This window comes from Methylobacterium sp. NPDC080182 (assembly GCF_050281105.1).
GTDB lineage: Bacteria > Pseudomonadota > Alphaproteobacteria > Rhizobiales > Beijerinckiaceae > Methylobacterium.
This window is the reverse complement of sequence record NZ_JBNNWO010000006.1, coordinates 54,245-110,241: the sequence shown is the minus strand read 5'-3', so window position 1 is coordinate 110,241 and position 55,997 is coordinate 54,245. Positions and strand designations below refer to the sequence as shown.

Sequence of the window (55,997 nt, the reverse complement as noted above, 5' to 3'; positions counted from 1 at the left end):
GGAGTACAATCTGGTCGAGCGCCTCTCGGTGATGGAGAACCTGCTCTGCGGCCGCCTCGGCTACGTGCCGGCCTGGCGCGCGTGGCTGCGGCGCTTCCCCGCGGCGGACATCGCCCGCGCCTTCGACCTCCTCGACGCGGTCGGCCTGTCGGGCTTCGCCACCCGCCGGGCCGACGCCCTGTCGGGCGGGCAGCGCCAGCGCGTCGGCATCGCCCGGGCGATCATGCAGGAGCCCGAGATCGTGCTCGCCGACGAGCCGACCTCGTCCCTCGACCCGAAGAGCTCCGTCGAGATCATGGAGATCCTGTCCCGGCTCGCGGCCGAGCGCGGCGTGCCGGTGGTGGTCAACATCCACAACGTGGCGCTCGCCCAGCGCTTCGCCGCGCGGATCGTCGGCATGTCGGGCGGGCACGTGGTCTATGACGGGCCGCCGGACCGGCTGAGCGAGGCCGACCTGCGCGGCATCTACGGCGGCGAGAACTGGCTCGAATGAGCGCGCCCGCCCGCCCGGCTTCCCCCGACCGCGTCGCGTTCCGGCCCAACTGGACCGCCCGCGCCGGCTGGGCGCTCCTCGCCGCCTACGCGGTCTACGCGGCGACCCAGCTCGGCTTCTCGCCCGAGCGCTTCGCCGGCGGCCTCGCCCACGGGCAGCAGTTCCTGGCCCGGATGTTCCCGCCGAACTTCTCCCGCTGGGAGCTGATCCAGTCGGGGATCTTCGAGAGCCTGCAGATCGCCGTGATCGCCACGGTGGTCGGCATCGCGGTCGCCCTGCCGATCGGCTTCCTGGCGGCCCGCAACCTGATGCCGCCCTGGGTGACGTGGCCGACCCGCATCCTGATCGCGCTCTGCCGGTCGTTCCACCCGATCATCGTGGCGATCCTGTTCGTGAAGGCGATCGGCTTCGGGGCGCTCGCCGGCGTCATGGCGCTGATCGTCGCCTCGGTGGGCTTCATCGCCAAGCTGTTCGCCGAGGCGATCGAGGAGATCTCCCTGAAGCAGGTCGAGGCGGTGCGGGCGACCGGCGCCGGCTTCCTGTCGACCCTGATCATGGGCGTGCAGCCGCAGGTGCTGCCGCGCTTCATCGGCTTTGCCACCTACCAGCTCGATTCCAACCTGCGGAACTCGACCATGGTGGGCATCGTCGGCGGCGGCGGCATCGGCGCGACGCTGTTCACCGCCTACCAGCGCTTCGACTTCGACGTGGTGCTGGCGATCCTGATCGTCATCGTCGCCCTGATCATGGTGGCCGAGATCGTCTCCGGCTGGGCCCGCAAGGTGTTCCAGTGAGCGTGGCCCTCGCGCCCGCTTCCGCCGGCCCGCGCCGCTGGCAGCGCTTCCCCCTGTGGAAGCGGCTGGCGCGGCTCGCCTTCACGCTGTTCGCGGTGGCGGCCTTCGTGTCGAGCCTGCGCACCATCGAGGTGATCCCGGAATTCCTCTACGACGCCCCCGACCAGCTGGCCGACCTGTTCGGCCGGATGTGGCCGATGGATGCCGGCTATGTCGGGCCGACCCTGCGGGCGCTGGTGGAGACGCTCCACATCGCGACGCTCGGCACCCTGATCGCCATCGCGATCGCGGTGCCGATCGGGCTGATGGCGGCCCGCAACGTCACGCCCAACCGCGCGCTGAACCTCTTCGCCAAGTTCGTGTTCGTGACCTCGCGCTCGGTGAATTCCCTGGTCTGGGCGCTGCTGTTCGTGGCGGTGTTCGGACCGGGGCCGCTCGCCGGGACCCTGGCGATCGCGCTCCGCTCCGTCGGCTTCACCGGAAAGCTGTTCGCCGAGGCGCTGGAGGAGGCCAATCGCGGCTCGATCGAGGCCCTGCAGGCCGTGGGGGCCGGCCGGATGTCGACTTTGCTGCTCGGCTACTGGCCGCAGGTGAAGCCGGCCTTCTGGTCGATCGCGCTGTTCCGCTGGGACATCAACATCCGCGAATCCGCCGTGCTCGGGCTGGTCGGCGCGGGCGGCATCGGCGTCGCGCTCGATACCGCCCTGAACCTGCTCTACTGGGACCAGGTCGCCGTGGTGCTCGCCGCGATCTTCGGCGTCGTCATCCTGGCCGAGATCGTCGTGACGGCGCTCCGCGCCCGGACGCTCTGAGCCGCCGCCCCGTCAGCGCCCCAGCGACATGCCGAGCGGCGGCTCGACCTCCGGCGGCAGCGGCGAGACGTAGCCCGCCGCGCCGACCCGGCGGGCGAGGTCCGCCTTGGCGGCGTCGCGCAGGGCCGCGTCGGTCACCGCCCGGGCCCCGGTGGCGGCCATCGCCTTGGCGACCTGCACCATCGCCTTGTGGGCCGCGGGGGTCTTGCCCTGCGCCACCACCTGCCAGGTGTGGAACGGCGTGCCGATCGCCACCGTGGGCGCGTGGGCCTGGACGGTCGGCACCACCCAGCTGACGTCGCCGACGTCGGTGGACCCCACCGCCGGGTTGCGCAACGCGTCGAGGGGCACGAGGAAGTCGGCGAGCGGCGCTTCGGTGCGCGGCATCCCGATGGCGCGGAACACGGCGTCGATGTCGCCGTCGGTGAGCGTCGCCCGGATCTTGCCGGCGAAGTCCCGGTCGGCCTCGTCGAAATGCGGCGGCCCGAGCTCCTCCATGACGCCGTGCAGCGCCCGCTCCAGGGGATCGTTGCCCAGCAGGTTCGACACCGCGCTGACGATCCGCACCTCGACGGCGGTCTCGGTCATCAGGGCGGCGCCCTGCGCGATCTTCTTCACCCGCTCGACCAGCGCCAGCATGCCGGGCAGGTCGCGGGCCCGGATCGAGTAGCGCACCGTCGCGCCGGCCTGGACGACGTTCGGGGCGATGCCGCCGGCGTCGAGATAGGCGTAGTGGACCCGCGCGTCGGACGGCATGTGCTCGCGCATGTAGTTCACGCCGACGCTCATCAGCTCGACGGCGTCGAGCGCCGAGCGCCCGAGATGGGGCGCGGCCGCCGCGTGGGCGGTGCGGCCGGTGAAGACGAAGTCGGCCCGGGTGTTGGCGAGGGCGACCGGCGGTGCCACCTCCCAGAAGCTGCCCGGATGCCAGGTGATCGCGATGTCGGCGTCCGCGAAGGCGCCGGCGCGGACCATGAAGGCCTTGGCGGCGCCGCCTTCCTCCGCCGGGCAGCCGTAGTAGCGCACGCGGCCGGGCGTCCCGGTCTCGGCGAGCCAGTCCTTCAGCGCGGTGGCGGCGAGCAGAGCCGCCGAGCCGAGGAGGTTGTGGCCGCAGCCGTGGCCGTGCCCGCCCGCCTCCACCGGCCGGTGCTCGGCGACGCCGGCCTCCTGCGACAGGCCCGGCAGGGCGTCGTACTCGCCGAGGAACGCGATGACCGGCCCGCCGTCCCCGGCCTCGCCCATCACGGCGGTCGGGATGCCGGCGACTGCCTCGGTGACCCGGAAGCCCTGGTGGCGCAGTTCGGCGACGTGCTCGGCGCAGGAGCGGCTCTCCGTGTAGCAGACCTCCGGCATGCCCCAGACCCGCTCGGACAGGGCGATCAGCCGTTCCGACTGCGCGTCGACGTGGCGCCACACGGCGTTGCGGTTGTCCATCGGGTCCACTCCGGGAAAGCTGCGCGTCGAGGTCGCGCTACCATAGCGGGCTCCGCGCCGTCTTCGCGAGCGCAGCGAAGCGACCCAGGGTTGCGCGCCCTCGGGAAGCGTGGCGCCGCTGGATTGCTTCGCTCCGCTCGCAAGGACGGACACGGCGCGAGCCCTGCTGCTGCCTGACCGCATGCACCGCCCAGGCCATGCTCCTGCCCGAACCAAGCGTCCGTCAACACGTTCCGATTGAACCGTCACTGGCCCGCCCCTTGCCAAGGCCGCTGCCGGAATGTTGCTGTGCCTGTCACGGCGGTAAACGGGAAAGCGTACATGGACGAGCGGGATCTGCGCGGCCTCATCGGGCAGGTGAAGGACGGCCGCCTGTCGCGGCGCGCCTTCGTGCAGCGGATGGTGGCTGTCGGCCTCACCGCGCCCATGGCCGGGCTGATGCTGGCCGGGAACGGGGTGGCGATGGCGGCCGATATCCGGTCCGGCTACAAGCCGACCAAGGCCGGCGGCGGCGGCGCGCTCAAGCTGCTCTGGTGGCAGGCGCCGACGCTGATCAACCCGCATTTCGCCGTCGGCACCAAGGACCAGGACGCCTCGCGGATCTTCTACGAGCCGCTCGCCGCCTGGGACGCGGACGGCAACCTCGTGCCGGTGCTGGCCGCCGCGATCCCGTCGAAGGAGAACGGGGCGCTCGCCGCCGACGGCCGCTCGGTTGTCTGGACGCTCAAGCCCGGCGTGACGTGGCACGACGGCAAGCCGCTCACCGCCGACGACCTCGTCTTTACCTGGGAATACGCCCGCGACCCCGCCACCGCGGCGGTGACGGCCGGCTCCTACAAGGATTGCAAGGTCGAGAAGGTCGACGACCTCAGCGTCCGGGTTCTGTTCGACAAGCCCACGCCCTACTGGTGCGACGCCTACGTGGGCATCGTCGGGATGGTGCTGCCGAAGCACCTGTTCGGACCCTACAGCGGCGCCAAGTCCCGGGACGCGCCCCAGAACCTCGCCCCGGTGGGCACCGGCCCGTACCGGTTCGTGGAGTTCCGGCCCGGCGACATCGTCCGCGGCGAGCGCAATCCCGACTACCACCTGCCGAACCGGCCCTACTTCGACACGGTCGAGATGAAGGGCGGCGGCGACGCGGTCTCGGCCGCCCGAGCCGTGCTCCAGACCGGCGAGTACGACTACGCCTGGAACATGCTGATCGAGGACGAGGTGCTGAAGCGCCTGGAGACCGGCGGCAAGGGCCGGGTTGACGTGGTCTACGGCGGCAAGCTCGAGTTCCTGCTCCTCAACGCCGCCGACCCGAACGTCGAGGTCGACGGCGAGCGCGCCTCGATCACCACCAAGCACCCCGCCTTCTCCGACCCGAAGGTGTGCCAGGCGATGAACCTCTTGGTCGACCGCAAGTCGATCCAGACCTACATCTACGGCCGCACCGGCAAGCCCACCGCCAACACGGTCAACGGCCCGGAGCGCTTCGTCTCGAAGAACACGAGCTTCGCCTTCGACCCGGCCAAGGCCAACGCGCTCCTCGACGAGGCCGGCTGGAAGAAGGGCTCCGACGGCATCCGCGCCAAGGACGGCAAGAAGCTCAAGCTGGTCTTCCAGACCTCGATCAACGCGCCGCGCCAGAAGACGCAGGCGATCATCAAGCAGGCGGCCGCCAAGGCCGGCATCGAGATCGAGCTGAAATCGGTGACCGGCTCGGTGTTCTTCTCCTCCGACCCGGCCAACCCCGACACCTGCACGCATTTCTACGCCGACATGGAGATGTACGCCTACAGCATGACCCAGGCCGATCCGGCGATCTGGCTGCTCATGTACGCCTCCTGGGAGGTGGCCCAGAAGGCCAACAAGTGGCAGGGCCGCAACGTCGTGCGCTGGCGCAACGACGCCTACGACAAGGCCTACAACGCCGCCCAGAGCGAGCTCGACCCGGTCAAGCGCGCGGCGCTGCTGATCACCTGCAACGACCTCGCGGTCTCCGAGAACGTGCTGCCGCTGATCCACCGCGCCGAGGTCTCGGCGGTGGGCGCGACGCTGACGGCGCCCCGCAGCGGCTGGGACAACGACCTGTCGTTCCTGCCCGACTGGTACAGGGAGGCCTGAGCGGGAGCGCCGCGCCATGGGCGCCTACATCCTGCGACGGCTCCTGATCGCGATCCCGAGCCTGCTCGGCATCAGCCTGATCCTGTTCACCGTCCTGGCGCTCGCGCCGGGCGACCCGTTCGGCGAGCTCGCCAGCAACCCGAACGTGCCCCCGGAGGTGCGCGCGGCCCTGCGGGTCAAGTTCGGCCTCGATGACCCGATCCTCACCCGCTACCTGCACTGGCTCACCGCCATGCTGCAGGGGGATTGGGGCTTCTCGTTCGCCAGCCGGGTGAACGTCGACACGCTGATCCTGCAGCGGCTGCCCACGACCCTGTTCGTGGTCGGCTCCTCGCAGGTCCTGGCGCTGCTGATCGCCGTGCCGGTGGGCCTCTACGCCGCGCGCCGGCCCTACTCGCTCGCCGACCAGGTCGCCAACACGCTGGCCTTCGTGGGCTTCTCGCTGCCGACCTTCTTCACCGGCCTGCTGTTCATCCTGCTGTTCTCGATCAAGCTCGGGTGGCTGCCCTTCGTCTACCAAGCCGACCTGCCGGGCTCCGGCCTGCCCTGGGTCTGGGCGAATGTCCGGCAGGCGATCATGCCGGTGGCGGTGCTGGGCTTCTTCCAGGCCGCCTCCTACACACGCTACGTGCGCGCCTCGGCGCTGGACGTCGCCCGCCTCGACTACGTCACCACGGCCCGCGCCAAGGGCTTGACCGAGGGCATGGTGACCCGCCGGCACATCGCCCGCAACGCCCTGATCCCGGTGGTGACGCTCGTCGCCCTCCAGATCCCGGCGGTGTTCGGCGGCGCCATCGTCACCGAGCAGATCTTCCGGATCCCCGGTATCGGCTCGCTGCTGATCGACGCCATGCTGGCCAACGACACGCCGGTGGTGATGGCGGTGACCTTCGTGTTCGCCGGCCTCGTCATCCTGTTCAACCTCGTCGCGGACCTGCTCTATGGCTGGCTCGACCCTCGCATCGCCCTTCGATGAGGCGGTGCCCGTCGCCCGCGCGCCGGCCTCGCCGGGGCGGGAGACGTGGCGGCGCTTCCGGCGGCACCGGCTGGCGCTCGCCAGCGTCGGCGTGCTGGCGCTCCTCGTCGCCGGCGTGGTGTTCGGCGGCCTGCTCTGGCCCGTCGCCATCGACGACATCGACTTCGCGGCCCAGCTCCAGGGCCCGTCCTGGGACCACCCGTTCGGCACCGACGATCTCGGTCAGGACCTGCTTGCCCGGATGATCTACGGCGGCCGGATCTCGCTCGCCGTGGGCTTCGCCGCCATGGCGGTGGCGAGCCTGATCGGCGTGCTGGTCGGGGCGCTCGCCGGCATGTCGCGCCGGCTCCTCGACCCGGTGCTGATGTGGCTGACCGACCTGTTCCTGTCGCTGCCGCAGCTGCCGCTGCTCCTCCTCGTGATCTACCTGTTCCGCGACAGCCTGAAGGCCGTGTTCGGCAGCCAGGGCGGCGTGTTCCTGATGATCGTCGCGGTGATCGGGGGCCTGCGCTGGATGCCGGTGGCCCGGCTGGTGCGGGCGCAGTTCCTGAGCTTGCGCGAGAAGGAGTTCGTGGAGGCGGCCCGCTCGCAGGGCGCGACCACCGGGCACCTCGTGCGCCGCCACATCCTGCCGAACGCACTCGGTCCGGTGATCGTGGCGGCCTCGATCGAGGTCTCGTCCGCGATTATCGCGGAATCGACCCTGTCCTTCCTGGGGCTCGGCTTCCCGCCCGACATCCCGACCTGGGGGCGGCTCCTGTTCGACGCCAAGGACCATCTCGACGTCGCGCCGCACTGGGCGCTGTTCCCAGGGGGCGCGATCTTCCTGACGGTGCTGTCGATCAACTTCATCGGCGACGGCCTGCGCGACGCCCTCGACCCGCGACGGGTTCTCTAGCGATGACGGATCCAGTGGACCCGATCCTCTCGGTCTCAGACCTCACCGTCTCCTTCCGCTCGGACGGGCGCTGGCGCGAGGTCGTGCACGGCGTCTCGTTCGACGTGGGCCCGCGCGAGACCGTGGCCCTCGTCGGCGAATCCGGCTCCGGCAAGAGCGTCAGCGCCCTCTCGATCCTGCGCCTCCTGCCGCGGGACGCGAGCCATATCGGCGGGCGCGTGCGCTTCGAGGGCCGCGAGCTGCTCGCCGCCCCCGAGGCCGAGATGCGGCGGGTGCGCGGCGATTCCATCGCCATGATCTTCCAGGAGCCGATGACCTCCCTGAACCCGGTCCTGACCATCGGCTTCCAGATCGCCGAGGCGCTGATCCGGCACCGGGGCCTGTCGCGGTCCGCGGCCGAGGCGGAGGCGCTCCGGCTCCTCGACAAGGTCCGGATCCCGGCCGCCCGGTCGCGCCTGCACGAGTACCCGCACCGCTTCTCCGGCGGCATGCGCCAGCGGGTGATGATCGCCATGGCGCTCGCCTGCCGGCCGAAGCTCCTCATCGCCGACGAGCCGACCACGGCGCTCGACGTCACGATCCAGGCCCAGATCCTCGACCTCATCAAGAGCCTGCAGGACGAGGAGGGCATGTCGGTCCTGTTCATCACCCACGACATGGGCGTGGTCGCCGAGATCGCCGACCGCACCGTGGTGATGTACCGGGGCCGCGCCGTGGAGGCCGGCCCGACCGCGCGGATTTTTTCCGAACCCACCGAGCCTTATACGCGGGCGCTGCTGGCCGCGGTCCCGCGCCTCGGGACCATGGCGGGCCGGGCGCGCCCGATGCGCTTCCCGGTTGTCGACCGGGCGACCGGCCTGGCGGCGCCGACGCCCGAGACCCCCGACACCGTCAGGGCCGCCGAGCGCCCGGTTCTGGAGGTGCGCGACCTGACCACCCGGTTCGACATCCGCTCCGGACTGCTCGGCCGCGTGACCGGCCGCGTCCACGCGGTGGAGCGGGTCTCGTTCAGCCTCGCGGCCGGCGAGACCCTGGCGCTCGTCGGCGAATCCGGCTGCGGCAAGTCCACCACCGGGCGCTCGATCCTGCGCCTCGTCGAGCCGCTCTCGGGCTCGGTCCTGCTCGACGGCGAGGACATCACGGGCCTCGATGCCGGCACCCTCCGCGGCCGCCGCCAGCGCATGCAGATGATCTTCCAGGACCCGTTCGCCAGCCTCGACCCGCGCCTGAGCGTCGGTGCGGCGGTGGCGGAGCCGCTGCTGATCAACCGCCTCGCCGCGCCCCGCGAGGCCCGGCGGCGGGCGGAGGACCTGCTCGCCCGGGTCGGGCTTCCGCCCGAGACCGCCGCGCGCTTCCCGCACGAGTTCTCCGGCGGCCAGCGCCAGCGCATCTGCATCGCCCGCGCGCTCGCCCTGAACCCCCGCCTGATCGTCGCCGACGAGGCGGTCTCGGCGCTCGACGTCTCGGTGAAGGCGCAGGTCGTGAACCTGATGCTCGACCTGCAGGCGGAGCTCGGCCTCGCCTACCTGTTCATCTCGCACGACATGGCGGTGGTCGAGCGGGTCAGCCACCGGGTGGCGGTGATGTATCTCGGCGAGATCGTGGAGATCGGTCCCCGGGCCGCGATCTTCGGCGATCCGCGGCACCCCTACACGAAGAAGCTGCTCGCCGCGGTGCCCGTGCCGGATCCGGCCCGGCGGGGCGAGCGGCACGCGCTGCCGGACGACGAGATCCGCAGCCCGATCCGGACCCCCGACTACGTGCCGCCGGAGCGCCTCTACCGGGAGGTCGCGCCCGGCCACGTCGTGCAGGACTGGGGCACCGAGTGGGACGCGGGCGCCCGCCAGGGCGCGGCCGCCTGAAGCCGGCGGCCCGGACCCTCGCGCGCGATGCCGCGCGGTCCGCAACAGGATCCAGCGTAAAGCTTGCGGCACTGCTCGCAATACGGGCAATGTTGCTCAGAAAGCGATCAGTACCGGTAAGAAATCTTTGATTATTTCCGCATTAATGTCGACGCTACACACGCGGTGTGTTGCCGCGATGAAGCGGTCGAGAGGCTTCCTTGCGCGCGAGCGATTTCCGATCCTTCCACGAGGCGTCGAAGCGCAGCGGCGTGATCCTGTCGTTCGGCGGAGATCTCTCGGAGAACATCCTGTTCTCGCTCGGGGAAGTGCTGAAGCTGCGCATGCGGCACGAGGAGACTGACGCCGCGGTCGCCAAGCGCGTCTTCTCGATCTTCGTCGAGCAGGCCCAGAACGTGATCCGCTACTCGGCCGACAAGGTCGCGCCCGCCGAGCCGCCGGGCCCCGCCCGGGTCAGCGCCGGCATGATCGCCGTCGGCACCGAGGAGGGGCGGTTCTTCGTGGTCTGCGGCAACGAGGTCGGCAGGACCGAAGTGCCGCGGCTGCGCGAGCGGCTCGACGAGATCGCCACCCTGTCGAGCGACGAGCTCAGGAAGGTCTACCGCGAGAAGCTGCGCCAGCCGCCGGACGAGGGCAGCCTTGGCGGCAGCATCGGACTGATCGAGATCGCCCGCCGGTCGAGCGCCCCGGTCGAGTACGACTTCCAGGATCTGGGCGCGGAGCGCAGCCTGTTCTGCCTCAAAGCCTTCATCTGAGGATCGCACGGACATGGACCGCATCACGCTGCCCCGGACCGAGCGCTCGCCCGAGGTCGATTTCGACTTCGCGTCGGGGCGGCTCGTCCTGCGCGGCGAATCCTACCCGGAGGACGCCGCCGCATTCTTCGGCCCGCTGCTGCAGGCCCTGCGCGGCCACCTCGCGGCGACCGAGGCGAGCCCGATCACCTTCGACGTCGCGCTCGCCTACTTCAACTCGTCGAGCGCCAAGGCGCTGATGAACCTGTTCATGCCCCTGGAGGACGCCGCCGCCGAGGGGCGCCCGGTGACGATCCGCTGGATGTTCGGCGCCGACGACGACGTGATCCAGGAGGCCGGCGAGGATTTCGCGGCCGACTTCGCGCATGCCCGGTTCGAGATGATCGCGAGCGTTCCCGCGTGAGCCCGCACCGGGCGCCGGCCCACGATCTCCTGTCCGAGCCGGCGGACGCCTTCAGCCTGTTCGACACCGAGGAGGCCGTTCTCGGCCGATCCGAGGTGATGCTGGCCCGCCTCGCCGAGGTCGGCGACGGAGTGCGGGAGCTCGCCGGTGCCTACCGGCGCAGCTACCACGAGCAGCGCCGGCTGGTGCGGCTGAGCGACCGGATGCAGCTCGACCTGCACCGCGCCAACCAGCGGATGGCCGAGCAGCAGCGCGCCCTGCGACACCTCAACGACGCCCTCTCGGCGGAGATCGAGCACCGGGCGCGCCTCGAGGCCGAGCTCCGCCGCCTCGCCGACACCGACCACCTCACCGACGCCCTGTCGCGCCGCCGCTTCCTGCAGATCTGCGAGGAGGTCTGGGCCCGGACCCAGTCGGGCGACACGCCCTCCAGCGTGCTGATGCTCGACCTCGACCGCTTCAAGCTGATCAACGACCGCTACGGCCACAGCGCGGGCGACACGGTCCTCAAGGCCTTCGTCGAGACCTGCCGCGACAGCCTGCGCGCGGTCGACGTGATCGGCCGCATGGGTGGTGAGGAATTCGCCATCCTCGTCACCGGCACCGTGATGGCCGAGGCGCAAGTCATCGCCGAGGCGCTCCGCCGCGCGGTGGCGCAGCGGCCGGTGCGCCTGGAGCACGGCCCGCTGCCGATCTCGGTGAGCATCGGCCTCGCGGCGTTCGGCCCGAGCGAGTCGATGTCGGCGACGCTCCGGCGGGCCGACGCGGCGCTCTACGCCGCCAAGCATGCCGGCCGCGACTGCGTGCGCTGCGCGGCCGAACCGGGCGCGTCCCTGACCTGAGGCGCCGCGCGCCCGGCCTCGGAGCGGAACCGCTGTGACACGGAGTGACGTCGCGTGAGCGGACCTGACACGGCCCTGGACAGCCCGCGTCCCGCCGGGGGGATCAGCGGCGCGCGACCGCTGCGGACCGGGGATGCCCTGGCGCGGCTCGGCTTCGCCGACATCGATCCGGTCCCGGCCGCCGGCGGCGCCGGGCGCGCGGGCGGCCTGCGCGGGGCCGGCCCGATCCGCCGGGGCGATCCCCTGTCGAAGCGCGGCTTCGCCGACGTGCTGGCCGCGGGCGCGCCCGCGGACGAGCTGATGAAGCCCGGCGCCCTGCGCGGGGCGGCCCGAGGCCGCGACCTCGACAGCCTGTCCCACACCCTGTTCCTGCGCATCTACCCGGTGATCGGCGCTCTCCTGCTGCTGACCCAGCTCGGGATCGCCTGGGTGACCTACACCGACCAGCTCCGGCTGTACGGCGACCGGGCGCATCTCCTCGCCCGGCTCACCGCCGCGGCGATCGCGCGGCCCGACTGGGCGCGCGACCCGGACGCCTACGACGGCCCGCTCAAGGCCCTGGCCGCCGAGCCCGATTTCGCCCACGCCGTCCTGCGCGACGCCGCGGGCCACGTCGTCGGGATGGCGGGCGCGGCGCCCCCCGCGCGGGGCTGGTCCACCCTCTCGGCCCAGGCCGACCTGTCGGTGCCCGGCCGCGCCGGCCCGGCGGGCAGCCTGACCGTCACGGTCTCCACGAAGGCGCTGCGGGACAACGCGGCGTGGCAGGTGATGCTCGCCCTCGGCGCCAGCGTCGGGCTGATGATCGCCTTCGTGGTCACCCTGCACGCCACCGTGCGCCGCCACGTCATGGCGCCGCTGATGCGGCTCCTGCTCGCCATGCGGGAGATCGAGCACAAGCGCTGGACGACCGTGGAGCTCGGCGGCGCCTACCGGCCGAGCAACGAGATCGACGTCATCAGCCAGGCCTTCAACCGCATGGTCGAGGGCCTGCGGAGCGGCGACGCCGCCAAGCAGCTCCTCGTCGAGCTGGAGCAGGCCCACGACCGGCTGGAGCGCGCCAACCGCCAGGTGGTCGAGAGCATCGGCTACGCTCGGCGCATCCAGGATTCGGTGCTGCCGGACCGCAACGCCCTGGCGGGCGCGGGTGTCGAGGTCGCGGTACTGTGGGAGCCGCTCCACGTCGTCGGCGGCGACTATTTCTGGCTGGAGGAGATCGACGGCCTCTGCGTGATCGCGGTGGCCGACTGCACCGGCCACGGCGTGCCCGGCGCGTTCCTGACCCTGATCGTCGCGACCGCCCTCGACCGGCTGCTGCACGAGCGCGGCCTGCGCGCGCCGGCGGCGATCCTGGCCGGGCTCGACGCGATGGTCCGCACGCAGCTCCGCCAGGACGGCCGCGGCGCCGAATCGGATGACGGGCTCGATTGCGGCCTGTGCGTCTGGGACCGCGCGGCCGGGACGCTGCACTTCGCCGGCGCCGGCCTGTCGCTCACGGTGGTCCGGGACGGCGTGGCCGAGCGCGTCCGCGGCGGCCGCCGGGGGCTCGGCTACCCGCGCCCCGCCCGTGACGGGCAGCCGGAGGACGTCGTCGCGGACATCGCCGTTCCGGTGGCGGGCGCCACCTTCTACCTGATGACGGACGGCATCACCGACCAGATGGGCCGCGCGGCGCCCGACCGGGCGCCGCGGCTCCTCGGCCGGCGCGGCGTGGCCGACAGCCTCCTGCGCCACGCCGACCTGCCCCTCGCCGCCCAGACCGCGGCCCTGGAGGCCGATCTCGACGCCTATCGCGGGACCGAGGCCCGGCGGGATGACATGACCCTGGTGGCGTTCCGGCTTCCTCCGGCGACGGCCGCCGGCTGAGACCGGCCGTCTCCCTCGGGGCCATCGATGCCAGGTGCGCATCGATCGATCCAACAATGACGTTGGACAGGCCGTCCGGCCTGCGGCACTCCTGGGCCCGGCCCCGGGAGAGCCGTCGCGGTCGCCGCCGAGAGGCACCGCCAAGAACCGCCTCCGGGGCTTCCAGCGCGCCCGCGCGGACAAGACCTGGAGGAAGCCATGGCTGAGGACGCCGTCACCGGGATCCGCCTGCGGTCCGTCGCCCTGCCGCTGAGGACCCCGATCAGCGACGCTAAGGTGCTCACCGGCCGCCAGAAGCCGATGACCGAGATCGCGATCCTGTTCTGCGAGGTCGAGAGCCGGGAGGGCCATCGCGGCCTCGGGATCAGCTATTCCAAGCGCGCCGGCGGGCCGGGCCAGTTCGCCCATGCCCGCGAGATCGCTCCGGCGCTGCTCGGGGCGGATCCGAGCGACATCGCCAAGGCCTGGGACACGCTCGCTTGGACCGGCGCCTCGGCCGGCCGCAGCGGCCTCGCCGTCCAGGCGGTCGGCGCCTTCGACGTGGCCCTGTGGGATCTCAAGGCGCGGCGGGCCGGCCTGTCGCTCGCCAAGCTCCTCGGGGCGCAGCGCGACTCGGTGCGCTGCTACAACACCTCGGGCGGCTTCCTGCACACGCCGCTGGAGGAGCTGCTCGTCAACACCGACCGCGCCCGGGCGAAGGGCATCGGCGGCATCAAGCTGAAGGTCGGCCAGCCGGACTGGGCCGAGGATATCCGCCGGGTCTCGCGGATGCGCGAGCATCTGGGCGACGCCTTCCCGCTCATGGTCGACGCCAACCAGCAATGGGACCGGCCGACCGCGATGCGGATGGGCCGGACCTTCGAGCGCTTCAACCTGATCTGGATCGAGGAGCCCCTCGACTGCCTGGACGCCGCCGGGCACGCGGCCCTGGCCGCCGCCCTCGACACGCCGGTCGCCACCGGCGAGATGCTGACGAGCGTCGCCGAGCACTGGGACTTCATCCGCCAGGGCGGCGCCGACTTCCTGATGCCCGACGCGCCGCGGGTCGGCGGCATCACGCCCTTCCTCAAGGTGGCGGCGCTCGCCGAGTTCGCCGGGCTGACGATCGCGCCGCACTTCTCGATGGAGCTGCACATCCACCTCGCCGCCGCGCTGCAGCGGGAGCCCTGGGTCGAGCATTTCGAGTGGCTGGAGCCGCTGTTCAACGAGCGGCTGGAGCTGGAGGACGGCCGCATGCGCGTGCCGACCCGGCCGGGCCTCGGCCTCTCCCTGAGCGGGCAGGCGCTGGCCTGGACGCGCGAGACCGCCGGGTTCGGCAGCCTCGGCTGAGCGCACGGGGAGGGGGCGCTCCGAGGCCGCCCGACCGGGATCGTCCGACCCTTCCCCATCCCGCGGTGCGGTCGCGCGGCGGCCGCCTCGAAGGAGCTCTCCGCCGAGGCCGCGACGCGTCACCTCAGGACGAGGGTCGGACCTCGTCGTGCCGCGCTCCGCCCGAGCGGGCACAGCGAAGGCCCGTTCCGTCCCAATTACGCTGTCGGGCGGCCCACCGGAGCCGTGGACCGAAGCCGCCTGTACCAGTGTCCGCCGCCCGAAATCGGCCGCCGGTGCGCGCCCGACGATATCCTGACCTGGAAAATGACATAGGCCGCTTTTTCAGGCCGGTCAGCGAAGTAAAACCGTGACCTTTTCGCGGGGTGGCGTCCGCGATCGATTGCCGATACGCTGCGTTTCTGTCGTCGCGATCCTCTCATTTGAAAATTTATAAAGAACAGATCTGGAGTGACCGGTCCATGTCGTGTGTCGAAGGAGAAGGTCATCGCCGCGTGCCGGGCGGCACGCGCGCGGGGTCCGGCGCGACGCGGCCGGTCGCGCGTACCGAGGCGGCGGGCGGGATCGTCAACCGCCACGGTGATCACGCCTGTCGCCTGCGGCTGACCGCCGGCGCCGCGCCGATGCTGACCCGATGAGCCACCCCGGCCATCTGTCGCGCCGCGCGCTCCTGGCCGCCGCGGCGGCCGGGGCGCTCGCCCCGCGCGCCGCCGCCGCGCAGGCGGCCACCCGCATCGCCGCCCTGGGCGGGGCCGTCACCGAGATCCTCTACCGCCTCGGCGCCGGCGGCCGGATCGTCGCGGTCGACACGACCAGCCTCTACCCGCCCGAGGCGCTGCGCGAGAAGCCGAGTGTCGGCTACCTGCGGGCGCTCTCGGCCGAGGGCCTTCTGGCGCAGCAGCCCGACCTGATCATCGCCGCCGAGGGGGCCGGGCCGCCGGCCGTCCTGGCGCAGCTGCGCGAGGCCGGGCTGCGCGTCGAGACGGTGACAGAGCCGCCGAATCCCGAGGGCGTGCTGGACAAGATCGAGACGGTCGGGCGCCTCGCCGGCCTGGAGCGCGAGGCCGAGGCCCTCGAGACCGAGGTCCGCGCGCGCTTCGCCGACCTCGCGACCCGGCGCGCCCGGATCGCCCGGGCGGCCCGGGCCCTCGTCGTCCTGTCGGTCCAGGGCGGCCGGACCGTCGTCGGCGGCACCGGCTCCTCGGCGGACGGCATCCTGGCCCTGGCGGGCATCGGCAACGCGGCCGCGGGCCTGGAGGGCTTCAAGCCGATGACCGACGAGGCCATCGTGGCCGCCGCCCCCGACGCGGTGGTGATGATGCAGAACGGTCCCGAGCCGCCGAAGCCCGAGAGCATCTTCGCCCCCGGCACGGCCCTCGGCCAGACGCCGGCAGCGGCGCGGGGGCGGCTGGTGGCCATGGACGGCCTCTACCTCCTCGGGTTCGGGCCGCGCACGCCCGAGGCCGCCACCGACCTGATGCGGGCGCTCTACCCGGACCTGCCGCGTGACTGAGCCGCGCGGCGGCGGGCGGGGCGCGTGAGCCGCCGCGCGGCGCCCTGGGTGCTGGGTGTCCTGGCGGCCGTGGTGCTCGCCGCCGCCCTGCTCTCGGTGAGCCTCGGGGCGATCCCCATCCCGCCGGACCGGGTCCTCGCGGTCCTGATCGGGGAGGGGAGCGATCCGGCCCGCGCCCGCGACGGGCTGGTGATCCTCTCGATCCGCCTGCCCCGCACCCTGCTGGGGCTGCTGGTCGGGGCCGGGCTGGCGGTCTCGGGAGCGCTGATGCAGGGGCTGTTCCGCAACCCCCTGGCCGATCCGGCGCTGGTCGGGGTCTCGTCGGGGGCGGGGCTCGCGGCCGCGGTGATCATCGTCCTGGGCGACCGGATCCTCGCCGGGCTGGGGTTTCCCGGGCCGCTGCCTTACGCCGCGCTGCCGGCCGGAGCCTTCCTCGGTGGCCTTTGCGCGACCCTCATCCTCTACGCCCTCGCCACCCGGTCCGGGCGCACCGCGGTGGCGACGATGCTGCTCGCGGGGATCGCGCTGGGGGCGCTGAGCGGCGCGCTGACCGGCCTGCTGACCTTCGTCAGCGACGACCGGCAACTGCGCGATCTCGCCTTCTGGTCCCTGGGCAGCCTCGGCGGGGCCACCTGGTCCAAGGTCGCGGCCTCGGCGCCGCTGATCCTGCCGGTGCTGGCCGCGGTCCCGCTCCTCGGCCGCGGCCTGAACGCCCTCGTCCTCGGCGAGGCCGAGGCGTTCCATCTCGGCGTCCCGGTGGAGCGGCTGAAGCGCGCCTGCATCGTGCTGGTGGCGGTCGCGGTGGGCGCCAGCGTGGCGGCGGCGGGGGTGATCGGCTTCGTCGGCCTCGTGGTGCCGCACGCCCTGCGGCTGCTGATCGGCCCGGGGCACCGGCTGCTGCTGCCGGCCTCGGCGCTCCTCGGCGGCGCCTTCCTGGTCCTCGCCGACGTGGTGGCGCGCCGCGTCGCCGCGCCCGCCGAGCTGCCGATCGGGATCGTCACGGCGCTGGTCGGCGCGCCGGTCTTCCTGTGGCTGCTTCTCGGCCGGGTGCGGCCGGACGATGTCTGACGATGTCTGACAATGTCTGATCCGGCCCTGCTCACGGCCCGCGACCTGACCGTCACGGTGGCGGGGCGCGACCTCGTGCGCGACGTCTCCCTGGCGGTGGCGGGCGGCACCCTGCAGGTGATCGTCGGCCCCAACGGGGCCGGCAAGTCGACCCTCGTCCGCCTGCTCAGCGGCGCCCTGCGCCCGACCCGGGGCAGCGTCGCCTATGACGGTGCGCCCGTGGCGACGATCCCGCTCTGGCGCCTCGCCGCGACGCGCGCGGTGCTGCCGCAGGCGGCGCGCCTCGCCTTCCCGTTCGCGGCGGCCGAGGTCGCCCGGATCGGCCTCGACGGCATCGGCCGGGGCCTCGGGGCCCGCGACCGGGCGGCGATCCTGGCCCGGGCCCTCGCGCGGGCCGACGTGGCGCATCTCGCCGACCGGGCCTACCCGACCCTCTCGGGCGGGGAGCAGGCGCGGGTGCAGTTCGCCCGCGTGCTCTGCCAGCTGGAGGCCGGCCGCACGGTGGCGGACCGGCAGGTGTTGTTCCTGGACGAGCCGACCGCGAGCCTCGACCTCCGGCACCAGGGCGCGCTGCTCGACGCCGCCGCCGGGCTGGCGGCGACCGGCGTCGCCGTGGTGGCGATCCTCCACGACCTCAACTTCGCGGCCGCCTACGCCGACCGGCTGCTGGTGCTGGACGGGGGTCGGCTGGTCGCCGGCGGGCGGCCGGCCGAGGTCCTGACCGACGACCTCATCGCCGGGGTCTTCGGCGTCCGCTGGCCGGTCGGGCGGGTGCCGCCGGGCGGTCAGCCCTTCCTGCTACCGCACCGGGGCGCGCCCGGTCGGCGCGGCTAGCGATAGCGCGACGGGTGGTATTCCCGGTAGCTCAGGCCGATCACGGCCGCGAGCAGGCCGGCTCCCCGGCACAGCGTGTAGCCGCCGCCGATCAGGGTCGCCGGCCTGAGGGACAGGCCGGCGATCCCGAGCCGCAGAAGGCCGCCGCCGAGGCGCACGAAGCCGCGGCCCGCGTTGGCGAGCCGGCCGCCCACCGTTTCCGGGCGGAGCCGGCCGAGATAGGCCTCGACGCTGCCGCTGCGGTACCAGCGCGCCAGCAGCCAGCGCACCCGCATCCGGTGCGTCGGGATGCTGTCGTAGACCACGGCCGTCTCGGCCCAGGCGATCCGGTGCCCGGCGAGCATCAGGGCCCGGAAGAAGAACGTGTCCTCGCCGCCCATCGTGTTGAAGCGCATGTCGAAGGACAGGCCCAGCGCCCGGATCACCCGCAGGTCCAGGAGCGCGTTGGCGGTGTAGCCGTCCTCCACGTAGCCGTCGCGGACCGGCAGGCGCTTGGCGAAGAAGCCCCCGGCGGCCGCCCAGGCGGGCGGAACCCGGTCGAAGAACGGCACGACCGGCCCGACGCAGGCCGCGACGCCCGCGGCGAGGGCAGTCTCGAGCAGGTTGTGGAGCCAGTCGCGGTCGGGAAACTCGTCGTCGTCGATCAGAGCGACCCAGTCCGCGCCGGCCGCGGAGGCCTCCGCGAGGCTCCGGTTGCGGACCGCGGCGAGGCCGCGGGTCTCCTCCCGGGCGTAGGTGACGGGGAAGCGGCCGGTCGCCCGGTAGGCCTCCACCACCGGGACGGCGGCGCGGCTGCGCCCGTTGTCGATGATTAGGATGCGCAGGGCGGTCTCGGCGAGGCTGCCGAGCCGCTGCTGGTCCAGGGCCTTGAGCAGGCGCGCGAGGCCCACGGGCCGCTCGCAGGTGCAGATGCAGATGCACAGGCGCATCGTCTTACCTCTGTCCGATCGGGTGGGCGTGCGGCCGCGGCCGCAGGCGCTTGCCCGCCGCCGCCAGCAGCGTCGCGGCCAGGAACCGCCAGATCCGGGGATGCCGGAGCGCCAGGGTCGCGCCCGCGCGCCAGCGGCCGGCCTGGGCCGCCTCGATGACCTGGGCGATCAGCCGCGTCACCGCGAGGCCGTCGCGGTAGGCGCGGCTGCCGTGGCGGATCTCGGCGGAGCGCGACCGCGCCTCGGCGAGGCGGCCGTGCTCGGCCCGGGCCGCGAAGGCCGCGTCGAGGCGCGCGATGTCGGCCTGGCGCAGCCGGTGCGACAGGGAGGTGGGCCCGCGCCGGTAGCCGTAGCCCGCGTAGGTGGTGACCACGAACCGCGCCCCCGCCGCGAGGGCTTCCAGGCACAGCAGGAAATCTTCCCCGATCCGGACGCCCTCGTCGTACCGGATGCCGTGCCGGCGCAGGATCTCGGCGCGCATCATGGGCTTGAGGTAGCCGAGCTTGGTCACCCGGCTGAGCAGCTGGTTGCTGGCGATGTACTTGGCGAGGTCGATCTCGAACAGGTACGGCTCCCGGCCGCCCTCCAGCATGCCCGGCCCCTGCGGGTCGAACATGTCGGTGAACGGGATCGGGTTGTCGGCGACGATGTCGGCATCCGCCGCGAGCGCGAGATCGAGCAGGGTCCGGGTGCGGTCGGGCAGGATCAGGTCGTCGGCGTCGAGGATCGCGATCCACCGGCCCCGGGCGGCGTTCAGCGCCGCGTTCCGGGCGCTCGACGGGCCCCGGGGCGTGCCCGGTCCGGCATCGGCGAGGGGAATGACGCGGACCCGCGGATCGGCTTCCGCCAGGCGCGCCAGCACGGAGGCGGTCCCGTCCCGCGAGCCGTCATCGACCGCCACCACCTCCACGGCGACGCCGGTCTGGGCGAGGGCGGAGCGGATGGCCGTCTCGATCCAGGGCGCCGCGTCGTGCGCGGCCATGATGAACGAGACGTCCACGAAGGTGCCCCGAGCATCGGACAAGAGTTGATCCGCCATCGCGCTTCCTGGGCCGCCGGGCGCGGCCTCCGAGACCGCCCCCGACTTTGGCCGGAAGCGATCGGCGCGCACGACGCTCAAAGGGCGTAGGGCGGCCGCCATCCCCTCCCATTGCGGGGGATGGCCCCGACGGCTGGAACAGGTCAGTGCGTGTCGGGGGCTGTGTCGCCCGCGGGGCGGGAATTCCGGACGCTGAGGCCCTTCGCCAGAATCGTCCGGACGTGGGCGCGCAATTTTTGTTTTCTCTCCGCCGAGGCAGGAGAATCTTTTTTGAGGCTCGAATCGCCGGAGGCTGCCATGTCGAACGCCCCTGAGGCCCGTCACCGCGCGCCGCCATCGCCGAAGCGGCCGCAAGGGTGATCGGCGATACCTATAATGGATTATTTGGCTGGAATCTCGACATTATTGCAACGCAACCAACGAAAACAGTTTTGATGTTTGTTAAGGTTTATGTCTCCTACTGAGCATTGTCGGACGTGGGCGAACTACGTAGGTAGTATCCGAGGGCCCTCCCGAGGGCGGAAATCAGGGAGGAGATGAGTGCCCAGTCGCTTCTATTTCGACATCGAGAACGGCGAGGAGACGATCCGCGACGCGCAGGGCGTGGAAGCCGCGGACTTGGCCGAGGCGCTCGCGGAGGCCCGCAGCGTGATCGACGAAATGGCGGGTGAACTGGAGGTCGCGGGACCGGCCGGCGCGTGGACGCTCGTCGTGCGCGACGCCAGCGGCGCGGAGGTCGGCCGGGTGCCGATCAAGGGCTGAGCCGGGGACGCGCGAGCGGATTACGGGCCGACCAGCGCGGAGGCGCCGACCCGCCGGCGCGGGGCCCGCAGCAGCCGGCGTGCGGGCCGCTCCAGGAGCCGCCACGACAGTTCGGCCAGCAGCAGCGTCAGCATCAGGTCGAGCGCCATGGAGACCGAGCGCGGTCCGGCGACGTCGAGGCCGACGAGGGCCAGCACGCGCTCCGCGTGGAGCGGCACGTGGAACAGGTAGGCGGCGTAGCTGATCACGCCGATCCGGCGCAGCCACGGGATCTCCAGGAGGGCGACCGCGCGGCCCTCCCGCGCCTCGACCACCTGCAGCAGCAGCAGCGCCGCCAGGACGCCGCTGAGGCGGCCGAGAACGAGCCACCAGCCGGTCGGCGCGATCAGGAGCGGCAGGGCCACGAACAGGGCCAGCACGCCGGCCAGGGCGGCGTCGCGGGCGAGCCAGGCCGGGAGCGGCCGGGTGCGCAGGCCGGCGAGGCCGCCCAGCGCGATCAGTCCGACATTGGCCAGGGTGTCGACGTCGAAGCACCGCGGCGCGGCGCCCGCCCGCCACAGGGCACCGTGCGCCAGGACGCTGATCCCGACCAGGAGCCAGCACAGCGTGCCGAGGTGGCGCCGCGGCAGGAACAGGGCCGCCGGCGCGAACAGCAGGTAGAATTGCTGCTCGACCGCGAGGCTCCAGAGATGGCCGAGCTCGGTGCCCCAGCCGTTCAGCTCGATGTAGATGTTGGTGACGTAGAACCACGTCGCGAGCTTGAACGCGTCGTTGCCGAGACTGGCCGGGTCGCCGGGCCGGACCGTGTAGAGCACGAACAGGAAGACGTAGTAGACCGGCACGATCCGGGCGACGCGATTCCGGTAGAACAGCCCGAGGCTGCCGAGCGGGGTCGACGCGCCCGCCTCCACGGCCGTGCGGGCCGCGGCGAGGATCCGGACGATCAGGAAGCCGCTCAGGACGAAGAACAGCCACACGCCGGCCGTGCCGAGGGCCTCGGTCCTCGGGCTCGGCGCCTTGTGGCTGACGAAGACCATCAGGAACGCCAGGGCCCGCAGGCCGTCGAACCCGTTGATGCGGCGCTCTGAAGGGGCCACGGCGCGTCCTGTCCGGTGATCGGCCGCGCCGCGCCGGGGCAGAACGCGCCCGCGCGGCCGGGTCCGGCCGGGAGGGCCGGGCAGCCCGGTTTAGACCGGCCCCCGCGCGGGGGGGCCTTACCTCGATCGGCGGACGGGACCTCCCCGAAAGCGGTCCCGCCGCCCGGTAGGGCCGTCAGCGGCGGCGGATGAGCAGGACGACGAGGCCGACGGCGACGGCCGCCCCGGCCTGGGCGGCCAGCAGCGCGAGCAGGAACCCCTTCGGTAGAACAACCGCGAAACCGATCGCTCCTCCAATCAGTGCAGCGAACACCAGCACGACCAGCAACGCCTTACCTCCATTGATGGATCGGCGGCCGTCTTGTTGCCGAACCGGTCGTGGGCCCAGTGTTGTCGCAAGGGTTCCGCCCGCGATCGACGCCCCTTCGGACCGGCCGAGCGCCGCCGAAGGCGGCTGCGGCGAGGCTGGCCGAACCGGCCGGCTGCGCGCGTCGCTCCGCAAGTTCCGATCCCGTCTCACCCCGAGTCAAGGAGCCGACATGTTGCGCCCGGCTGGGACCCCGACGCCGATCGAGTCGTCGACGCCGCAGGATATGGTCGAGACGCTGAACGAGGCGTTGGTCAAGACATTGCCGGCCCCGCGGCAGGCCGGCCCCGGCCTCCGGGCGAGCTGGGCGATGAAGCGCGTCCTCGACGCGACGATCGCGCTGACGGCGCTCTTCCTGCTTCTGCCCCTGCTGCTGTTCATCGCCCTGCTGATCTGGGGCAGCGACGGCCGGTCGCCGATCTTCCGACACAAGCGCCTCGGCCGGCACGGGCGCCCCTTCGGATGCCTGAAGTTCCGGTCCATGGTCGCGGACGGCGACGCGGTACTGGCGCGGCATTTCGCCGAGAATCCCGAGGCCCGGGCGGAGTGGGAGGCGTCCTTCAAGCTCACCCACGATCCCCGCGTCACGGCGCTGGGCCATGTCCTGCGCAAGACGTCCCTCGACGAGCTGCCGCAGCTCTGGAACGTGCTGCGCGGGGAGATGAGCCTCGTGGGGCCGCGGCCGATCGTCCAGGCCGAGGTCGTGCGCTACGGCGCCGACTTCACCGCCTGCTTCTCCGTTCCGCCGGGCCTGACCGGCCTCTGGCAGGTCTCCGGGCGCAGCGACACGGGCTACGCCGAGCGCGTCGCCCTCGATTGCGCCTATGCCAGCCAGTGGAGCCTCCGCCGCGACCTCGCCATCCTGCTCAAGACGGTTCCGGCCGTGTTGAGCCAGCGCGGCAGCCGCTAGGGCCATGACCGGTCGGCCGCGCCGCGCCCGCCGCGCCCGCCGCGGAGCGCGCCGATGAAGGGCATGATGCTCAACGCCCTGCTGGGCGTGATGCTGGGCCGCTTCGGCTCGGTCTGGCGGCTGCTGGTCTTTGTCCCGATCGTCGCGGCCGAGGTCGGCTACGGCCTCCTCGTCTACAACCTGAGCGCCGGCGCGTGCCTGCGGCGCGGGACGGCGCTGCTGGTCTGCGGGCAACTGGCCTTCCTGCTCGGCGCCCTGCTGCGGCCCATCGCCAACGAGCGGTGAGCCGTCCGGGCCCGGTGCGGCCCGGCGCGGCGAAGCGGACACGTCAGGCCGGATCCTCCTCGGCGGCCGGCGCCTGAAGGCAGAGCCGCCAGAACTCCACGAAGCCGGCGGCGTACGCGGCGATGACGAGGCTCGACCAATGCATCGCGTGGCTCCGGGCGCGTTCGAGGGCCCAGCCTGCCGCGGAGACGTTAAGATTTAGCCCGGCCCGGTGTCGGGTCCGGTGTCGGGTCCGGTTCCAGGGTCCGGTGCCCGGCGCGGTGTCATGTGTGGTCCGATGCCCGGGGCGGTCGCCGGTGCGGCGTCCGCCCGCCGGTGCGGCTAGCGGCAGACGATCGATTCCTTGAAGCCGCACGGATCGCCCATCCGGGTGAACGCGACCCGCTCGAACAGCGCGGTGACCGGCTGTCCCGAATACTCCGTCGGTCCGAGCCACGACGCGAAGTCCGGGCCCTGTCCCGACCAGACGCTGAGCATGATCTTGCTCGGATGGGAGGGAAGCGGCCGGTCGGTCGTGCCGACGACCTCGCGCAGCAGGCGTCCGTTGACGTACCAGCGCAGGCGGTCGGGCAGCCACTCGAAGGCGTAGTCCGCGGTGGTGGTCGCGGCGTCGAAGCCGAGGGCATCGAGGCTGACGTGCTCGCCGACGCCGCCGACGAAGTAGTTGAGCTGGACCTTGCTCGTGTCCTTGCCGAGCCACTCGAAGTCGATCTCGTCGTTCGTCCGCCGGTCGCCGTTCTCGGGGCCGTTATAGGTGAAGAATGCCGAGACCATGCCGGACCCGGTGCCGGCCCGCATCCGGACCTCGTAGGTGCCGTAGCCGTAGCGCTCGCGGGTCTGGATCTCGGCGCAGCTGAAGGGGCGCTCCTTGTAGGTGATGTCCGTCAGGGACAGCGAGAGTTCGCCGGGCGTCGCGATCCGGGCGCGGTGCTTCGACCACGTGCAGCCCTGCCAGTCGCCGTTGACCCAGCCGTCCGAGACGTACCAGCGGCGTTCGTTCAGGGTGCTGAACAGCTCCACGAAGGATGCGCCGCCCTGGGCAGCCTGGGCCGCGGCGGGAGAGGCGGGAGAGGCGGCCTGGGCCGCGGCCGGCGGCGCGGCGGTCTCGCCCGCGCTCGCGGGATAGGCCTGCAGGAGAAGCGTCGCCGCCACGCAGAGGCGGCGGCCCGGGCCGGACCAGATCGTCATGCGCACGTCCTCAAACCAGTCGCCGCAGGATCGCGGCGGCGCGCATCGTAGCGGCGGGGGCGGCTCCGGCCGGGGATCATTCGGACGATCCGGCCCGGGGCCGGCCCACTCCTTTCGGACGATCTCGCGCGCCGCGCCGGGGTCGCCCTAACGTGCCGGCGGACCGGCCGCGGCGCGGACCGGCCGGAGAGTCGCGGAGTCGTCCGGTGCGCAGCTTAGAGGCCTCGTCCCCCGTCCCGGAGGTCTGCGTCATCATCGCGGCCCGGGACGCCGCGGACACGATCGCGACCGCCGTCGCCTCGGCGCTCCGGCAGCCGGAGGTCGCCGAGGTCATCGTGGTGGACGACGCCTCCGCGGACCCGACCGGCGCGGCCGCCGCGGCGGCCGACGACGGTACCGGCCGCCTGCGGGTTATCCGGCTCACCGAGAATGTCGGGCCGGCCGAGGCCCGGAACCGCGCCATCGCGGCCGCCCGCGCCCCGCTGCTCTGCATCCTCGACGCCGACGACTACTTCCTCGAGGGCCGGCTCGGCCGGCTCCTCTCCGCGCCCCGGACCTGGGATCTGATCGCCGACGACATCGTCATGGTCCGCGGCCGCGAGGCGGCCTCCGCCGCCGGCCTCGTCACCGGACCGGGGCGGCCGCAGCGGCTCACCCTCGCGGCCTTCGTGAGCGGCAACATCCCCCGTCCCGGCGCGAGCCGGCGCGAGCTCGGCTTCCTGAAGCCGATCATGCGGCGGGGTTTCCTGGACCGGCAGGGGCTGCGCTACGACGCGCGCCTGCGGCTCGGGGAGGATTACGCCCTCTACGTCGAGGCGCTGGCGGCCGGGGCGGTGTTCGCCGTGACCGCGCCCTGCGGCTACGTCGCGGTCGAGCGCTCGAACTCGCTGAGCGCGCAGCACCGGACGGACGACCTCGGGGCGATGCTGGCCTTCGACGACGCCATGCTGGGCCGGCCGGGTCTCGCCCCGGAGGCGCGGGCGGCCCTCCGGGCCCACCGCGTCGCCACGGCGCGGCGCTGGCAGCACCGGCGCGTCCTCGACCGGCGGCGCGCCCAGGGCTACGCGGCGGCCCTGCGGGAGCTGCTCGGCACGCCCCTGGCGTGGCGCCACATCCTGTCGGTGACCCTGGCGGCCAAGCTCGCGCGCCTCGTGCCCGCGTCCGTGCCGGAGCGGGAGACCGGTCCGCGCCTGCTCCTCGGACCGGAGCGCCGCCTCGAGCCGGCGCGCTGAGCCGGCGCTGGGCCGGGCCGGCAGCGGCGCGTCAGCGGTCGCGCTCCTCCCTGCGCGCCCGCACGGCTGCCACGTCGGACCGGACCTCGTCCAGCGCGCTGCGGACCCGCTCCAGGGCCGTCGAGACCGTCGCGTCCAGGTCCGGATCGACGGCGTCCGGCGCCGTGCCGTGACGGAAGCCGTCCAGCAGGTAGGGCATCATCTTGCCGTGGAGCGCCGTGTAGGCACCGGGACTGGACAACTCGTAGACGACCGCGAGAGCGTGATAGGCTCGGACGAGAACCTCGAGCGCGACATCCGCGCTGCGCGCCCCCCGATCGCAATCATCGCTGCCCATCATCGTGCTTGATAATTTATTGCTGCCCCGTCCGCCGGGTAACATGCCCACCTAAGACTGTCGACGTCGGGAGCCATTGCAATCTTCGATCCCCTATGGCGCGGGGCCGTTTATCCGCGCGCCATGGCTCGACTGCAACAGTCACTGAATAGCGGGGGGCAATTCAAGGTCTCGTCTAGCCGCGGAGCTGCCGCGTCGGCCGGATCATTGTGGCGATCTTGGTCTCGACCTCGACCAAAACGCTGTTCACAAGGTGAAGGGCGCCGTCAACTGTACCGGTTGTCAGGCTCTCGTCGCGGCTCGTCTCCTGGATGATGCGGAAATTGTCCTCGACGAACGCGCGGATCTTCTGCTGAACGTCGACGAACTCTCCCGGATGGGCCGTCTCGTAGAGGAGCGCCAGGGCCAGGTAGGCGCGCCCCACCATGTCCAGCGCCAGGGTCGTGCTGACCTCAGAATGTCCGGCGTCCGGGGGCGACACGACGACTGAATTTCCTGTCGGATGTTAGTTATTTACACTATCACGGACTTTATTCGGCGCCAACCACGCCGATGATCGGTGATGTGGATTCTGCATTGATTTCCGTCGACCGTGGGCCGGTCCCCGGCGGGGCGGTCGGTGCCCGGTCGGAGCGCCGACACGACGCGCGCGGGCGCCGCGCCCGCCAGCAATCCTCGCCACAGTGATCAACGGACCGCCGGCAGGCCGGTCCGGGTGAGCCCGGCTCGGGTGGTGAGACGCGTCCCATCGCGTGCGGCGCGGGCTCCGTGACCGTCCCGGGCCGATCGCGCGCGGCGTTAACGGCCGGCGGTGGCCCGGCGCTCGGCGCGGTCTTGGCCCGGCGCCAGATCCTGCGCGATCCGCAGCTTGAGCGCGAGGATCCGGTTGTGTCGCGCCATCGCGAGGAGCGACTCGGCGGTCCCGACATCGCCGCGCATCCGCAGCGCGTGGGCGGCCAGCGCCATCTGGGCAGCCATCGCGTCCGCCTGGCGGGCGGCGTGCGGGACGTTCTGGGAGAGGGGCATTCCGGATGGCCACGGTTCGAGGGCTCAGCCGATCCTCCGGACGATCCGTTAACGATATCTTAATGGCCGCACCCCCGCGCCGTCCGAGCGGCGCGGGCCGTCACTTCCGGATGGGCAGGCGGCCGACCAGCCAGCCCTCCTCGTTGCGCACGAGGAGGGTCCAGGGCGGCTCCCGGCCGTTTCCCGTAATCTCATCGGCCATCTCGGCGATCACGCTACGCGCCTCGATCAGGGCTTCCTCGAGGCCAGCGGCCTCAACCCCCACGTGGTCGTGGATCGTCTCCTCGGCATTTGCGATCTCGAAGTAGAAACGCGCCGCCAACAGGGTTCTCCTCCGCCGGAACTCTTCGGGGAGTTCAGTTCTATAGACCGGTGTTAGCATCTTAGCCGTTCGCGCTCCCGGACAAAGCGGTCGGGAAAAAGCAGCCTGTCTTTGACAATTCGGGTGATGCGCCGGGAAAATGTTCGCGCGATCGTCGACCGGCGTCGCCGGATCAGCCGAATGGCGTAGCCGCCCGGCCGCCGCCATGGCCGGATGGCGATGTAAGGCGCGGTTCGGGGCGGCCCGGCTGCCGGTTCGGGACGGGCCGCGGCGGGGTCGGGCCGGTCGGGCCGAATCGTCGCCGCTAAGCCCGATCGGCAGAGCCGCGTACGCCTAAGATATGATGTTGGTGGCCCTGTCGGGCCGCCGTAGACCCGAGCGTCGGTGCGATCGCGGCGAGGATTCCATGAACATCACGATGGTCGGGTCGGGCTATGTCGGTCTGGTCTCTGGCGCGTGCTTTGCGGATTTCGGCCACACGGTCGTGTGCGTCGACAGCAATCGCGGCCGGATCGACGCACTGAATGCCGGTCGGATGCCGATCTACGAACCGGGCCTCGAGGCCCTGGTCGCCGAGAACGTCCGCCAGGACCGCCTGTCCTTCATCACCGACCTGGAGACGGCGGTCGGTCAGGCCGACGCGGTCTTCATCGCGGTGGGCACGCCCTCCCGCCGCGGCGACGGCTTCGCCGACCTGAGCTACGTCTACGCGGCCGCCCGCAGCATCGCGCGCGCACTGCGCGGCTTCACGGTGGTGGTGACCAAGTCGACCGTGCCGGTGGGCACCGGCGACGAGGTCGAGCGCATCATCCGCGAGACCAACCCCGAGGCGCAGTTCGCGGTCGTCTCGAACCCCGAGTTCCTGCGCGAGGGCGCGGCCATCGCCGACTTCAAGCGCCCCGACCGCATCGTCGTCGGCACCGACGAGCCGCGGGCCGTGGCGGTCATGGAGCAGATCTACCGCCCGCTCTACCTCAACGCCGCGCCGATCGTCGCGATGAGCCGCCGGACGGCCGAGCTGACCAAGTACGCGGCGAACGCGTTCCTCGCGGCGAAGATCACGTTCATCAACGAGGTGGCGGACCTGTGCGAGGCGGTGGGCGCGGACGTGCAGGCGGTGGCGCGCGGCATCGGCCTGGACAACCGGATCGGGTCGAAGTTCCTGCACGCCGGGCCGGGCTACGGCGGCTCGTGCTTCCCCAAGGACACGCTGGCCCTGGTCAAGACCGCGCAGGATGCGGGCACGCCGCTGCGGCTGGTCGAGACGGTGGTGGCGGTCAACGACCAGCGCAAGCGCGCGATGGCGCGCAAGGTGATCAAGGCCTGCGGCGGGTCGGTGCGGGGCAAGACGATCGCCCTCCTCGGCCTGACCTTCAAGCCGAACACCGACGACATGCGCGACGCGCCCGCGCTGGCGATCGTGGCGGGCCTGCAGGACGCCGGCGCCGTAATCCGCGCCTACGATCCCGAGGGCATGGAGCAGGCGCGCCCGCTCCTGCCCGGCGTCGCCTTCGCGGAGGACGCCTACCACTGTGCCGAGGGCGCAGACGCTCTGGTCCTCGTCACCGAGTGGGACGCGTTCCGGGCCCTCGACCTCGACCGGCTGCGGGCGGCGATGCAGCGACCGGTCCTCGTGGATCTCCGCAACGTCTACCGGGCCGCCGACGTCCGGGCGCACGGCTTCGCCTACAGCAGCGTGGGCCGCCCTGACGAACCCGGTGACCAGCCCGGCGACGAGTCCGAGATCCCGCCGGCTCTGCCCCCCGCCGACGCCGTCGCCGGGACCGCGTGAGGCGCGGCCGGGCCCGCGGAACGCGGGCCCGTCGTCGCCCGGCGCCGATGAGGGCGGCGGACGGGAGCCCCGCCGATCCGCTGGACGATCCCCCGTACGAGCGACCCGGCGCGCGGCCGCTCCGGCCGCGGGGACCGCGCCGGCGCGCGGGGCGAGAGGACGGGGAGGCCGATCCGCGGCGTCGGGACCGGGCCGGTGGCGCCGCGCCGATCCGCCGACCGCTCGGCGGGACGGTCGGACGCGAAACGGGTCCCCTCGCGGGCCGCCCGGGCAGGCGACCCACGAGGAGACCCCGAAGCTCCGTCCGGCCGCGCCGGACCGAATTTCTGCCAGGGCGGCCCCGCCGCGGCGGGGCCGGCGCCCGAGCGATCAGGCCGCCGGAGCCTTCACGCTCGCCAGGCTGGAATCTTCCCGGAGGAAGTACTTGTTGGTCAGGTAGGCGACCTCGGTCCGGTTCTTGGCCTTGAGCTTCTTCATGATGTTGCGGACGTGAACCTTCACGGTGCTCTCGCACATGTTGAGTTCGTACGCGATGATCTTGTTCGGCGTCCCCTTCCGGAGCGCCCGCGCCACGCAGAGCTGCCGCGGCGAGAAGATGTCGTCGTCCCCGGCTTCGACCGGCTCGTCCACCTTGATGTTGGCCAGCAGGGGGAGGAGGCATTCGGCCGGGATGTAGACGCCGCCGGCCTGCACGAGCTGGAGCGCCTGCAGGGCGATGTCCACGGAGGTCGTCGTCGGGATGTAGCCTTTGACGCCGAGCTTGATGATCCGCACGATCTGGTCGAGGTTCTCGCCGTCCGAGATGACGGCCACCGGCGGAGCACCGGCCTCGCCCTGCAGGAACGCCAGTTCCCGCGTGATCTCGGTCCATTCGGTCTCGGTCAGGTTGCCGTCGGGCCGGCAGAGCACGACCACGCTCGCGGCGACGAACGGCGTCTGCCGCTTCCACGATTCGATGTCCGCGAAGACTTCGAACGACGTCTGCCGGTCGGCCTCGCTGAGCGAGGCGGCGAGGCATCGGCCGACGAGCTGGCGTCGATCGATGATGACGATGCGGCTGGCGCGGCCCCGGGACTGGTCCCGTTGCTCGACGACGACCGGGTTGTCACCGGCATGTGCACCCGAAAAGCCGCGGCGGCTTTCGGCCGTGTCCCGCTCAACGAGGGTGAGCGCGTCTCGAGTACCAAGACTGGCCATAGAAAATTACCTCCTTTCGAAGGAAGCCGAATGTCAGCGATGACGGGATACCCAATGCGCTCGCCGACGGCGTGACACTGAGATACGCGGTGGCGCCGGTCGCCTTGGGGCGATTGCCGATGACCACGGATACAATGCTAGCTTTCGTAAAATCGTCTGTAAATACCCTATTTGAATCTTAACCCTTAAATTGCAGGGCTAAATACAATCATCGCGCACTACGTACGTACATAGTGATTTGTTTGATTGCGCACGACGGTGTTGGTGGAGAGATGCATTCGCAAGATCATTCGCCGTCTGTGGTGGTCCGATTCAAGATCTTTTCGAATGTAGTCGCTCAGATGTCGGTTTTAAGAATATCGAAACTTTGTCTTATTCGGAACTACTTGTTGCGTGGTCGTATCGGTGGGACTTCGAGGGCAATTCAATGATCTCGGTGCGATGTAGGTATTCGTGACGGGAGTATTCGAGGGATGAGGGCCCGCTGTACCTGACTGAGGCTAAAAGGCAACATGCGTACTCGGTTGTTTACCCTGTTGGGGTCCGAGTACTGATTTCATCGGTGCGGCGCTGTACCAAACGGCACGCTCCGCGGGAGGAGAGGCCGCCCCGCGCGCCGTCCGACGCGACGGGCGAATCACTGGCGGATCCCTGCCGGGATCCGGAATCGCCGCGGCGGCGATCGAGAGCGCTCTCCGCCGAAGTGGATACCGGTTCGGCGTGAGAGAGCGCGTCAAGACAAAGGACTAGAGCCGTGCCCGATCGCAACGCGATCGGGCACGGCTCTAGTCCAGCCGGACCAGGAGATCGCGCATGCCGCCGACATCGACGAACGTGCCGAGGTCGCGGCCGAGCAGGCCGGCATGTCGCTCCGCGTAGGCCTCCGGCGTGAGCGTCCGCAGGAACGCCGTCACCGAATCGGCGAGCGGCTCGGGAAACGCCCAGCCCAGGCGCTCCGACACCGCGTAGCGTCCGGTCGCCGTCGCGGCGCGCGCCAGCGTCAGGGCGCCGCACAGGCCGCCCTCGTAGAGCCGGTTCGGCAGTAGCCAGTCCGAATTCAGTCCATCATCGAGGTAATCGACGGCCCAACTGAAGTGGATCCCGCTGTAGATCTCCGGAAGGTCGCGGGGATTGGCGTAGGGGCCGCGGAACGACATGTTCGGCCGGCCGTCCAGCGTGTCCGCCAGGGCGCGCGGGGCGATGTCCTCCTCGGAGAGGCGCCCGGCCAGGACGATCCGCACCGAGTCGCCGAGGGCGTCCGCGATGGCGGCGAGGATCGTCAGGCTCCGGCGGCAGCGCAGCGTCCCGAACCAGCCGATCACCCAGGGCGGTTCCGCCGTCCGGGTGCGGTCGAGCCGGGTCGTCACCTCGCCGAGGCGGTGGCCCATGACCTTGTTCTCGAGGAGGTGCCACGCGCCGGCGAAGCCCTGGACCGGCCGGAAGTACCGGTCGATGAAGTCCGGGGCACTGACGACGAGGAGGTCGCTGCGGCCGAGGATCCAGCGCTCGACCGCGCGGGCGATCCGTCCCGGCGCGTCCGGCCGCACCATCAGCCGCTGGATGTCGAGCACCTCGTAGACGAGGCGCGCGCGGCTCCCGGCGAGGCGCGCCGCAGTCCAGGCCACGAGGGCCATGTCGAGGTTGCGCACGTAGATCACGTCCGCCGCGCGCAGGTCGCGCCGGCGGCGCAGCGCCCGGGCGATGCCGACGGCGAGGCGCGGCAGGCGGCGGGCGTAGTTGCGGTCGACGGTCAGGCCGAGGGGGACGATGTCGTCGGCCACCGGGGCCTCGGCCGGCACCGCGCCGGGGCGGTCCCGCTCGAAGGCGTACACGATGACCGACCAGCCGGCGTCCCGGATGGCGTCGACCCGCTTCCGGACCGTGGGCTCGGCCCGGTCGTGCCCGAAGAAGGCGACGCGGCGGCCGCGCGGGGTCGCGGAAACCGCGAAGGCCGGGGTCGGGGCGGCCCGGGCCGGCACGAAGGCCGCCACCCGGTCGAGGCCTTCGGCGCGCGGGCCGGTCACGAGGCCGCCTGGGTCGCGCCGCGGGCGCTGCGCCGGGCCGCGGTCCAGCGGCTCAGCGCGCCGCGGAGGCCGCCGCGCCGGACCGTCTGGCCGTCGTTGGTCTTGTTGAGCACGACGCCCAGGACGGTGCTGCCGCTCGACTCGAGATCGTGCACGGCGGTGGCGACGTCGTCGATGCTGGTCCGGCCCGCCTCCACCACGATGATCAGGCCGTCGAGCGTGTCGAGGAGCGGCCGGAGCGTGGGGAGCTCGTCCACCGGGGGCAGGTCGACGACGACGCGGTCGAGGGCGGGGCGGTCGAGGGCGGGGCGTCCATCCCCAAGCACCGCGGCGACGCCCTCCGGGGTCATCAGATCGCTGAAATGGGGATCGTTCGGGTGGCGGTTGCCGCAGGCGAGCAGGCGGACCTCGCCGGGCTGGGGGCGGACCGCCTCGGTGGCGTCGCAGCGGCCGGCGAGCACGTCGAGGAGGCCGCGGTGCTCGGTGGCCTGGCTGAGCCGCGAGAGCGTCCCCTGCCGGACGTCGGCGTCGATCATCAGCACCCGCCCGGAACTCGCGCGGGCGCGGGCGAGGAGCTGGCCGAGATTGCTCGCGAACAGGGTCTTGCCCGCGCCGGCCCCCACCGACGTGACGCCGATCGCGAAGACCGGGCCGCGGCGGTCGCTGCCCAGGACGTGGGCCTTGAGGCTGTGCAGGCGCTCGACGAACACCGATTGCGGCATGAACCGCACGGCGCTCGCCCGGAACGCCTCGATGCTGGCCGGACGCTGCGCCTCGTTGGCGTGGGCCTGCGCCAGGGCCAGCGCCGCCCGGAAGCCGGGCTCGCGCCGCAGCTCGGGGAGGGCGGCGAGGCAGGTCAGGCCGTGGCCGGTTAGCTGCCGGGGCGTGCGGATCGTCCGGTCGAACCAGTGCCGCGCGAAGGCGCCGCTCACGCCGAACCCGGTGCCAACCAGGAGGCCGAGCAGCATGATCAGGCTGCCGCGGGGCGCGCTCGGGGATTCCGGCACGGTCGCTGGCGTGATCACGTGGGCGGAGGGCTGCGGATAGGATTGCTGGTTGACGGCGTCGATGTAGCGCTGGAGCAGGTTGGTGTAGATCTGGTCGTAGGTCTCGGCGGTGCGGTCGAGCTCCCGCGCCTTGACGCGGGCGTTGCTCATGATCAGCGTCTTCGAGATCAGGGCGTCGAAGGCCGCCGTCATGCTGTCCTCGCGCGCCTTGGCGACCTCGAAATCGTGGTCGAGGGACACGGCGAGGCGCTCGAGCTCGGTGCGCAGCGACTGCTTGGCCGCCAGGATGTCCCGCTGGATCGCCTGGACCGCCTCGTGGTCGGGGCCGAGGCGGCGCTTCAGGTCGTCGGCGCGCTGCACGAGGTCGACGTACTGCCGGCGCAGCTGGATGATGACGCTGTCCTTGAACGCCTCGGTGATCCCCGGATCGGCGATGTCGGAATCGAGGAGCCCGCGGATCTGGTCGCGCACCGCGCGGGCGTCGACGGTCTTGGACCGGGCTGCGGCCACCGCGGTGTTGAGCTCCTCGACCTGCTGCTCGCCCACGAGGCCGCGCTTGCCCAGGTCGATGATGGTGTGCTCGGCCTTGTAGGTCTGGGCCTCGCGCGAGGCCTGGCTGGCGCGCTGCTGGAGTTCCTTCAGGCGCGGCAGCATCCACTCGCCGGCGACCTTCCAGACCTGGGCCCGGTTCTCCAGCTCGGTGCTGACATAGGCCCCGGCCACCGCGTTCGCGACGGCGGCCGCCGTGGCGGGATTGTCCGCGCTGTAGCCGACCTCGATCACGTAGGCGGCGCCGATGCGGCTGGCCTCGACGTTCTCGCGCAGCGTCCGTGCCTGGCGCAGGTCCGGGCTGACGGGGGCGGGTTCCTGGACCGGCCGCTCGGCCCCGATCAGCCGGAGGGGGAGCGCCTTGGCGGCCTTCACGAACTCCCGGACCTTCGCGACGAGCGGGTGCGTCGGCGCCGCCAGATCCTTCAGGGCCGACTCGTCGAGCCGGTGCACGGCGGCGAGCGCGATCTTCTCCGAGCGGATGTACTCGACCTGGCTCTCGACCTCGGCGATCTCGAGCGGCGTCCCGGCATTGGGCGTGTCGCGGGCCGTCACCGGGCTTGAGCGGCTCTCGATGTAGACGCGGGCCCGGGCCGTGAAGATGGCCGGCGCCGTCGCGACGTAGATCCCGGCGCAGACCAGCCCGACGGCGGCGAAGGCCAGGATCGACCGCCAGTTCTGCCGCGCGATGGTCAGGATCGAGACCTGGGACTCCGTCTCGGGCGAGAAGGGCTGGCCGCGCCAGGCTCCGGTCCCACCGGGGCGGGTCGCACCGATCGGCAGGAAGGACGCGCTGGTCGAGTGTCGGTTCATGGATCTCTCCTCACCGCGGCGGTCACCGCCTCGGGGCGCTATCCGTCAAAGGGGACGCCGGCTCGGCCCGATGGGCGCGTCGAGCCGGGGCGGGTGGGTCAGTTCTGGCCGGCCCCGTCGCCGACGCCCCGCATGGCGGGATCCGGCTTGAGCGCGATCTCCACGACGTCGCCCGGCAGCAGCTCCGTGTCCTCGGCGGCGTCGATCTGCGTCTTGGCCGGTCCGCTCTGCCGGAAGACCGCGATCGCCGCCTGCGCGCGGCTTCCGGACAGGAGCTGCGCCCGGAGGGCGCCGGTATAGACCAGCTTGTCGTTGATGCTGTTCAGGCGCGACCGGTACGTCGCCAGGTTGTTCTCCGCGACCTGGAGCTTCTCCAGGGCGTCCATGGCCTGCACGTCGTCGACCCGCTCGAGCTTGCGGGCGACGTCGCTCTTGTCGCGCTCGAGCTGGGTGAGCTGGACCGTCGTCTGCAGCGCGCGGGTCGAGGAGAGCAGGACGGCGCGCCGCGCGTCGGTCAGCCGGGTCGTGACCACGGCGCCGCGCTGGAAGAGCGCCCGCACGGTGTCGTAATCCTCGGCGTCGGCGGTGACGCCCTCCTTCTCCTTGACCTGCTGATCGCTGAGGCTGGTGAACTGCGTCTGCGTCCGGTTGAGGGAGCGCTGCAGGTGGTCCTTCTCCTTGGCGATGTCGGTCATCTGCACCCGGAGCTGCTGCTCGGCGAGCTTCTGCGCCGGGGTCGCGCGGCTGCCCGGGGCGACGTCCGCCGGCGGCGGGGACTTGTCGCCCCGCGACGCGGCGACGACCGCCTTCAGGCGCCAGATCGTGGCGGATTCCCGCTGGATGCTCGCCCAGGTGCTGTCGTACTCGGCGCGCAGGTTCGCCGTCTCGACGACGGGGTTCTCCATCCTGAACCGCAGGAGGTTGTAGCCGCCCGCCAGGGCGATGGCCTGCCGCACGGTCATGCCCGGATGGAACGGGTGCTCGCCCTGCTTGGTCACGTCGCCGCTCAGGTAGACCGGCTGGTACTTCGAGATCCGCACCCCGATCTCGTCGGGCTCGAGCACGGCGATCGATTCCTTGCCCTCGGAGTTGCGCTGCCGCACCGCCTTGGCGGGCAGCGACTTCTGCAGGCTCTGGCGCAGCTCCGCGACGGTGAGCCCGGCGGCCGGCACGTCCCCGAGCAGCGGGACCATGACGGTGCCGTCGGTGGAGACCGTCGCCTCCTGCTTGAAGGTCGGGATGCTGAGGGCCGTGACCTCGATCGTGTCGCCGGGCCCGATGCGGTACTCCGCGGCCGCCGGCAGCGCCGACACGGCGAGCAGGCACGCCGCGAGACCGGCGCGGCCGGCGCGGGCGGTGGCGCGGGTTGCCGCGGTCTTCGTCGACATCTTCGACACGCATCGTCCCCTTAAGGCTCGCCCTCGGAACCCGGGCGCGGCGGTCGAGCGGCAGGACCGCGCCGGCCTCACGGGCTCATGAGGGCTGAGACGGCATGATGCGTAACGGCCGAGCCAGCCGGGACTCCTCCAAATGGCGGGCGCGGGCATCCTTGCCGGGGCGGGGGCTTCGCCTTTCGACGTAGGCACCCTGGCCCGAACGGTGCGCCGGGCCGGGGAGGGGTCACACCGGATGGGCGCCGTTCGCCTTTCGACGGACGAACCGCATCGAAAGCCTGGGTTCCCGGCCGTCCGCAGCTCTGTGCAGTTTTGACGCACAGAAGTTCGGCGGAAGGAGCGGCGGGTATGCCGATTACCGATGCAGATATTGGGGCGGATGTGGGGATCTTCTACCCGGATCTAGTCAATATTTATGGATGTCGAATCGAAAGCGGTTCGCGCATCGGCCCCTTCGTGGAGATCCAGCGCGGCAGCCGGATCGGCCCGCGCTGCAAGATCTCCTCGCACAGCTTCATCTGCGCGGGCGTCTCGATCGGGGCCGAGGTGTTCGTCGGCCACGGCGTGGTCTTCACCAACGAGCTCTACCCGGAGGCCACCAACGCGGACGGGAGCCTGAAGCGGGACGGCGAGTGGGAGCTCGTCGAGACCGTGGTCGAGGCCCGCGCCTCCATCGGCTCCAACGCCACCATCGTGGCGGGGATCACCATCGGCGAGGGCGCCCTGGTCGGCGCCGGTGCCGTCGTCACCCGGGACGTCCCGGCCTTCGCCATCGTCGCCGGATGCCCCGCGCGGGTCGTCGGCGACACCCGCACCAAGCGCGCCGAGAGCGCCGCGCGCGCCCGTTCCGTCCAGTCGCCGCGGCCCGAGCCGGCCGAGCCTCTGCAGGTTGCTTGAGGGGAATGCAGTCATGATCTCGATCGGTATCGTCGGATACGGCTACTGGGGGCCGAACCTCGCCCGGTGCACCTCGGAGAGCGAGCGCTGCCAGCTGGTGGCCATCGCCGACCAGTCGCCCGCCGCGCTCGGCCGGGCCGGCAAGCGCTACCCCGCCGTCCAGCTCCATCAGGACTGGCGCGACCTCGTGGCCGATCCCGCGATCGACGCCGTCATGGTGGCGACGCCGGTGAGCTCGCACTTCGAGATCGCCATCAACGCGCTGCGGGCCGGCAAGCACGTCTTCATCGAGAAGCCGATCACGCCCTCGGCCTTCGAGGCCCGGCTGCTGATCGAGGAGGCGGCCAAGCGCAACCTGCGGCTGATGGTGGACCACACCTTCGTCTACACGGGCGCGGTCGAGAAGATCCACGAACTCATCACGACCGACGCCATCGGCGACGTGTTCTACTACGACTCGACCCGGGTGAACCTCGGCCTGTTCCAGCGCGACGTGAACGTGATCTGGGACCTGGCGGTCCACGACCTCGCGATCCTCGACCACATCCTGGACCTCGCCCCGGTGGCGATCTCGGCGAGCGGCACCGGCCATTTCAGCGGCCGCCCCGAGAACATGGCCCACCTGACCGTCTTCTACCCGCGCGGCGTCGTCGCGCAGATCAACGTCAACTGGCTCGCGCCCGTGAAGGTGCGGCAGACGCTGATCGGCGGCAGCAAGAAGATGATCGTCTACAACGACCTCGACCCGATCGAGAAGGTCAAGGTCTACGACCGCGGCGTCACGGTCGGCGGCGGCTCGGACGACATCACCGAGCTGATGGTCTCCTACCGGACCGGCGACATGTGGTCGCCGCACCTGTCCTTCCGCGAGGCGCTGATCGTCGAGATCGAGCACTTCGCCGACTCCATCGAGAACGGCACCGCGCCCATGACCGACGGCCACAGCGGCCTGCGCGTCGTCGAGATGCTCGAAGCCGCCATGCGCTCCCTGCGCCAGAACGGCACCCCCATCGACCTCATGCCACTTGCGAGGGCCTCGTGATCCCATTCCTCGACCTCAAGGCGCAGTACGCGGCGATCGGCGGCGACGTCGAGACCGCGGTCCTCAACGTCCTGCGCAGCGGCGACTTCGTCCTCGGCCCGGCGGTCAGCGCCTTCGAGGCGGCCTTCGCCGAAGCCTGCGGCGCCCGCCACGCGGTCGCCGTCAGCAGCGGCACCGCGGCCCTGCACCTCGCCCTCCTCGCCCTCGACATCGGTCCGGGCGACGAGGTGATCACGGTCTCGTCGACCTTCGTGGCGACGGTGGCGGCGGTGCTGTACGCCGGCGCCACTCCGGTCCTCGTCGACATCGACCCGGTCGACTGGACCATGGACCCGGCCCTGGTCGAGGCGGCGATCACGCCCCGCACCAAGGCGATCCTGCCGGTGCACCTGCACGGCCGGATGGCCGATCTCGACGCGCTCGGCGCCATCGCCCGGCGCCACGGGATCGCCCTCGTCGAGGACGCCGCCCAGGCGCATCTCGCCGAGCGCGGCGGCCGCAAGGCCGGCACGATCGGGGATCTCGGCTGCTTCAGCTTCTATCCCGGCAAGAATCTCGGGGCCTACGGCGAGGGCGGCGCCATCGTCACGGACCGGGACGACCTCGCCGAGGCGGCCCGCTGCCTGCGCGACTGGGGCCAGCAGGGCAAGTACAACCACGTCCGCCACGGCTTCAACCTGCGCATGGACGGCGTCCAGGGCGCGGTGCTGGGGGTCAAGCTCCCGCACTTGGAGGGCTGGACCCGCGCCCGCCAGGCGGTGGCGGCGGAGTACGGGGCGCGGCTCGCGGGCCTCGGCCTGGAGCTTCCGGCCCCCGCCGGCCTCGACCACGTGTTCCACGTCTACGCCGTGTCGACGGCGGACCGCGAGGGGCTGCGCCAGTACCTCAACGCGGCCGGTATCGCCACCGGCATCCACTACCCCGTCCCGGTCCACCGGCAGCCCGCTTACAGCCACCTCGACGACGGTGCCGGCCGCCTGCCGGTCACCGAGCGGCTGGCCGCCCGGACCCTGTCCCTCCCGATGTTCCCCGAGATGACGTCCGCGCAGATCGACACTGTCTGCCGGGCCGTCGCCAGCTACTGCGAGGTCGCCGATGCCCAAGCTGCGTGAGGTCACCAAGGGAAGCCGGTTCAGCGGCGACCTGCGCGGGACCCGGATCCTGGTCACGGGCGGATCGGGCTTCATCGGCTCCCACATCATCGACCTGCTGGTCGAGGCCGGCTGCGACGAGATCGTGGCCATCGACAACATGATCCGCGGCCGCCCCGAGAACCTCGGGGACGCCCTCGGCTCCGGCCGCGTCCGCCTCGTCCAGGGCGACATCCGCGACCGCGCCCTGATGGACACGCTGGTCAAGGGCACCGACGTGGTGTTCCACCAGGCGGCCCTCCGGATCACGCAGTGCGCCGCGGAGCCCCGCCACGCCTTCGAGGTGATGGCCGCCGCGACCTTCAACCTGCTGGAGAGCTGCGTCGAGGCCGGCGTCGCCAAGGTCGTGATGGCCTCCTCGGCATCGGTCTACGGGATGGCGGAGGTCTTCCCGACGACCGAGAAGCACCACCCCTACGACAACCGGACCCTGTACGGCGCCGCCAAGTCCTTCGGCGAGGGCCTCCTGCGCTCGTTCAACGACATGCACGGGCTCGACTACGTGGCGCTCCGGTACTTCAACGCCTACGGTCCGCGGATGGACCTGACCGGCCGCTACACCGAGGTCATGGTCCGCTGGATGCAGCGCCTGGCCGAGGGCCAGTCGCCGATCGTGTTCGGCGACGGCCTGCAGACCATGGACCTCGTCCATGTCCGCGACATCGCCCGGGCCAACATCCTGTCGGCGATCTCGCCCGCCACCGACGTGGTGCTCAACGTCGGCACCGGCGTCGAGACCTCGCTGGTCGACCTCGCCGGCCACCTCACCCGGATCATGGGCCGGGACGGCACGCCGCTGGTCCACGAGGCCGAGCGGGCCGTGAACCCGGTGCCCCGGCGCCTCTGCGACACGAGCCTCGCCAAGGAGCTGATCGGCTTCGAGGCGAAGATCGGGGCGGCCGAGGGCCTCGCCGACCTTGTCGCCTGGTGGCAGGACGAGTCCCGCTCGGACCACCTGCGGCGGGCGCTCGCATGATCCCGATCGCCAAGCCCGAAGTCGGCGCCCCCGAGGCCGAGGCCGCCGCCGCCGTCGTCCGCTCCGGATGGCTGACCCAGGGGCCGCAGGTCGCGGCCTTCGAGACGGAGTTCGCCGCGATCGTCGGCGCGCCCCACGCCTGCGCGGTCTCGAACTGCACCACCGCGCTGCATCTCGCCCTGCTCGCCGCCGGGGTCGGCCCCGGCGACGAGGTGGTGACGGTGAGCCACAGCTTCATCGCCACCGCCAACGCCATCGCCCAGTGCGGGGCGACGCCGATCTTCGTCGACATCGACCCGGCGACCTACAACATGGCCCCGGACGCCGCCGCGGCGGCGATCACCGAGAAGACGAAGGCGATCGTCTGCGTCCACCAGATGGGCATGCCCTGCGACCTGGAGGCGATCGCCGCGATCGGGCGCCGCTCCGGCATCCCGGTGATCGAGGACGCCGCCTGCGCCATCGGCTCCGAGCGGCTCCAGGGCGACGTCTGGCGGCCGATCGGCAGCCCGGCGGGCGACATCGCCTGCTTCTCGTTCCACCCGCGCAAGGTGCTGACCACCGGCGACGGCGGCATGATCACCACCGCCAACGCCGCGTGGGACCGGACCTTCCGGCTGCTGCGCCAGCACGGGATGAGCGTCTCCGACATCGCCCGCCACGGCAGCGCCAAGGTGGTGGTCGAGGCGTACTCCATCGCGGGCTTCAACTACCGGATGACGGACGTGCAGGCGGCCATCGGCCGGGAGCAGCTGAAGCGGCTGCCCGACCTGATCGCCCGGCGCCGCAACCTCGCCGACGGCTACCGCGCGCGGCTGGCCGACCTCCCCGGGGTGACGCCGCCGCTTGAGCCGATGGGGCTGCGCAGCAACTGGCAGAGCTACTGCGTCCGCCTCCCGGACGACGCGGACCAGCAGGCGGTCATGCAGGCGATGCTCGACCGGGGCATCGCCACCCGCCGGGGCATCATGTGCGCGCATCTGGAGCCGCCCTACGCGGAGGCGCCGCGGCGGTTCGCGCTGCCCGAATCCGAGCGGGCGCGCGACCACGCGATCCTGCTGCCGCTCTACGCGGCGATGACGGAGGCGGAGCAGGACCAGGTCGTCGACGGCCTGCGCGACGCCCTGCGATGATCCCCGCACCGGTCAAGAGCCTCGCCCGGACGGTCGGCCTGACGCGCCCGCGCGTCGCCGCCGCCCGGATGGCCTGCGAGCGCACGACGCTCGCCCTCGCCCGGATCCGGCGCCCGGCGCCGGGCGGCCGCATCCTCTGCTACCACTCGGTCGGCCAGTCGGAATGCGGCGTCAACGACGTCTCTCCCGCGCGCTTCCGCCACCAGCTCGAGCGCGCCCTCAGCCTCGGCTACCGCTTCGTGCCGGCGGCCACGATCGCCGACGGGCGCGGCGGCGCGCGGGATCTCGCCATCACCTTCGACGACGGCTGGCGCAGCGTCCTCAGCGGGGCGGCGCCGGTCCTCAGCGATCTCGGGATCCCCTGGACCCTGTTCATCGTGTCGGGCTGGCTCGACCGGCCCGAGAGCGCGCCGCCGGGCATCCTGGGCTGGCGCGCCATCGAGGCGCTCGCGGCCAACGGGGTCGAGATCGGCAGCCATTCCGTGACCCACCCGGATTTCGGGCGCCTCAGCGCGGAAGAGGCGGCCGAGGAGCTGGAGGAATCCCGGCGCGCCATCGGGGCCCGCCTCGGCGTCCTGCCCGACTCCTTCGCGATCCCCCTGGGGCAGTCGGCGAACTGGACGCGGGCGGCCACCCACGCGGCCCGGGAGGCGGGCTACCGGATCGTCTACGCGCAGGCGGTGGAGACCCGTCCCGCCGGAACCGTGGCGCGCAGCTTCGTCACGCAGTTCGACAACGATCTCGTCTTCGGTGCCCTGCTCCGGGGCGCCTACGACGCCTGGGAGGAGTGGGTATGAACCGACCCGCGCAGCGCCGCGTCTCCGTCGTGGTGCCCACCTGCAACCGGCCCGCCTTCCTGCGCGAGGCCATGGCGAGCATCCGCGCACTGGAGGGCCCCGACCTCGCCTTCGAGATCATCGTCGGCGACAACGGCGCGGCGGGCCCCGCCGCCGAGGTCGCCGCCGCGTTCGGCGCGATCCACGTCCCCGTCGACCGGCCCGGCGCCGGCGCGGCCCGCAATGCCGGCCTGACCCGGGCGAGCGCGCCCTACGTGGCGTTCCTCGACGACGACGACGTCTGGCAGCCGGCGCATATCCGGGAGCATCTGCGCCTGTTCGAGGCCGATCCGGAGCTCGGGGTCGTGTTCGGGCAGATCGTCACCGCCGACCACGACCTCGTGCCGACCTACGGCCCCTGGCCGCCGGAACTTCCGACCGACAAGGGCGCGCTGCTGCGCCGCATGCTGAGCGGCTACTTCCCGCAGATCGGGGCGACGGTGGTGCGCCGGACCGTCGTGGACGCGATCGGCCTGTTCGACGAGGCCCTGCTCGGCGATCAGGACTGGGACTGGCAGCTGCGCGCCGTCCGCGGCCACGGCGTCGGCTTCGTCGCCGCGCCCTGCGTGCATTTCCGGCAGCGTCCGGCCGGGACCTTCGACCGCCTGATCGCCCGCCGGATCCACTTCACCCGCCTCGTCTTCCGACGCCACGCGCCGGCGCTCGGCGTCTCGCGTCTCGCGGCCCTGCGGCTCTATTTCGGGACTGTGCAGGGCTACTACGACGCCCTGCTGGACGCCACCGAGGCCCACATGGCCCGCGGCGATCGCCGCGCCGCCGCGGGGGCGTTCCTCACGGCTGTCCGCCTGATGCCGCACCGGGCGATCCGGCAGGCCTTCCGGCCGACGCGCGTGCGCGCGGCCCTGCTGGCGCTGGCCGCCGGGGCGGCCGCGCGGCCGCTGACCGCCGACCCGAAGACGCGCTGAGCCCGACAAGGCTGTCGCTCCGCGGCGCGGACCCTCCAGGGGCCCGCGCCGCGGAGCGCGCTCGCGCTGTCCCTGTGGTGTTCGGCGGGCCGCCCAGGATTCCGCGCGGTCCTGGCGGCTCCGCCGCCCCTGCGGCGGCGCGCGGGCCTTCGTCACGCAGACCAGTGAGGGCTGTGGAGGCGCGGGCGGGCGACCCGGCCTCCCGCGACGCGCGCCGTCCGGCGTGACCGATCCGCGGCCACCCGGGCCCGGGGGCGGCCTCAGGCGCCGGGGATCTGCGCCCGGAGCCGCAGCGGGCCGAACCGATCCTTCACGTTGCGGACCAGCCATTCCGGGAGGAGAAGCCGCACCGGCTCCCAGAGGCCGGAGAAGTCGCCGGCGCGGCGCAGGGCCAGCCAGGAGGCGACGCGCTGGCGCAGCGGCAGCATGCCGATGTAGTTCTTGGTCATCTCCGACACGGGGAAGTCCGAGCCGAACATGTCCTGGTGGCGCAGGTCGGGCTCGCCGAGATGGGGCGCCTCGGCCGGGCCGGGCGCGCCGGCCTCCGGGGGCAGGCGGGGCAGGGCCAGCGCCTGCGCGTAGATCGCGTCGAGTCCCGCCAGCCAGGCGGCCGGCGCGTAGAGGCCCGCGACCGCGGCGGCGCTCTCGGCGCCCGCGGTGTCCCGCGCCGCGGCGTCGGTGATGAGCGCCGTGAGGTGGGCCTCGTAGGCGGCCTGGTCGTGGGCGACCCGGGCCGTGACGTCGAGCCCCGGATGGTTGATCGCCACGATCTCCGCCGCCGCGGGGGCCTCGAACCGCGTGACCAGCGGCAGCCCGTAGGCGGCGGCCTCCAGCATCGAGGTCGACGACACGAACGGGTAGGAATCGACGTAGATGTCGGCCGCCTCGAAGAAGACCCGCGGGTCCGACAGCTCGGGATGGGCCGTGATGCGCCCGCCGGTGGCGGCCCGGGCCCGTTCCCAGTCGGCCCGCTCGCCGGGGCCGACCACGATGAGCCGGGCCCGCGGATGCGCCGCGAGGAGGTCGACGTGGCGATCCGCGTAGGTGACCGGCCCGACGTTGCGGTACTTGGCCCCCCGGGCCACCGAGACCAGGAGGACGCTGTCCTCCGGGACGCCCAGGGCCTGCTTGGCCGCGCTGCGGGCGCGCTGGCGCTCGGGCAGGGTGATCAGGGTCGGCAGCAGGAGGCTGCGGGCCGGATCGACGCCGCGCCGCGTGACGGCGAGCCGGCGCGCGGCCTCGCGCAGGTTGATCACCGCGTGGCTGATCCGCGTCCCGATCCAGAACAGGTGGTCGGCGTGGTTGAGGAGCAGGACCGGCGGGCTCTTCGCCGGATCCGCGAAGGCGATCAGCGGGACCACGTCCTCGCAGTGGATGTGCAGGACGACGACGTCGTAGCCGCGCGCGATCTGGCGCAGCTCCCGCGCCCAGGCGAGCTTGTCGCCCTTGTGGTGGTTCAGGTGGTGGATCCCGCCGCCGCTCTCGCGCACCGCGGCCGTGATCCGCCCGTCGACCGGGCCGCGATGCTGGGTCAGGGCGACGCCGTTGACCCGGTTGCGGTCGGCGCCGATCCAGAGCGCGAGCATCTTGGTGAGGCCGCCCACCGGGGCGAGCTGCGTGCAGACGTGGAGGACCCGCCGGTACGGAGCCCCGTCGGCCCGCGCGCCGTCCGGGCCGCCGCCGTCGAGGGTCCGGCCGATCCCGGTCATCAACCGTTCGAGGCGCGGGCTCGCGAACACGCCGCAGTGCCGGTGCGCCGCCAGGGTCGCCGCGATGGCGGTCTCGACGGCCGCGCCAGCATGGTTGCCGGCCGCCGCGAGACGCTCCGCGTGCCGCACCCGGGCATCGAAGGCCGCGAAGTTCGACCGGATCCGCCCGGCGCGGGACGCCGTCCCGCCCGCGGGTTCCCCGTCGCCGTCACGGACGGGTTCAAACGCGCCTTTGACCATCACGCCCTCCGGGCCTCAGCGCTGCGACGCGGCGCCGTTCGTTGTCCAGGTCCCCGCCTCGTGGAACACGCCGAAGACGTCCGGCGCGAAGACGGGGTGCTCGATGTGGAAGCGGCCGCCGATCTTGGCCGCGAGGAGCCGCTCGAAGCCGCGCTGCCGGACCACCATCGAGACCGTGTAGGTGTCGGCGGTCAGGGTCAGCGGCGGCGTCAGCAGCTCCACCTCACCCTCGCCCGCGAGGGCGGTCAGGCCGGTGCCGTCCGCCTGGGTGCTGAAATTGCAGCAGAGCAGCTCGTCGGACCGGGTGATCGAGAACAGGACGTGCGGGTCGGCGATCGGCTCGGCGGCGCTGTAGCGGGCTCGGATCCGCATCCGCTCGCCGTGGCGGAACAGCGTCCGCGGCGCGCCGGATTCGTCGGCGATCGTCACGTCGCTGATCCGGACCGGCAGGTCGCCGGTGTCGGGGCGGAACCACGCGGTGTCGGCGAGGTAGCTGTCCCGCTCGTAGTGGGTCAGGCCCTCGTCGGTGGGGCCGTCATAGGCGACGCGGCCGCCCTTGATGTAGATCACCCGCTCGCACATGGTCTTGATGCTGAACATGTTGTGCGAGACCAGCAGGATCGTCGAACCCTTGCCCTGGAGGCGCCGGGCGAAGTCCATGCACTTGCGCTGGAAGGTGTAGTCGCCCACCGCCAGCACCTCGTCGAGGAGCAGGATGTCGGGCTCGAGATGCGCGGCGACCGAGAAGGCCAGCCGGACATACATGCCGCTGGAATAGCGCTTCACCGGCATGTCGATGAAGTCGCCGATCTCCGAGAAGGCGACGATCGCGTCGAACTTCGCGGCGATCTCCCGACGGTCCATCCCGAGGATCGAGCCGTAGAGGAAGATGTTCTCGCGGCCGGTCAGCTCCCGGTGGAAACCGGTGCCGACCTCGAGCAGGGCCCCGACCCGGCCCTCGAGGCGGATCCGGCCGGTGGTCGGCGCGGCGATCCGCGACAGGAGCTTGAGGAGCGTGCTCTTGCCGGCGCCGTTGAGGCCGATGATGCCGACATTCTCGCCGTGCCGGATGCCGAAGCTGACCTCCTTCAGCGCCCAGAAGCTCTCCTGCGACGGGCGCGCCGCCGCGCGGCGGGTCACCAGGCCGCGGACGCCCTCGCTGAGCGCGTCGCGCAGCGAGTTCTGGTGGGCGGCGCGGGGGGCGCGCCAGTACTGCTTGCCGATATCCTGAACGCTGATTGCCATCGACATCAGATTACATCCGCGAAGGAGCGCTCCATGCGCTGGAAGAAGATCAGTCCGCTGATGAGCAGGGCGAAGGCGGCCGTGACCGAGACGGCGACCGCGAAGGCGTCGGGCGGCGTGCCGCCCAGGATGGCGAACCGGAACGCCTCGATCAGGCCGACCATCGGGTTGAGCGCGTAGATCCAGCGCACCGAGGCGGGCACGATGCTCGACGCGTAGACGATCGGCGAGGCGTACATCCAGATCTGGATCACGAACGGCAGCGTGTGCTTGATGTCCCGGAAGCGGACGTTGATCGGCCCGAGCCAGAGGCTCACCCCGAGGGCGAGCATCGCCGTCACGATCAGGGTCGGGACGGCCAGCACGAGGTGCCAGTCCGGCACCGCCCCGTACCAGGCCATAAGGGCCAGCAGCACGCCGAGCGCGATGGCGAAGTCGACCATCGGCGACACCACCGTCGCCAGCGGGATGACCAGCCGCGGGAAGTAGATCTTCCGGATCAGCTCGGCCTCCGCCACGAGGCCGTTGGCGCTGCGCCGCACCGCCTCGGAGAAGTACGTCCACAGGACGACCGCGCTGCCGGCGAAGAGTGCGTAGGGGGCGCCGTCGGTGGGGATCTTGGCGAAGTGGCCGAAGATCACCGTGAAGATCAGGACGGTGAAGAGCGGCTGCGCGATCGCCCAGGAGGCGCCCATGGCGGTCTGCCGGTAGAGCACCTTCAGGTCCCGCAGGATCAGGACGCGCAGCAGGTCGCGATACTGCCAGAGGCCGACCGCGTCGAAGGCGACGATCCGGTCGTCGGGCGCGATCTCGGTCACCCGCAGCGTCGACGGGTCGGTCCGCTGTTCGGTCGGCCCGCGTTCCGGCGTGCCGAGGGCAAGCGCATCCAAAGATTTCATCATTCGAGGCGGTCCCGCATGACGCTCTGAGCCCGTGGTCGAGCTCGGGGACCCGGTGCGAATCGGAAGTCGTGCCGCCCGGTCGTCCCGCCGGAACGGGCTATCATCGCGGTGCGGCGGTCCGAATTACACCTTTCGTCGTATCGGTCCGGCCGACTGAAGTGGTGGTTGTGATCAACGACCGTAATCGTAGCCAATCACGACAAATGAGACCTCGGGGGCGCGCCGCACGCGGCGTCGGTCCCCGTCCGGGACGACCGGCCCTCATCGGCCGGCGACCGGGACCAGGTTTCGGGAGAACCGCCATGCAGGACCCCGTGAGCGCCACCGGCGCTCCGCTCGTGACGATCGCCATGCCGGCCCTGAACGAGGCCGCGCACATCGCCGACGCCATCGCGTCGGTGCTGCCCGACCGGGACGCCATCGCCTGCGAGCTGCTGGTGCTGGACGGCGGCAGTCGCGACGACACCTGCGCGATCGTCGCCGCCCTGAGCGCCCGCGACCCCCGCATCCGGCTCGTCCACAACGAGCGCCGCATCCAGGCGGCGGCGATCAACCTCGCCGCGCGACTGGCGCATCCCGCCTCCGCCTACCTCGTCCGCGCCGATTGCCACGCCGTCTATCCGAAGGGATTCGTGCAGAACCTCGTCGGCACGATGCGCCTGCGCCAGGCCGTCTCTGTGGTCGTGCCGCTCCGGACCGTCGGGGTCACGCCGCTGCAGAGGGCGATCGCGGCGGCGCAGAACAGCCGCCTCGGCAACGGCGGCTCGGCCCACCGGCAGGGCGGCATCTCGGGCTACGTCGCCCACGGCCACCACGCGGCCTTCGACCGGCGCGAGTTCCTGCGGGTCGGCGGCTACGACGAGACCTTCACCCACAACGAGGATGCCGAACTCGACCGGCGGCTCTGCGCGGCGGGCGGGCGGATCTACCTCGCCGCCGAGCTCGCCATCACGTACTTCCCGCGCGCCTGCCTCCGCAGCCTCGCCCGGCAGTACCTCCACTACGGGCGCGGCTGCGCGCGGACCCTCGAGAAGCACGCCAGCCTGCCGCGCGCCCGCCAGATCCTGCCGGCCCTGGTCCTGCTCTACGCCGTCGCGGCCCTGCCGCTGGCGGCCCTGATGCCCGCCCTGCTGATCCCGCTGCTGCTCTATGCCGGGGGCTGCGTCCTGAGCGGCCTCGCCCTCGCGCTGAAGGCGCGGGAACCCGTCCTGGTCATGAGCGGCCCGGCGGCCGTGACCATGCACCTGTCCTGGGCGGCGGGGTTCCTGTCCTATCCGGGCTACCGGCGGACGCTGCTCCGGGCCGCCCTGCGAAGGAAGCGCCGCCTGCTCGGCCTCCCGCCGGGATCCGACGCGGCGCGCGTCAACTGACCGCCTGAGTCCTCGTCGGCCGCGCCCCGCCGGCCGCGCCCCGCCAGCCGCGCCCCGCCATGTGCGGAGCGCGGCCGGGGCATGTCAGAAGCCCGACGCTCTCTCGCATCCGTCGCCCATTGGCCCTTCGGGGCGGTGGTCTCGCGCGACCAAGGCGATTATCGACACGCGCAACGATCCGGCCGCGTCAGGGCCCGGAGACCGGCCGCGCGCCGCGCGCGGCAGCCCAGGAGAGTTGTGCCCGTGCCCGACAGTACCCCGCGTCCCGTGATGCTCGTGATCCTCGACGGCTGGGGTCTGCGGGACGCGGTGGCCGACAACGCCGTCCACCAGGCCAGGACGCCGGTCTTCGACGGTCTGATGCGGGAGCGCCCCCGGTCGCGGCTGACGACCTTCGGCGCCGATGTCGGCCTGCCCAAGGGGCAGATGGGCAATTCCGAGGTCGGCCACCTCAACATCGGCGCGGGCCGCGTCGTCCTGCAGGACCTGCCGCGGATCGACGCGGCGGTCGCCGACGGCTCCCTCGCCCGGAACCCGGCCCTGGTCCGGTTCATCGAGGCGCTGCGCGCGTCGGGGGGGACCTGCCACCTCGTCGGCCTGCTCTCGCCCGGCGGCGTCCACGCGCACCAGGACCACGCCGTCGCGCTGGCGCGCGCGCTGACGACGGCCGGCATCCCGGTCCGGCTTCACGGCTTCACCGACGGGCGCGACATGCCGCCCCGCTCGGCCGCCACCTGCATCGCCGACGTCGCGGCCGCCCTCCCGAAGGGCGCCCGCATCGCGACGCTGTGCGGCCGCTACTTCGGCATGGACCGCGACCGGCGCTGGGAGCGGGTCCAGACGGCCTACGACGCCCTCACGGAGGCGCGCGGGACCCGGTTCGAGCGGGCCGGGCAGGCGGTCGCCGCGTCCTACGCGCAGGACGTGTCCGACGAGTTCATGCGGCCCGCGATCATCGGCGACTACGCCGGCATGCGGGACGGCGACGGCATCCTGAGCTTCAACTTCCGCGCCGACCGGACCCGGCAGATCCTGGAGGCGCTGCTCGACCCGGCCTTCGCGGGCTTCGAGCGTGCGCGCACGGTCCGGTTCGCCGCCGCCCTGGGGATCGTCCAGTACAGCGTCGAGATCGACGCCTTCGCCGAGACCCTGTTCGGGGCCCTCGACCTGCCCAACGGCCTCGGCGAGACCGTGGCCCGGGCCGGGCGCGCGCAGCTGCGAATGGCCGAGACCGAGAAGTACCCGCACGTCACCTACTTCATGAACGGTGGCCGCGAGGAGCCCTTCGAAGGGCAGGACGCGATCCTCGTGCCCTCGCCGAAGGTCGCGACCTACGACCTGCAGCCGGAGATGTCGGCGCCCGAACTCACCGACCGCGCCGTGGAGGCGATCGGCTCCGGGCGCTACGACCTCATCATCCTGAACTTCGCCAACCCCGACATGGTCGGCCACACCGGCAGCCTCGCGGCCGCCGTGAAGGCGGTGGAGACCGTCGACACCTGCCTCGGCCGCGTCGTCGAGGCGGTGACGGCCCAGGGCGGGGCGCTGCTGGTGACCGCCGACCACGGCAATTGCGAGATGATGCGCGATCCCGAGACCGGCGAGCCGCACACCGCCCACACCCTCAACCCGGTGCCCGCCGCGCTCGTCGGCGTCGACGGCGTGACCCTGGCCGACGGACGGCTGGCCGACGTGGCGCCGACGCTCCTCGACCTGATGGGACTGGACCAGCCGGCCGAGATGACCGGCACGTCGCTGATCCGCCCGCGGGGCGAGGGCTGAGGGCCGGGGCCGGCGGCACGCCGCCTGCAGAGCCCGGGCTGTCATGCGCGCCGTCCCTGCGTTACCTCCCGCCACGGGCCGGTCTGTCCCAGCGTGGTGCGAGGTCGTGGTGCGTCTGACCGGTTCTAGGACATGATCGCCCGGCACAGCCTGATCTATGTCGGCTCGCGGGGCTTCGCGGCCGCCCTGAACATGGCCTCCGTGGCGGTGTTCACGCGGCTCGCGCCGGTGGAGAGCTACGGCACCTACCTGTACGTCCTGTCCTGGGCGCTGGTGCTCTACGGGGCGACCTGCCAGTGGCCGAAATTCGCGTTCTTCGCCCTCTACGACGAGGCGCGCGAGCCCGCGCAGGTCGGCACCGTGGTGCGGATCCTGGGCGGCACGCTGCTCCTCGCCGGGCTCGGCAGCGCGCTCGCCGCCGCCCTCGGCCTGATGCCGGCGCGGATGGCGGCCGCGATCCTGGCGCTGGCCTTCGGGACCACCCTGTTCGAGGGCTCCACCGAGATCGCCCGCACCCGCCTGCGGGCCGGGGCGGTGGCGGCCTCGGTGATGAGCCGCGCCGTCCTGATCCTGGCCCTCGGCAGCCTGGCGCTGCACCTCTCGCAGGATCCCCTGCACCTCGCCTTCGCGGTGGCGGCCGCGAACGCCCTGGCCTCCCTGCCGGCTGCGGCCACGATCGCCCCGATGATGCCCGGCCGCGGCAGCCGCGCGGAGGCGCTGCGGCTGTTCGCCTACGGCTGGCCGCTCGTCCTCTCCTTCGGGACGGCGGCGCTCGCCCAGAGCCTCGACCGGCTGATCATCGCCAAGACGGTGGGGCCGGCGGGGCTCGGTGCCTACGGGGCCCTGGCCGACTTCCTGAAGCAGAGCTTCATCGTGTTCGGCGAGGCGATCGCCCTGTCGCTGATCTCGATCGCCAAGCGCGAGGCGCGGGTGGGCGGGATGGCGGCGGCCTCCGGGGTGCTGCGCGACGCCGCACGGGCCATGACGCTGATCGCGGCCTTCGGGGCCGTGTTCTTCCTGTGCTTCGACGATCTGGTCGTGGCGGTGCTGCTCGGGCCCGACTACCGGGCCGAGGCGCGGGAGCTCGCCCCGGTGCTGATCCTGGCGAGCATCCTGATGATGTTCCGCGCCTACTATTTCGGGCAGGTGATCTACTTCGCCCGCTCCAGCGGCCTGGAGGCGGCCGCCGCGTTCGCGACCCTCGCCACCGTCGCCGCGCTGTCGCTCCTGCTGATCCCGCGCTTCGGCGCCGCCGGGGCGGCCCTCGCCTTCGCGGGCGGCCAGAGCGCGGCCTGCCTCGTGCTGGTGCTCGGCGCCCGCCGGACCGGCACGACGATGCCGCTGCCGCTCGCCGACATGGCCGGCATCGCCGGGATCGCGCTGGCCTGCGGCGCGGTGAATGCCGGCATCGCCCTGGTCCCCGGCGGCCTGTTGCCGCCGGGACAGGCCCTGCGCCTCGTCCTGCTCACCGCCGCCGCCGGGGTGACGGCGTGGCGCTACGACGTGCTCGGCTTCGCCGGCGCGATCCGTCACCGTCTCGCGGCCTGACGGTCCCGCGATGGCAGGCCCCGCGTCGGACACCCCATCGGACACGGCCGCGCTTCCCGGCGGGCTCGTGGCGGCGGTCCGGCCCCTCGACGGGGCGGCGCCCTGGGTCCCGGCCTGGCGGGCCCTGGGTCGGGCGAGCCTGGTGCGCAACCCGTTCTACGAGGCGGGCTACGCCCTGGCGGCCCGCGACGCCTTCGGGGCGGGCGTCCGGCTCCTCCTCGTCGCCGACCGGCCCCCCGAGGCGCCCGGGGCCCGGCTCCTCGCCGCCTGGCCGTTCCGGCCGTCGCGCCGCCGCTGGGGCGTGCCGCTGCCGCTGCTCGTGGGCTGGACCCACGGCTACGCCCCGTTCGGGGCGCCGCTCCTCGACGGCGCCGCCCCGGAGGCCGCCCTGGCGGGGCTGCTCGCCGCGCCGGGCGCCCTCGGCCTGCCGCCGCGCCTCCTCCTGCCGAACGCTCCGACCGACGGCCCCCTGCCTGAACTCCTGACGGCGTGTGGCGGGCGCCGCGCCGCGTACTGGCCGCACGACCGCGGCCTGCTCGACCTGACCGGCCGCGGGCCGGAGGCGCGGGCCTCCTATCTCGGGCACCTCTCCGGGCAGCGCCGCCGCAAGCTCCGCCGCGCCCGCGCGCGCCTCGAGGCGGCGGGGCCCGTGACCTTCGAGATCCTCGCCGCGCCCGAATCCCTCGGCCCCGCCCTCGACGCCCACGTCGCCCTGGAGGCCGCCGGCTGGAAGGGTCAGGCCGGCACGAGCCTGGCGCAGCGGCCGGCGGAGATCGCCTTCCTGCGCGCCGCCCTGGCCGATCTCAGTGCCGATCTCAGTGCCGATCTCAGTGCCGATCTCGGGGCCGATCTCGGGGCCGATCGCGGGGCCGCGGACGGCGTGCGGATCGCGCGCCTGCGTCGGGGCGACCGGCTCCTGGCCTCCCTGATCCTGCCGGTCACCGGCCGCGAGGCCTGGGTGCTGAAGATCGCCAACGACGAGACGCGGCCGGAGACCGCGCCGGGGGTCCAGCTCGTCCACCGGCTGACCGAGGCGGTGGCCGGGGGCGACTGGCCGATCGACCGGATCGATTCCTGCGCGCCGCCGGACTTCGCCCTCGGCACCACCTTCTGGACCGCGCGCCGGCCGATCGCCCATCTGCTGGTGGAGGCGGGCCGCGATCCGCTGTTCCCGGTGGCCCGGACCCTGGAGCGGGCCCGGGAGCGCGTTGCCCGGGCGCGTCTCACCATCCGAAGCGGGCGATCTGCTCCAGCCGCGCCCGCGTCGCCGCCGCGTCGCGGCCCGTGACGGCGATCCGCCCGGACAGGTCGTAGCAGGTCGCGCAGAACGGCAGCTGCAGCAGCGTGTACCCGTCGTCCCGCGCCCGGGCGACGGAGGCGATGAGGCAGGGCAGGACCGGCTCGTCGGGCGGCCCGGCGAGGCAGTCGGCCCGGGGGCTGCCGAAGGCCGGGCGGTTCGGCCAGGTCAGCAGGAGCGTGGTCCCGCCCCGGCGGTCCGGGGCCGGCGGCAGGGTGTAGCTGCGCAGGAACAGCGCGCCGGCCGCGAGGACGAGGACCGGCAGGATCAGGGCTGTGCGCATCGGCGGTGTCCTCGCGCCTCAATCCCCCGCGTCGAAGCGCGTCCGATAGAACACCTCGCGGCCGGCGCCGTCGATCACCCGGACCGCCTCGGCCGGCTCGCCCGAGCGCTGCGGCACCCGGGCGCGGGCGAACAGCCGCAGGGCCCGCTCCTGCGCGCTCTCCAGGCTGCCGACCCGCACGGAGATCCGCGTCTGGATCTCGTCCGGCTCCGGTCCGAGGACTTCGATGTGGAAGGTCTCGCGCACGGGTATCCGCCTGATCGAGGGATCTTCAGCGCCGGATATCGGGATCCGGCTGCCGGCCGCCATAGCATGTTCCGGCCGGGTCTCGGGTCCGGCGCCGCGCGGCGAGCCCGGGACGACGCGCCGCGGGCTCGATCTCGGCACGAAGTCCAATTGCCCCGCGGCCCGCCTCGGCACTAAGAGGGCCGCTCCGCCCGAGGAGACATCACCGGAGGAACCCCGTGGACCCGCTCAAGGCCGCCGCCGCGACGCTTCTCTGCCTCGCCCTGTTCTGGCTGGCCTTCCGGCTGACCCGGCGCCTGGTCGATCTCGCCATCGCGGGGGGCTACGCCGAGGAGCGCCGGCGGCTCGCCGAGGAGGAGGCCGCTCAGGCCGAGGCGGGCGCCGTCCCGCAGGCCTCGGCCATCCGGGCCACCCCCGCGAGCTTGGCCTCGAACAGGGACCAGTCATCCGCCGCGGCGATCGGCGCCCACAACGCCTCCACCTCGTCGATCAGGAGCGTGCAGGGCGCCTCCGCGAAGTAGGGATGGTCGAGCCGCGCGCCCGGGGCGGGCGCGAGCGGCTCCAGCGCGGCCCGCACCGGCGCGAAGGCCTCGTGCGCGTAGTGGCCGGCGGACGGCCCGGCCTGCGCGCGGGTCGCGCTCGCGAGGCCGCCGTACCAGTCGAAGAAGAACCGCTCGAAGGGCGCCCGCGTCTCCGCGAGGAACCGCCAGACCGCCGAGACCAGCCGGTCGGTCTCCGGCCACGGCGCCGCGGCGAGGCCGAGCCGGCGGAACAGGGCCTCGGCGAACGCCTCCTGCAGGGCCGGCCCGAATCCGGAGAGCGCCGCTTCCAAGCGCGCCTGGGGGGCCAGCACCAGCAGGCAGTCGGCGAGCCGGGCGAGGTTCCAGAACAGGGCCTCCGGCTGGCGGCCGAAGCTGTAGAGCCCGGTCTCGTCGAAGTAGGCGGCCGTGAAGTCCGGATCGTAATGCGGCAGGAAGCGCCAGGGCCCGTAATCGAAGCTCTCGCCGGTGACGTTGATGTTGTCGCTGTTGAGGACCCCGTGGACGAAGCCGGCCGCCGCCCACTGCGCGCCCATCCGGGCGACCCGGGCGACCACGTCCTCCAGAAAGGCGACGGCGCGATCCTCAACGCCGTCGCGCCAGAGCTCCGGCCGGTGGGTCGCGATCGTGTGGTCGAGGAGCCGGGCGATGTTGTCCGGCTCGCCGAGCGCCAGGAAGCGCTGGAAGCTGCCGATGCGGATGTGGCCGTGGGACAGGCGCACCAGCACCGAGGCGCGTGCCGGCGAGGGCTCGTCGCCGCGCACGAGGTCCTCGCCGGTCTCGATCAGGCTGAAGCTCTTCGAGGTGTAGACGCCCTGCGCCTCCAGGAGGGCGGTGGCCAGCACCTCGCGCACGCCGCCCTTGAGGGTGAGCCGCCCGTCGGCGCCGCGCGACCAGGGCGTCGTGCCGCTGCCCTTGGTGCCGAGGTCGAGGAGGCGCCCGTCCAGGCGGTCGTGCAGCTGCGCGAACAGGAAGCCGCGCCCGTCGCCGAGGTCCGGATTGTAGGCGCGGAACTGATGGCCGTGGTAGCGCAGGGCCAGCGGCGTCTCGAAGCTGCCCGGCAGGGGCTCGAACCGGCCGAAATGGGCGATCCACGCCGCCTCGGACAGGCCGCCCAGTCCGACCCGCTTCGCCCAAGTCTGGTTGCGGTAGCGCAGGATCGTCCGCGGGAACCGGGCCGGCGTCACCGGATCGAAGAAGGCGGGGCCGAGATCGGCGTGGCGCCGGGAGGGCGTGAAGGCGGTGTCGTCCATGCGGCGGCGCATCTCGCGGGGTGAGGATGAGTCCCGTTGTACCAAGCGAGCGGGACGCGATCCGTTGCCGATCCCGTCCTCGCGGGCGCGGCGAAGCAACCCAGTGCAGCGGGACATCGGCCGAGCGTGGCGCCGCCTGGATCGCTTCGCTCCGCTCCCGAAGACGGCGGCCGACCCGAGAGGCGTCACGATCCTAGAGATCTGGTCGGGCCGTCCCGGACACCTGCCGCAGGGCCTCGCCGGCGATCATCGCGGCCGCGACCGCGACATTGAGCGAGCGCAGGCCCGCCCGGATCGGCACCACGATCCGGGCGTCGGCGGCCGCGTGCACCGCCTCCGGCACGCCGGCGGATTCGCGCCCGAC

At 72.5% G+C, this 55,997-nt stretch carries 53 protein-coding genes (2 of these 53 running past the window's edge); 32 read left to right on the top strand and 21 right to left on the bottom strand.

What is annotated here, in order from left to right; translation table 11 throughout:
* The 3 genes in view from phnC to phnE (ACQKQD_RS12715) are tightly spaced (each overlapping or abutting the next) and all read left to right on the top strand, a layout consistent with a single transcriptional unit that may run on beyond the window.
* On the top strand, nt 1-493 hold the 3' portion of the coding sequence (gene phnC / locus ACQKQD_RS12725; RefSeq protein WP_427508525.1) for a phosphonate ABC transporter ATP-binding protein. It extends 353 nt beyond the left edge of the window; the window shows 493 of its 846 coding nt (coding positions 354-846); its start codon lies beyond the left edge, outside the window; it ends in the stop codon at nt 491-493.
* Nucleotides 490-1,287, top strand: a complete 798-nt coding sequence (phnE, locus tag ACQKQD_RS12720; RefSeq protein ID WP_427508524.1) for a phosphonate ABC transporter, permease protein PhnE — start codon at nt 490-492, stop codon at nt 1,285-1,287. Before phnC ends, phnE (ACQKQD_RS12720) begins: the two co-directional genes overlap by 4 nt.
* On the top strand, nt 1,284-2,099 hold the full coding sequence (phnE, locus tag ACQKQD_RS12715) for a phosphonate ABC transporter, permease protein PhnE (protein ID WP_427508523.1): 816 nt from the start codon (nt 1,284-1,286) through the stop codon (nt 2,097-2,099). The genes phnE (ACQKQD_RS12720) and phnE (ACQKQD_RS12715) overlap by 4 nt, the downstream gene beginning before the upstream one ends.
* Nucleotides 2,100-2,111: 12 nt before the next feature.
* Here the strand turns inward: phnE (ACQKQD_RS12715) and ACQKQD_RS12710 are convergent, their stop codons facing one another.
* On the bottom strand, nt 2,112-3,533 hold the full coding sequence (locus ACQKQD_RS12710) for a M20 family metallopeptidase (protein ID WP_132368477.1): 1,422 nt from the start codon (nt 3,531-3,533) through the stop codon (nt 2,112-2,114).
* Nucleotides 3,534-3,854: 321 nt separating this feature from the next.
* Here ACQKQD_RS12710 and ACQKQD_RS12705 point away from each other — a divergent pair, with 321 nt between their 5' ends.
* From ACQKQD_RS12705 to ACQKQD_RS12645, 13 genes are all read left to right on the top strand, one after another.
* The gene (locus tag ACQKQD_RS12705) at nt 3,855-5,645 is read left to right on the top strand and encodes a peptide ABC transporter substrate-binding protein (RefSeq protein WP_427508522.1); all 1,791 of its coding nucleotides are present in this window, start codon (nt 3,855-3,857) and stop codon (nt 5,643-5,645) included.
* A 16-nt stretch (nt 5,646-5,661) separates the two neighbouring features.
* Nucleotides 5,662-6,621 (top strand): ABC transporter permease, encoded by a 960-nt coding sequence (locus ACQKQD_RS12700; RefSeq protein ID WP_427508521.1) that lies wholly within the window; start codon nt 5,662-5,664, stop codon nt 6,619-6,621.
* The gene (locus ACQKQD_RS12695) at nt 6,587-7,519 is read left to right on the top strand and encodes an ABC transporter permease (protein WP_427508520.1); all 933 of its coding nucleotides are present in this window, start codon (nt 6,587-6,589) and stop codon (nt 7,517-7,519) included. Before ACQKQD_RS12700 ends, ACQKQD_RS12695 begins: the two co-directional genes overlap by 35 nt.
* Nucleotides 7,520-7,521: 2 nt before the next feature.
* A complete protein-coding gene (locus ACQKQD_RS12690; protein ID WP_427508519.1) occupies nt 7,522-9,381 on the top strand; it encodes a dipeptide ABC transporter ATP-binding protein in 1,860 nt (619 codons plus the stop codon).
* Nucleotides 9,382-9,581: 200 nt separating this feature from the next.
* Nucleotides 9,582-10,136 carry a SiaB family protein kinase gene (locus ACQKQD_RS12685; RefSeq protein ID WP_020091215.1) on the top strand — a complete coding sequence of 185 codons (555 nt, stop codon included), beginning with the start codon at nt 9,582-9,584 and terminating at the stop codon, nt 10,134-10,136.
* A 13-nt stretch (nt 10,137-10,149) separates the two neighbouring features.
* Nucleotides 10,150-10,539, top strand: coding sequence for a DUF1987 domain-containing protein (locus ACQKQD_RS12680; protein ID WP_012321503.1), 390 nt, complete (start codon nt 10,150-10,152; stop codon nt 10,537-10,539).
* The gene (locus tag ACQKQD_RS12675; protein ID WP_082557813.1) at nt 10,536-11,381 is read left to right on the top strand and encodes a GGDEF domain-containing protein; all 846 of its coding nucleotides are present in this window, start codon (nt 10,536-10,538) and stop codon (nt 11,379-11,381) included. The genes ACQKQD_RS12680 and ACQKQD_RS12675 overlap by 4 nt, the downstream gene beginning before the upstream one ends.
* A 54-nt stretch (nt 11,382-11,435) precedes the next feature.
* The gene (locus ACQKQD_RS12670; RefSeq protein WP_427508518.1) at nt 11,436-13,244 is read left to right on the top strand and encodes a SpoIIE family protein phosphatase; all 1,809 of its coding nucleotides are present in this window, start codon (nt 11,436-11,438) and stop codon (nt 13,242-13,244) included.
* Nucleotides 13,245-13,442: 198 nt separating this feature from the next.
* On the top strand, nt 13,443-14,573 hold the full coding sequence (locus ACQKQD_RS12665) for an L-talarate/galactarate dehydratase (protein ID WP_427508517.1): 1,131 nt from the start codon (nt 13,443-13,445) through the stop codon (nt 14,571-14,573).
* A 365-nt stretch (nt 14,574-14,938) separates the two neighbouring features.
* Nucleotides 14,939-15,211 carry a hypothetical protein gene (locus ACQKQD_RS12660; RefSeq protein WP_139215626.1) on the top strand — a complete coding sequence of 91 codons (273 nt, stop codon included), beginning with the start codon at nt 14,939-14,941 and terminating at the stop codon, nt 15,209-15,211.
* Nucleotides 15,208-16,086, top strand: coding sequence for a heme/hemin ABC transporter substrate-binding protein (locus tag ACQKQD_RS12655; RefSeq protein ID WP_427508516.1), 879 nt, complete (start codon nt 15,208-15,210; stop codon nt 16,084-16,086). Before ACQKQD_RS12660 ends, ACQKQD_RS12655 begins: the two co-directional genes overlap by 4 nt.
* A gap of 24 nt (nt 16,087-16,110) precedes the next feature.
* Nucleotides 16,111-17,154 carry a FecCD family ABC transporter permease gene (locus ACQKQD_RS12650; protein WP_427508515.1) on the top strand — a complete coding sequence of 348 codons (1,044 nt, stop codon included), beginning with the start codon at nt 16,111-16,113 and terminating at the stop codon, nt 17,152-17,154.
* 12 nt (nt 17,155-17,166) lie between these two features.
* Nucleotides 17,167-17,988, top strand: a complete 822-nt coding sequence (locus ACQKQD_RS12645) for a heme ABC transporter ATP-binding protein (RefSeq protein WP_427508514.1) — start codon at nt 17,167-17,169, stop codon at nt 17,986-17,988.
* Here ACQKQD_RS12645 and ACQKQD_RS12640 read toward each other — a convergent pair.
* Complete coding sequence (locus ACQKQD_RS12640) at nt 17,985-18,917, bottom strand: glycosyltransferase family 2 protein (RefSeq protein ID WP_091675696.1); 933 nt, start codon at nt 18,915-18,917, stop codon at nt 17,985-17,987. The two genes, ACQKQD_RS12645 and ACQKQD_RS12640, sit on opposite strands and share 4 nt — an antisense overlap.
* A 4-nt stretch (nt 18,918-18,921) precedes the next feature.
* The gene (locus ACQKQD_RS12635) at nt 18,922-19,941 is read right to left on the bottom strand and encodes a glycosyltransferase family 2 protein (protein ID WP_234081757.1); all 1,020 of its coding nucleotides are present in this window, start codon (nt 19,939-19,941) and stop codon (nt 18,922-18,924) included.
* Between the two features lie 555 nt (nt 19,942-20,496).
* Between ACQKQD_RS12635 and ACQKQD_RS12630 the strand changes: the two genes are divergently transcribed.
* Nucleotides 20,497-20,718, top strand: a complete 222-nt coding sequence (locus tag ACQKQD_RS12630) for a DUF6894 family protein (protein ID WP_042672182.1) — start codon at nt 20,497-20,499, stop codon at nt 20,716-20,718.
* Between the two features lie 20 nt (nt 20,719-20,738).
* Here ACQKQD_RS12630 and ACQKQD_RS12625 read toward each other — a convergent pair whose 3' ends face one another.
* Together ACQKQD_RS12625 and ACQKQD_RS12620 are read right to left on the bottom strand one after the other, a co-directional pair.
* Nucleotides 20,739-21,815, bottom strand: coding sequence for an acyltransferase family protein (locus ACQKQD_RS12625; RefSeq protein ID WP_427508513.1), 1,077 nt, complete (start codon nt 21,813-21,815; stop codon nt 20,739-20,741).
* 175 nt (nt 21,816-21,990) lie between these two features.
* On the bottom strand, nt 21,991-22,143 hold the full coding sequence (locus tag ACQKQD_RS12620) for a hypothetical protein (protein ID WP_020091203.1): 153 nt from the start codon (nt 22,141-22,143) through the stop codon (nt 21,991-21,993).
* 211 nt (nt 22,144-22,354) lie between these two features.
* Between ACQKQD_RS12620 and ACQKQD_RS12615 the strand changes: the two genes are divergently transcribed.
* Both ACQKQD_RS12615 and ACQKQD_RS12610 read left to right on the top strand, forming a co-directional pair.
* Nucleotides 22,355-23,092, top strand: coding sequence for a sugar transferase (locus ACQKQD_RS12615; protein ID WP_427508512.1), 738 nt, complete (start codon nt 22,355-22,357; stop codon nt 23,090-23,092).
* Between the two features lie 54 nt (nt 23,093-23,146).
* Nucleotides 23,147-23,377 (top strand): hypothetical protein, encoded by a 231-nt coding sequence (locus ACQKQD_RS12610; RefSeq protein WP_020091201.1) that lies wholly within the window; start codon nt 23,147-23,149, stop codon nt 23,375-23,377.
* Nucleotides 23,378-23,698: 321 nt separating this feature from the next.
* Here ACQKQD_RS12610 and ACQKQD_RS12605 read toward each other — a convergent pair whose 3' ends face one another.
* Nucleotides 23,699-24,565, bottom strand: a complete 867-nt coding sequence (locus tag ACQKQD_RS12605; protein WP_427508511.1) for a glycoside hydrolase family 16 protein — start codon at nt 24,563-24,565, stop codon at nt 23,699-23,701.
* 206 nt (nt 24,566-24,771) lie between these two features.
* Here ACQKQD_RS12605 and ACQKQD_RS12600 point away from each other — a divergent pair, with 206 nt between their 5' ends.
* Nucleotides 24,772-25,797, top strand: a complete 1,026-nt coding sequence (locus ACQKQD_RS12600; RefSeq protein WP_427508510.1) for a glycosyltransferase family 2 protein — start codon at nt 24,772-24,774, stop codon at nt 25,795-25,797.
* Nucleotides 25,798-25,828: 31 nt separating this feature from the next.
* On the opposite strand, the gene ACQKQD_RS12595 is transcribed toward ACQKQD_RS12600, so the two are convergent.
* From ACQKQD_RS12595 to ACQKQD_RS12580, 4 genes are all read right to left on the bottom strand, one after another.
* Complete coding sequence (locus tag ACQKQD_RS12595; protein WP_427508509.1) at nt 25,829-26,137, bottom strand: hypothetical protein; 309 nt, start codon at nt 26,135-26,137, stop codon at nt 25,829-25,831.
* 172 nt (nt 26,138-26,309) lie between these two features.
* Nucleotides 26,310-26,615 carry a hypothetical protein gene (locus tag ACQKQD_RS12590; RefSeq protein WP_020091197.1) on the bottom strand — a complete coding sequence of 102 codons (306 nt, stop codon included), beginning with the start codon at nt 26,613-26,615 and terminating at the stop codon, nt 26,310-26,312.
* 317 nt (nt 26,616-26,932) lie between these two features.
* A complete protein-coding gene (locus tag ACQKQD_RS12585; protein WP_020091196.1) occupies nt 26,933-27,160 on the bottom strand; it encodes a hypothetical protein in 228 nt (75 codons plus the stop codon).
* A gap of 100 nt (nt 27,161-27,260) precedes the next feature.
* Complete coding sequence (locus tag ACQKQD_RS12580; protein ID WP_020091195.1) at nt 27,261-27,482, bottom strand: DUF6894 family protein; 222 nt, start codon at nt 27,480-27,482, stop codon at nt 27,261-27,263.
* 406 nt (nt 27,483-27,888) lie between these two features.
* On the opposite strand from ACQKQD_RS12580, the gene ACQKQD_RS12575 reads away from it, so the two are divergent.
* Nucleotides 27,889-29,274, top strand: a complete 1,386-nt coding sequence (locus ACQKQD_RS12575; protein ID WP_042672177.1) for a UDP-glucose dehydrogenase family protein — start codon at nt 27,889-27,891, stop codon at nt 29,272-29,274.
* Between the two features lie 369 nt (nt 29,275-29,643).
* On the opposite strand, the gene ACQKQD_RS12570 is transcribed toward ACQKQD_RS12575, so the two are convergent.
* From ACQKQD_RS12570 to ACQKQD_RS12555, 4 genes are all read right to left on the bottom strand, one after another.
* Entirely contained in the window at nt 29,644-30,471 is an 828-nt protein-coding gene (locus ACQKQD_RS12570; RefSeq protein ID WP_020091193.1) for a LuxR C-terminal-related transcriptional regulator, read from the bottom strand.
* A 785-nt stretch (nt 30,472-31,256) separates the two neighbouring features.
* Nucleotides 31,257-32,495 carry a glycosyltransferase gene (locus ACQKQD_RS12565; protein WP_427508508.1) on the bottom strand — a complete coding sequence of 413 codons (1,239 nt, stop codon included), beginning with the start codon at nt 32,493-32,495 and terminating at the stop codon, nt 31,257-31,259.
* The gene (locus tag ACQKQD_RS12560) at nt 32,492-34,864 is read right to left on the bottom strand and encodes a GumC family protein (RefSeq protein ID WP_427508507.1); all 2,373 of its coding nucleotides are present in this window, start codon (nt 34,862-34,864) and stop codon (nt 32,492-32,494) included. The genes ACQKQD_RS12565 and ACQKQD_RS12560 overlap by 4 nt, the downstream gene beginning before the upstream one ends.
* Nucleotides 34,865-34,962: 98 nt before the next feature.
* Complete coding sequence (locus ACQKQD_RS12555; protein ID WP_091980308.1) at nt 34,963-36,252, bottom strand: polysaccharide biosynthesis/export family protein; 1,290 nt, start codon at nt 36,250-36,252, stop codon at nt 34,963-34,965.
* A gap of 354 nt (nt 36,253-36,606) precedes the next feature.
* On the opposite strand from ACQKQD_RS12555, the gene ACQKQD_RS12550 reads away from it, so the two are divergent.
* From ACQKQD_RS12550 to ACQKQD_RS12520, 7 genes are read left to right on the top strand one after another with little or no spacing between them, the layout of a single operon-like run.
* Nucleotides 36,607-37,155 carry an acyltransferase gene (locus ACQKQD_RS12550; RefSeq protein WP_026604627.1) on the top strand — a complete coding sequence of 183 codons (549 nt, stop codon included), beginning with the start codon at nt 36,607-36,609 and terminating at the stop codon, nt 37,153-37,155.
* Between the two features lie 13 nt (nt 37,156-37,168).
* Nucleotides 37,169-38,197, top strand: a complete 1,029-nt coding sequence (locus ACQKQD_RS12545; protein WP_020091188.1) for a Gfo/Idh/MocA family protein — start codon at nt 37,169-37,171, stop codon at nt 38,195-38,197.
* A complete protein-coding gene (locus ACQKQD_RS12540; RefSeq protein ID WP_020091187.1) occupies nt 38,194-39,309 on the top strand; it encodes a DegT/DnrJ/EryC1/StrS family aminotransferase in 1,116 nt (371 codons plus the stop codon). Before ACQKQD_RS12545 ends, ACQKQD_RS12540 begins: the two co-directional genes overlap by 4 nt.
* Nucleotides 39,293-40,324 (top strand): NAD-dependent epimerase/dehydratase family protein, encoded by a 1,032-nt coding sequence (locus ACQKQD_RS12535; protein WP_056524962.1) that lies wholly within the window; start codon nt 39,293-39,295, stop codon nt 40,322-40,324. The genes ACQKQD_RS12540 and ACQKQD_RS12535 overlap by 17 nt, the downstream gene beginning before the upstream one ends.
* A complete protein-coding gene (locus ACQKQD_RS12530) occupies nt 40,321-41,457 on the top strand; it encodes a DegT/DnrJ/EryC1/StrS family aminotransferase (protein WP_427508506.1) in 1,137 nt (378 codons plus the stop codon). Before ACQKQD_RS12535 ends, ACQKQD_RS12530 begins: the two co-directional genes overlap by 4 nt.
* Complete coding sequence (locus ACQKQD_RS12525) at nt 41,454-42,254, top strand: polysaccharide deacetylase family protein (RefSeq protein ID WP_427508505.1); 801 nt, start codon at nt 41,454-41,456, stop codon at nt 42,252-42,254. Before ACQKQD_RS12530 ends, ACQKQD_RS12525 begins: the two co-directional genes overlap by 4 nt.
* Entirely contained in the window at nt 42,251-43,219 is a 969-nt protein-coding gene (locus tag ACQKQD_RS12520) for a glycosyltransferase family 2 protein (RefSeq protein WP_427508504.1), read from the top strand. The genes ACQKQD_RS12525 and ACQKQD_RS12520 overlap by 4 nt, the downstream gene beginning before the upstream one ends.
* Before the next feature lie 260 nt (nt 43,220-43,479).
* On the opposite strand, the gene ACQKQD_RS12515 is transcribed toward ACQKQD_RS12520, so the two are convergent.
* From ACQKQD_RS12515 to ACQKQD_RS12505, 3 genes are read right to left on the bottom strand one after another with little or no spacing between them, the layout of a single operon-like run.
* On the bottom strand, nt 43,480-45,168 hold the full coding sequence (locus ACQKQD_RS12515; protein WP_427508503.1) for a glycosyltransferase: 1,689 nt from the start codon (nt 45,166-45,168) through the stop codon (nt 43,480-43,482).
* A 15-nt stretch (nt 45,169-45,183) separates the two neighbouring features.
* On the bottom strand, nt 45,184-46,419 hold the full coding sequence (locus ACQKQD_RS12510) for an ABC transporter ATP-binding protein (protein WP_091675731.1): 1,236 nt from the start codon (nt 46,417-46,419) through the stop codon (nt 45,184-45,186).
* Nucleotides 46,419-47,312 carry an ABC transporter permease gene (locus tag ACQKQD_RS12505; protein ID WP_234082931.1) on the bottom strand — a complete coding sequence of 298 codons (894 nt, stop codon included), beginning with the start codon at nt 47,310-47,312 and terminating at the stop codon, nt 46,419-46,421. Before ACQKQD_RS12505 ends, ACQKQD_RS12510 begins: the two co-directional genes overlap by 1 nt.
* Before the next feature lie 305 nt (nt 47,313-47,617).
* Between ACQKQD_RS12505 and ACQKQD_RS12500 the strand changes: the two genes are divergently transcribed.
* From ACQKQD_RS12500 to ACQKQD_RS12485, 4 genes are all read left to right on the top strand, one after another.
* Nucleotides 47,618-48,685 (top strand): glycosyltransferase family 2 protein, encoded by a 1,068-nt coding sequence (locus ACQKQD_RS12500; RefSeq protein ID WP_427508502.1) that lies wholly within the window; start codon nt 47,618-47,620, stop codon nt 48,683-48,685.
* Nucleotides 48,686-48,955: 270 nt separating this feature from the next.
* A complete protein-coding gene (gene gpmI / locus ACQKQD_RS12495; protein ID WP_427508608.1) occupies nt 48,956-50,467 on the top strand; it encodes a 2,3-bisphosphoglycerate-independent phosphoglycerate mutase in 1,512 nt (503 codons plus the stop codon).
* Between the two features lie 132 nt (nt 50,468-50,599).
* Complete coding sequence (locus ACQKQD_RS12490) at nt 50,600-52,015, top strand: lipopolysaccharide biosynthesis protein (RefSeq protein WP_091675739.1); 1,416 nt, start codon at nt 50,600-50,602, stop codon at nt 52,013-52,015.
* A 10-nt stretch (nt 52,016-52,025) separates the two neighbouring features.
* Entirely contained in the window at nt 52,026-53,303 is a 1,278-nt protein-coding gene (locus ACQKQD_RS12485; RefSeq protein WP_427508501.1) for a GNAT family N-acetyltransferase, read from the top strand.
* Here the strand turns inward: ACQKQD_RS12485 and ACQKQD_RS12480 are convergent.
* The 4 genes from ACQKQD_RS12480 to ACQKQD_RS12465 all read right to left on the bottom strand — a co-directional run.
* Nucleotides 53,239-53,595, bottom strand: a complete 357-nt coding sequence (locus tag ACQKQD_RS12480; protein ID WP_056526493.1) for a hypothetical protein — start codon at nt 53,593-53,595, stop codon at nt 53,239-53,241. The genes ACQKQD_RS12485 and ACQKQD_RS12480 overlap by 65 nt on opposite strands.
* 18 nt (nt 53,596-53,613) lie before the next feature.
* Entirely contained in the window at nt 53,614-53,841 is a 228-nt protein-coding gene (locus tag ACQKQD_RS12475; protein ID WP_020091174.1) for a hypothetical protein, read from the bottom strand.
* A 364-nt stretch (nt 53,842-54,205) separates the two neighbouring features.
* A complete protein-coding gene (locus tag ACQKQD_RS12470) occupies nt 54,206-55,633 on the bottom strand; it encodes a protein adenylyltransferase SelO (RefSeq protein WP_427508500.1) in 1,428 nt (475 codons plus the stop codon).
* Between the two features lie 193 nt (nt 55,634-55,826).
* A protein-coding gene (locus tag ACQKQD_RS12465; protein ID WP_020091172.1) for a tRNA (cytidine(34)-2'-O)-methyltransferase crosses the window boundary here: on the bottom strand, nt 55,827-55,997 show its 3' portion. The gene runs 300 nt beyond the window's last position; only the last 171 of its 471 coding nucleotides appear in the window; its start codon lies off the right edge, out of view; the stop codon is at nt 55,827-55,829.

Coding starts and splice junctions, on each gene's coding strand:
- ACQKQD_RS12680 (WP_012321503.1), top strand. CDS start 10,150: ATGGACCGCATCACGCTGCCCCGGACCGAGCGCTCGCCCGAGGTCGAT.
- ACQKQD_RS12470 (WP_427508500.1), bottom strand. CDS start 55,633: ATGGACGACACCGCCTTCACGCCCTCCCGGCGCCACGCCGATCTCGGC.
- ACQKQD_RS12490 (WP_091675739.1), top strand. CDS start 50,600: ATGATCGCCCGGCACAGCCTGATCTATGTCGGCTCGCGGGGCTTCGCG.
- ACQKQD_RS12485 (WP_427508501.1), top strand. CDS start 52,026: ATGGCAGGCCCCGCGTCGGACACCCCATCGGACACGGCCGCGCTTCCC.
- ACQKQD_RS12695 (WP_427508520.1), top strand. CDS start 6,587: ATGGCTGGCTCGACCCTCGCATCGCCCTTCGATGAGGCGGTGCCCGTC.
- ACQKQD_RS12595 (WP_427508509.1), bottom strand. CDS start 26,137: ATGATGGGCAGCGATGATTGCGATCGGGGGGCGCGCAGCGCGGATGTC.
- ACQKQD_RS12605 (WP_427508511.1), bottom strand. CDS start 24,565: ATGACGATCTGGTCCGGCCCGGGCCGCCGCCTCTGCGTGGCGGCGACG.
- phnE (WP_427508524.1), top strand. CDS start 490: ATGAGCGCGCCCGCCCGCCCGGCTTCCCCCGACCGCGTCGCGTTCCGG.
- ACQKQD_RS12505 (WP_234082931.1), bottom strand. CDS start 47,312: ATGAAATCTTTGGATGCGCTTGCCCTCGGCACGCCGGAACGCGGGCCG.
- ACQKQD_RS12555 (WP_091980308.1), bottom strand. CDS start 36,252: ATGTCGACGAAGACCGCGGCAACCCGCGCCACCGCCCGCGCCGGCCGC.
- ACQKQD_RS12560 (WP_427508507.1), bottom strand. CDS start 34,864: ATGAACCGACACTCGACCAGCGCGTCCTTCCTGCCGATCGGTGCGACC.
- ACQKQD_RS12700 (WP_427508521.1), top strand. CDS start 5,662: ATGGGCGCCTACATCCTGCGACGGCTCCTGATCGCGATCCCGAGCCTG.
- ACQKQD_RS12510 (WP_091675731.1), bottom strand. CDS start 46,419: ATGTCGATGGCAATCAGCGTTCAGGATATCGGCAAGCAGTACTGGCGC.
- ACQKQD_RS12525 (WP_427508505.1), top strand. CDS start 41,454: ATGATCCCCGCACCGGTCAAGAGCCTCGCCCGGACGGTCGGCCTGACG.
- ACQKQD_RS12645 (WP_427508514.1), top strand. CDS start 17,167: ATGTCTGATCCGGCCCTGCTCACGGCCCGCGACCTGACCGTCACGGTG.
- ACQKQD_RS12575 (WP_042672177.1), top strand. CDS start 27,889: ATGAACATCACGATGGTCGGGTCGGGCTATGTCGGTCTGGTCTCTGGC.
- ACQKQD_RS12520 (WP_427508504.1), top strand. CDS start 42,251: ATGAACCGACCCGCGCAGCGCCGCGTCTCCGTCGTGGTGCCCACCTGC.
- ACQKQD_RS12705 (WP_427508522.1), top strand. CDS start 3,855: ATGGACGAGCGGGATCTGCGCGGCCTCATCGGGCAGGTGAAGGACGGC.
- ACQKQD_RS12530 (WP_427508506.1), top strand. CDS start 40,321: ATGATCCCGATCGCCAAGCCCGAAGTCGGCGCCCCCGAGGCCGAGGCC.
- ACQKQD_RS12615 (WP_427508512.1), top strand. CDS start 22,355: ATGTTGCGCCCGGCTGGGACCCCGACGCCGATCGAGTCGTCGACGCCG.
- ACQKQD_RS12610 (WP_020091201.1), top strand. CDS start 23,147: ATGAAGGGCATGATGCTCAACGCCCTGCTGGGCGTGATGCTGGGCCGC.
- ACQKQD_RS12535 (WP_056524962.1), top strand. CDS start 39,293: ATGCCCAAGCTGCGTGAGGTCACCAAGGGAAGCCGGTTCAGCGGCGAC.
- ACQKQD_RS12570 (WP_020091193.1), bottom strand. CDS start 30,471: ATGGCCAGTCTTGGTACTCGAGACGCGCTCACCCTCGTTGAGCGGGAC.
- ACQKQD_RS12655 (WP_427508516.1), top strand. CDS start 15,208: ATGAGCCACCCCGGCCATCTGTCGCGCCGCGCGCTCCTGGCCGCCGCG.
- ACQKQD_RS12665 (WP_427508517.1), top strand. CDS start 13,443: ATGGCTGAGGACGCCGTCACCGGGATCCGCCTGCGGTCCGTCGCCCTG.
- ACQKQD_RS12515 (WP_427508503.1), bottom strand. CDS start 45,168: ATGGTCAAAGGCGCGTTTGAACCCGTCCGTGACGGCGACGGGGAACCC.
- ACQKQD_RS12545 (WP_020091188.1), top strand. CDS start 37,169: ATGATCTCGATCGGTATCGTCGGATACGGCTACTGGGGGCCGAACCTC.
- ACQKQD_RS12550 (WP_026604627.1), top strand. CDS start 36,607: ATGCCGATTACCGATGCAGATATTGGGGCGGATGTGGGGATCTTCTAC.
- ACQKQD_RS12585 (WP_020091196.1), bottom strand. CDS start 27,160: ATGCCCCTCTCCCAGAACGTCCCGCACGCCGCCCGCCAGGCGGACGCG.
- ACQKQD_RS12500 (WP_427508502.1), top strand. CDS start 47,618: ATGCAGGACCCCGTGAGCGCCACCGGCGCTCCGCTCGTGACGATCGCC.
- ACQKQD_RS12640 (WP_091675696.1), bottom strand. CDS start 18,917: ATGCGCCTGTGCATCTGCATCTGCACCTGCGAGCGGCCCGTGGGCCTC.
- ACQKQD_RS12690 (WP_427508519.1), top strand. CDS start 7,522: ATGACGGATCCAGTGGACCCGATCCTCTCGGTCTCAGACCTCACCGTC.
- ACQKQD_RS12710 (WP_132368477.1), bottom strand. CDS start 3,533: ATGGACAACCGCAACGCCGTGTGGCGCCACGTCGACGCGCAGTCGGAA.
- gpmI (WP_427508608.1), top strand. CDS start 48,956: ATGCTCGTGATCCTCGACGGCTGGGGTCTGCGGGACGCGGTGGCCGAC.
- ACQKQD_RS12480 (WP_056526493.1), bottom strand. CDS start 53,595: ATGCGCACAGCCCTGATCCTGCCGGTCCTCGTCCTCGCGGCCGGCGCG.